This is a genomic window from Pseudomonas cedrina subsp. cedrina, assembly GCF_001983175.1.
GTDB classification, from domain to species: Bacteria; Pseudomonadota; Gammaproteobacteria; order Pseudomonadales; family Pseudomonadaceae; genus Aquipseudomonas; species Aquipseudomonas cedrina.
This window is the reverse complement of record NZ_MNPW01000020.1, coordinates 1-56927: the sequence shown is the minus strand read 5'-3', so window position 1 is coordinate 56927 and position 56927 is coordinate 1. Positions and strand designations below refer to the sequence as shown.

The following is a 56927-nucleotide window of genomic DNA, read 5'->3' as shown; positions in this document are numbered from 1 at the left end:
CGGTGGCGGCGGCTTCAGCGCGTGGCCGGTGAAATTGCCGCCGTCGCGAAAACCCGGCGTGTCCATCACCGCCGGGTAGATGTCGCACACGTGGATATTGGGGTAGCCAACCAATTCGCCGCGCAGCGCTTCAGATAACCCACGCAAGCCGTACTTGCTGGCTGAGTAGGCGGCGGCGTAAGGCTGTGCAACCCAGCTGCCCAATGACAAGGTGTTGATCAGAATCCCGCTGTTCTGCGCCTTGAAATAGGGCCACGCGACGTAGGCACCACGCAGGTAGCCAAGCAGGTCCGTTTGCAGCACCTGCTCATGGGCTTCCAGCGGGGTTTTCTCGAAATCGCCGACCGCACCGACCCCGGCGTTGTTGATCCAGATATCGATCCGGCCATTGCCAAAGGCGGCGGCCTGTTCGGCCAAGGCGCGCATCTGCTCGCCCTGGGTCACGTCGGTTTGCACCGCCAGCGCCTGGGCACCGAGGGCCGCGCATTCCTCGACCACATCGGCCAACGCCGCTTCGTCGCGGGCGGCCAGTACCAGGCGGGTGCTCTGTTTGGCAAAGGCATGGGCCGCGGCGCGACCGATGCCGCTGGAAGCGCCGGTGATCACTACCGTCTTGCCGTGCAGTTGGCCGTTGCGCTCAGCGTCGGCAGGCGCGGGCTCGGGCGCGTCCTCCGTTGCGTGCACAGCCGTCTCATGCAGTTTCAGCCGGGCGCCATCGCTGAGTATCAGCGTGAGGTCTTCGATCGTGCCGGCGACGCGGTCGGGGAAGACCGGTTCGCCGGTGGCGTCGAGCTCGTCATAGATAAACGTCTGGCCTTCGAGCCAGCCGACTGCGGTGAGCAATTCAGGTTCCAGGTAGTACTTGCCGTCCAGGAAAAAGCCGCTGAAGTGCTTCGTTCGTTCCAGGCTGTCCACTGTGTAGCGTTCGCCAGGTCTCATTCCGGTTGCTGGATCAATCATGCTGACATCCTCCATTCGCTGGTCTTGGGATAGAGGCGGGCCAGCAAATGATCGTTCAATCCAAATGCCCGAGTGGCGTGATTAGTGGCGATGAGGTGTTTCGGTCGGGTCGACGATCTGGATGACGTTGCCCTGGCGCCATGCATCCGCACCCGGCGCGATGGGCGCTGCGATGATGTCCGCACGGGCCTTTTTCTTATCGCTGCTGTTGATTCCCAGCCGCTGGTCGCGCTCGGCAACCATGGCCGGGTCAGCCTGGCCGTCAGCGGTAAAGCCCATCATCAATTGCGGCACGCCCAGTGGCAGCTGTTTGTTGAGGTCGGTGTGCCAGGTGTGCCAGGTCTTGCCATAGGTGTTGACCAGCTTGTTCATCAAGGCATGCTCGGCGACGTCGGGGATGCCCGGCGCAACCAGTTGCCCGGACTTCACTTCATGCACATGGCTGTGCCACAGCGCCTTTTCAGCCGCAGGCAGCGTGTTGAACAACTGCTTGCTGATGATGTACTCCACGCCCATCAACTTGGCATCCTGGCGATTGCCGTCGTAGATCACGCACTGGATCACCTCTTCGTTGAGAATCGAGCAATAGTGATGGGCTTCCATTTGCACATCGGGGTGGCCGTTATAGAAGTGAAAACCGTCCAGGTAAGCGTTCAACGCATCGATGGGCGGGCGCGACTGGAGCATCGCGGCGCCCGCATCCAGCGTTCGGGTGGTCGGCGATTTCTCGGCACCGGGTGCCACCACATTTGATGCGGAATCGTTACCGGCGCAGGCTGTCAGCACACCGAGGGATGCTGCCAGGCAGAGCGATGGGAGGGTGGTCGTGCGGTTGGCTTTTTTCATGGCTCAGTCCTTCCGTGGTGATGCACAAGGCCAGAGAGGAGGCCTTGCCAGGTTAAGGTTTGCCACTGTTTAGAAGGAGGTCCCCAAGAGGCGTTCAATCGGTTTTTGCCTGGGACCACTCGTCAGCCTCGGGTCGATTTGATTGAACACTGAGGCGTTTGCCCCGGCCAGATAAAGGGTGTGCTGACGAAGTTCGGCTTCGTCTTGCCAGGTTGAATCACTCGACTTACAGCAGGTGAACAAGCATGAAAAAACTAACCATGTGCCTTGGGCTGTGCAGCGTGTTTATGCTCCACGGCTGCTTTGACAGTGGCGACAACGCCACCAAAGAGAATACCGACGGCAAGGCTTCGGTGCAGATGCAAGAAGGCAAGGCAGACGAGAGCAAGTAAGGCTTCCATCCTGTGACCTGGAGATTTTTTCCATGAAACATGACCCATCCAACACCCAGAACCGCCCCGTTGAAGATCTGGGCCAACCTAACGACGACGGCAATGTGATCGGTACTGCCGGACGTGACGAGGACCCCAATGCGGCCACCGACTGGGACCATCCCGGCACCCTTGAAAAGTCCGGCGAAGCCGACGTCTTGCCACCCAACGGGACGCCTGAAATCGACATCGTTCCCTCTGATAACGAGCGTGCCGATTGAATGCCTGGCATCGCGTACGGCCGTTTCGCTTGGCCATTCAGGCGTAACCGCTGGTCGAGATATGCGTAATTTTTTTGAAATTTCCAGCGCCGGTTATTTCACATGACAGTAGGCGCGCATTTGCAAAGTGCCGTCTCTTTTCGATTAGCCCGAGGAGATTTGTTCATGTTTCTACATAACAAGCGACTTCAATACACCGTCCGTGTCGCCGAGCCTAACCCCGGCCTGGCCAACCTGCTGCTGGAACAGTTTGGCGGCCCTCAGGGGGAACTGGCGGCGGCGTCCCGCTACTTCACCCAGGCCCTGGCTGAAGACGATCCGGGGCGCAAGGATCTGCTGATGGACATCGCCACCGAAGAGCTCAGCCATTTGGAGATCGTCGGCTCCATCATCGTGATGCTCAACAAGGGCGCCAAGGGACGCATGGCCGAAGGCGTGGAAGAAGAGGGCGAGTTGTATCGCTCGCTTAACGGTGCCGGCAATGACTCCCATGTCACCAGCCTGTTGTACGGTGCCGGTGCGCCGTTGATCAACTCCGCCGGTGTGCCCTGGACAGCGGCCTATATCGACACCATCGGTGAGCCCACCGCGGACATGCGCTCCAATATCGCGGCCGAAGCCCGCGCCAAAATCGTCTACGAGCGGCTGATGAATGTCACGGATGACCCGGGCGTGAAAGAGGCGCTGGGCTTTTTGATGACGCGGGAAATCGCGCATCAGTTGTCCTTTGAAAACGCGCTGCATTCGATTCAGCCGAACTTCCCCCAAGGCAAGCTGCCTGGCATGCCCGAATTCACGCAGGTCTACTACAAGATGTCCCAGGGTGCAGGAGGCATGCGTGGCCCATGGAACCAGGGCGAAGAGTGGGAGTTCGTGGAAAGCCCGCAACCGGCGGTCGATGGTGGCGATGGCTTGGCCAGCGTGCAGTTGGACGCCGACGACGAAGCGACATTGAGCGCGATGAAGATCCGCACGGCCTCGGACCCGACGAGCGACCCCGTGACTGGCGCTGACTTGGGCTCGGGAATGCAACCCAAACCCGAGATTTGACGCGGCACAGCCGTACGCTTTCGGGCGTGCGGCGCATGCCATTTTTTCATCAAGAGGACTAACGACATGGCGACTCCACAGGAAAACCTGCTCGATTGGCTGCGTGATGCCCATGCGATGGAGCAGCAGGCCGAAAAAATGCTCAAGGCGCAATCCGAGCGCCTGGAGCACTACCCGCAGCTCAAGGCGCGGATCGACCAGCACATTGAGGAAACCCTCGGCCAGCAGCAGCTGATTGATCAGTGCCTGGCGCGCCTGGGCGGCAGTTCGTCGACCCTGAAAGACATGGGTGGCAAGCTGATGGCGTTCGGCCAGGCGGTCGGTGGCTCGTTGATGAGTGACGAAGTCATCAAGGGCGCAATGGCCGGGTACGTGTTCGAAAACATGGAAATTGCCAGCTACACGGCGCTTATCGCCGCTGCGAAAGAGGCCGGTGATTTGGAAACCCAAGCGGCCTGCGAAAAGATCCTGCCGCAGGAAATCGCCATGGCCGAGTGGCTGCTTGAGCATTTGCCCGAACTGACGCAAGCGTTCCTGCGTCGCTCAGCCGACCCCGATAAAGAAGCCAAGCGCTGATGCAACGCGCGGCGCCCGACCCATGCGGCGGGCGCCTGTTCAGCGCAGGGTGGCACTGTGCGACATTTTTACGGTCCATGGAACACGCACCACGTAATTGGAGGTGAACCTTGGCAAGCAAGAAAAAGCCCGTGGTCGACCGTATCGATCCAGCGCGGCTTTCTTCCAATCGCAAAGACCTGTTTTTCGCGGCCATGCAAACCAGCCAGAGCGCGATGATCGTTTGCGACCCCGCCCAACCCGATAACCCGATCATCTTCGCCAATCAGGCGTTCCTGAGGCTGACGGGGTATGAACAGGATGAAGTTATCGGGCGCAACTGCAGGCTTCTGCAAGGGCCTGAAACCGACAAACGTGCGCTGCTGCAAGTGCAGCGTGCGATGACATGCCGCCATGAGGTGTGCGTGGAAGTGCTCAACTACCGTAAGGATGGCTCGACGTTCTGGAACGAAGTGTTCATTTCGCCGTTGTTCAATGAGCAAGGGCAACTGGTGTACTTTTTCGCCTCCCAGTTGGACGTGAGCCGGCGTCACGACGCGGAACTGCGCGTGCGCCGCGCCCAGGACCTGGAGGCCCTCGGGCAACTGACCGGGGGCATTGCCCACGACTTCAATAACCTGCTGCAGGTGATGGTCGGTTATCTCGAACTGATCCAGCAGAGCGCCCAGCGCCCCGGCGCCGATCCGCAGCGCATCTTCAACGGCGCCAGCCGCGCCAGGGCCGCCGCCGAAAAAGCCCAATCCTTGACCCAACAGTTGCTCGCGTTCTCGCGCAAGCAACGCCTGGACAGTCGCGTGATCAACCTGAACTCCTTGCTGGGTCGCACCGATTTCATGGCGCAGACGCTGCAGGATGTCCAGCTGCATGTGGAGCTCGCCGAGGGCCTGTGGAACTGCCGTCTCGATCCCGCGCAGGCGGAGCTGGCGGTGCGGCACTTGTTGTCCAACGCCCAGGATGCGCTCGAAGGACGCACCGAGCCGACCGTGACGGTGAAGACGTGCAATGTTCAGGTTCCGGGCGACGCCAATGCGCAACGCGACGGGCTGGCCGAGGGCCGCTACGTGGGCATCTCGATCAGCGATAACGGCAACGGCATCGACGAGAGCGTCCAGGAAAAAGTGATGGAGCCGTTTTTCACCACCAAGGAGGAGGGCAAGGGCTCGGGGCTGGGGTTGTCGATGGTGTATGGCTTCGTCAAGCAATCGGGCGGCACTGCACGCATCTATTCCTACCCAGGCGTGGGCACGACGGTGCGCCTGTATTTTCCGGCGGACGACAGCCAGCTCTGGGTCGAGCAGACGCCCGCGGCCACTTCGCTGCAAGGCGACGAACGCATCCTGATTGTGGAGGACCGGCCCGAAGTGGCGGAGTTGGCCCAGGAAATTCTGGCCGACTACGGTTATCGCACCGACATTGCGCACACGGCCGCCGAGGCATTGGACCGGCTCGCCGGCGCGACCTACGACCTGGTGTTCAGTGACTTGATCATGCCCGGCGAGATGAATGGCGCGGTACTCGCGCGCGAGATAGCGCGCTTGTATCCGCACACCAGGGTGCTGCTCACGACGGGCTACGCGAAGGATTCGCTGGAGCGTGCCGATATACAGGTACATGACTTCGAGCTGATTGCAAAACCCTATCAGCCGGCTGATTTGCCCAGGAAGATTCGCACGTTGCTCGACACAGCGTGGACAGCGCCAGCATCAGGTTGAGGGCCATCACCAGCAGAATCGAGAAGCCGAAGATCGAGCGCGCCCAGCGCGCTGGATCGACCCGGCGCACGCTGCTGTTGGCGAGCGCCAGCCAGTAACCGCCGAGGGCGCTGACCACGGCGAAATACAGGATGTCCATCTGGGCCACCACGCCCAGCACCAGGGTGCTGGCGCAGAAGGCCAGGGTGTACGCCTGTATTTGCCGGTGGGCTTGAGACAGGGTCAGCAGCGGCAGGCGCGCCGCGCGGAAGTCCTCGCGGCGCATCACGGTGATGGCGTGTGAATGGGGCATCTGCCAGCAGCAGAACACCAGCACCAACATCAGCGCCGTGGCGTCGAACCTGGCGCTGACCGCGCAATAACCGATCACCGGCGGCATTGCCCCGGAGAGGCTGCCGACCAAGGTGCCCCAGTGCGAACGACGCTTGAGCCAGAACGTATAGACCCCCGCATAGATCACCAGCCCGACCAGCGCCAGCAAGCAGGCCAGCAGGTTGCTGCCTGCCCAGAGCAGGCCGAAACCGCTGACGCCCAGGGCGATGGCATAGCTGGCGGCGGTGGGCACCGCGATGGTCCGCAGCGCCAGCGCGCGATGGCAGGTGCGCACCATGCGCCGATCGATGTCCCGATCGGCGCAATTGTTGATGACACACCCGCAACCGATCACCAGGGCGGTACCGAGTAGGGTGGCCAGCAGGTGCGCGGGGTCTGCCAGGCGCCCGCCGCCGGCGAGGAAGTAACCCCCCAGCACCGACGCGAGATTACCGAAAATAATCCCTGGCTTGGTCAGTTGAACCCCCGCATTGAGCAGCCCCAGCCAGTACCTCAGTGCGCCAGCATGTTGTGGTGAATACTGCCCATGATCCATAGCGAGAGCCCTACCAGCAAAAGAATGATGACCGCCGAGAAAATCAGCGCAACCAGGTTCCAGCGTTGTTCCTCGGCCGTATCCAGATGCAGGAAGAACTTGAGGTGGACCACGATCTGGATAACCCCCAGCGCCACCACCAGCCAGGCGGTGACGGTGCGCGGCAGCGAAGGGAACATCACCAGGGCGAAAGGGATCAGGGTCAGCAGCACCGACAGCAGGAACCCGACCAAATAGGAGCGGCTGCTGCCATGGCTGCTACCGGCGCTGCTGTGAATCGAACTTTGCTTGTACATGTCACACCACCCCCAACAGATAGACCACGGTAAAGACGCAGATCCACACCACGTCCAGGAAGTGCCAGAACAGGCTCAGGCAACTGAGCCGGGTGGCGTTGGTGTTGGTCAGGCCTTTCTGGCGGATCTGCACCATCAGCACCGCCATCCAGATCAGCCCCGTCAGCACGTGCGCGCCGTGGGTGCCGACCAGGGTAAAGAAGGCGGTGAGGAACGCACTGCGGTCCGGTCCGTAGCCTTCTGCGATCAAGTGGTGGAATTCGTTGATTTCCATGGCGATGAAGCCGGCGCCGAGCACGAACGTGAGCCCCAGCCAGCGCAGCACCTGGCTCTGCTGGCCACGGTTCATCGCCAGCATCGCGTAGCCATAGGTGATGCTGCTGAGCAACAGCAGCATGGTTTCGGCAAGCACATAGGGCAGTTCGAAAATATCCATGGTCGACGGACCGCCCGCCACGCTGTCGCGCAACACCGCATAGCCGGCGAACAGGGTCGCGAACAGGATGCAGTCGGTCATCAGGTAGATCCAGAACCCGAAAACGCTCAGGGAACCTGCGTCCTCATGCCCATGTTCCTGGGTATGAGCGACGTCTTTTTCAATCACGGTATTGGACATGGATCAAGCCTCTGCCAAGTCTTTGAGACGTGCCGTTTCGATGCGCGCGACTTCTTCGGCGGGCACGAAGTAATCAGTGTCTTCGTCGTAGCTGCGCACTACGAACGCGACCACCGAAGCCACCAGCCCGAACGCCGCCAGCCACCAGATGTGCCAGACCAGGGCGAAGCTGCAGATCAGCGCGAACAGGCTGATCACCAGGCCCGAGGCGGTGTTGCGCGGCATGTGGATGGCGCGGTAGTCGGTGTGGCTGAGGGTGCTTACGCCGCGCTCTTTCATGCCCCAATAGGCGTCCAGGTCGCTGACCTTGGGCTGCTCGGCGAAGTTGTACAGCGGCGGCGGGGAGGAGGTGGCCCATTCCAGGGTGCGTCCGTCCCACGGGTCGCCGGTGAGGTCGCGGTATTGGTGACGGTTGCGGATGCTGACGTACAGCTGCAGAGCCTGGGAGATTACGCCGCAGAGGATGATGAGCACGCCCAGCACTTCCAGCAGCAGCCACGGCCGCCATTCCGGATTGTCGAAATGGTTGAGGCGTCGGGTCATGCCCATGAAGCCCAGCACGTAGGACGGCATGAAGGCGAAATAGAAGCCGATCAACCAGCACCAGAAGGCGATGCGGCCCAGCTTGTCGTTCAAGCGGAAGCCAAAGGCCTTGGGGAACCAGTAGGTCAGGCCGGCCATGTAGCCGAACACGGCGCCGCCGATGATCACGTTGTGAAAATGCGCGATCAGGAACAGGCTGTTGTGCAGCATGAAGTCGGCGCCCGGCACTGCGAGCAGGACCCCGGTCATCCCGCCGATACTGAAGGTCACGATAAAGCCCAGGGTCCACAGCATCGGGGTTTCGAAGCGCACCCGGCCACGGTACATGGTGAACAGCCAGGTGAAGATCTTCACCCCGGTCGGCACCGCGATGATCATGGTCATGATGCCGAAGAACGCGTTGACGTTGCCTCCCGCGCCCATGGTGAAGAAGTGGTGCAACCACACGATGAACGACAACACGGTAATCGCGATCGTCGCCCATACCAGCGACACGTAACCGAACAGCCGCTTACTGCTGAAGGTCGCGGCGATCTCGGAAAACACCCCGAACGCCGGCAAGATCAGGATGTACACCTCCGGATGCCCCCAGGCCCAGATCAGGTTGACGTACATCATCGGGTTGCCGCCGGCTTCGTTGGTAAAGAAATGCATGCCCAGGTAACGGTCCAGGGACAGCATCAGCAGGGTGGCGGTGAGAATCGGAAACGACGCCAGGATCAGCACCGAAGTGCACAGCGCATTCCAGGTGAACACCGGCATCTTGAACAAGGTCATGCCTTCGGTACGCATCTTCAGGATCGTGACGAAGAAATTCAGCCCCGTCAGTAGCGTGCCGATGCCGGATATCTGCAGTGACCAGATGTAGTAATCCACCCCGACCCCGGGACTGTAGGCCAACCCGGATAACGGCGGATAGGCGACCCAACCGGTTCGCGCAAACTCCCCGATCCCCAGTGATACGTTGACCAGCAGGGCACCGGCCACGAACAGCCAGAAGCTCAGCGCGTTGAGAAACGGGTAGGCCACATCGCGTGCGCCGATCTGCAACGGCACCACAACGTTCATCAGGCCGACCACGAAGGGCATGGCCACGAAGAAAATCATGATCACGCCGTGGGCGGTGAAGATCTGGTCGTAGTGTTCCGGCGGCAGATAACCCGGCCCGCCGCTGGCGGCCATGGCTTGCTGGGTACGCATCATGATCGCGTCGGAAAAACCGCGCAGCAGCATCACCAGCGCGACGATGATGTACATGCAGCCGATCTTCTTGTGGTCCACCGAAGTGAACCACTCGCGCCACAAATAGCCCCATTTGCGTTTCCAGGTAATGGAGCCGACCATCGCCACGCCTATGAGGCCGACGAAGGCCAGCGTGTACATCACAATGGGTTCAGTGGTTGGAATCGCGTCCCATGACAGTTTTCCGAACATTGTTATTGCTCCTCGGCCAGCAGACTGGGGTGTTGATCGGTGCGCGTGCCGGTGCCGTTCGATTCAGCACCATTGGATTGGGTCTGGTTGCGCTCGGGTTTCCTGGCTTTGTTCATGCCTTCGTATTTGTCGACGATGTCCAGAAACAGCCGCTCCTGGACCGACGAGAAATAGGTCACCGGGTGCCGGGTGGTGGGCTTGGCCAACTGCGCGTAACGCGCGTGGTCGAGTGGGGCGGCGGCGCCCTTGACCTTGGCCACCCACGCCTGGAAGTCGGTGGGGCTCAGGGAGAGTGTGGCGAAATGCATGTCGGAAAAACCGGGGCCGTTGTAGTTGGCGGCAATGCCTCTGAACTCGCCGGTCTCGTTGGCGATCAGGTGTAACTTGGTCTGCATGCCGGCCATGGCGTAGATCTGCCCGCCCAGGGCCGGGATGAAGAACGAGGTCATGGCCGCGTCGGAGGTGACGGTAAAACTCACCGGCGTATGCACCGGCAGGGCCAGTTCATTGACACTGGCGATGCCCAGGTCGGGGTAGATGAACAACCATTTCCAGTCAGTCGCCACCACCTGCACATTGATCGGCGGCGTCTCTGAGTCGAGCGGGCGGTAAGGGTCGAGTGCGTGGGTGGTTTTCCACGTCACCCATCCCAGGGCAATGATGATCAGCAGCGGAACGCCCCATACCACCGCTTCGATTTTGTGCGAGCTGGCCCAGCGCGGTGAGTAACGGGCCTTTTTATTGGTGGCGCGGTAGCGGTAGGCAAACACAAACGTCAGCACGATCACCGGAACCACTACCAGCAGCATCAGGCCGGTGGCGAGGATAATCAGGTCGCGTTCATCGGTTGCAACCTGCCCCTTGGGGTTGAACACAATCAGGTTGCAGCCGGTTAATAAGAAAATGCTGGCGATATATACCAGGCAATAACCAATCGCTCGTTTCATGCCTTGCTCCTGTATTGAAAACTTCCGTTGTTACGGTGCCGAAACGGTGGCGCCGGTGTTCGCAAGTTAACTAAGCGAAACGCCGGCGCTGCGCTTGTTAGTGCGTGGCGCAGTCAAGTGCTTAACGCCAGGCAATACGGCGCCGCCAGTGGAAAAACTGCATCCACTGCCCGGATCTGTTGGCTTTCTCGGCCGCTCTGCGGGGCGTGTTTCACCGCGCTCCCGAACATTTTGAATAGACGTCCGGGGGTTGGTTTAACAATTTGTTACTTCGCCTGACGAACGGTTTAACAAGCGAAACGGCAATAGCTTTTTATAGGCGCATGATGCTATTGGCCTTGGAAAAAAGACGGAATCCCTGCTAAAGCATTCAGGTCTTACTTGAAGGCCAACCCACTAACGGTCTGGGAGAGCAGTTATGTTTATTCGTGGTAATACCTATAAGGCTTGGGCGCAAAAGACACTCGAGGAAGAGTGCTTTACCCAGGAAGTGGAAAACGGTTGCCATATCGAAGTCAGGGCACGGGAGCGCGAAGACGCCGATATTGAAGTGCTGGTCAGCGTCTATACCGCCACGGGGCAATGTGTGGTCGAACGCACCCAGCAGTTGCCTGGCGCGCAATGGTCCGTGCACGATGCGCTCAAGCGCGGCATTGATCAGGCGGAACGGATTGCCGGCGGGGAATCGGGGCGGTTGCCCTGCGCCGACGCGCACCTGCACGACGACGATTGACGCGGCGCTGCGCGGATTCGCAGCGGAAAACGGAACTTTGGCGGCGCGGGCATTTTCCATTGTAGATAGCCCCGCGTCAGCCGGCCCGTGCCGGATGATCGCTCTTTGCAACCCACGCCAGAGCCGCCCATGTCCGAATCCAGCTTGAGCCAAGCCGCACCCTCCAAACCGTCCTTGCGCCGCGCCGTGACGGGCCCGATGTTGTTCCTGTTCATTCTCGGCGATGTGCTCGGCGCCGGCGTGTATGCGCTGGCCGGCACTATCGCCGGCGAGGTGGGCGGGGCGATCTGGGTGCCGCTGCTGGTGGCGTTGTTCTTCGCCATGCTCACGGCAGGCTCCTATGCGGAACTGGTGACCAAGTACCCCCATGCCGGCGCCGCTTCGGTGTTCGCCGAGAAGGCATTCAAGTCACCGCTGATTTCGTTCCTGGTCGGCTTCAGCATGCTCGCCGCCGCCGTGACCAGTGCGGCGGGGCTGTCCCTGGCGTTTGCCGGGGACTACCTGGCGGCGTTCGTCGACGTATCACCGCACCTTGCCGCGCTGATATTCCTGGTGGTGATCGCACTGCTCAATGCACGCGGCATCAAGGAGTCGTTGGGCGCCAACATGGTCATGACCTGCGTCGAACTGTCCGGGCTGCTATTGGTGGTGGTGGCCGCGGCCTGGTGCATGCAGTCCGGCGAAGCCAACCTCGGCCGGGCGCTGGAGTTCAAGGCCGGGGTCAACCCGATGCTTGCCGTACTGGGCGCCGCGTTGCTGGCGTTCTATTCGTTCGTGGGTTTTGAAACATCGGCCAATTTGGCCGAAGAAATACGCGGTGTGCGCAAGGTGTATCCGCGTGCGCTGTTTGCCGCGTTGATAACGGCGGGCATCGTGTATATGGCGGTCGGTGTCGCCACTTCGGTGGTGCTGCCGATGGACAAGCTGACGGCCACCTCCGCACCGTTGCTCGAAGTGGTGCGCGCCTCGGGCTTGAGCATCCCGCCCCAGCTCTTCGCCTTTATCGCGCTGGTGGCGGTCGCCAACGGTGCGCTGCTGACCATGGTCATGGCCAGCCGCCTGGCCTATGGCATGGCCCGCATGGGCCTGTTGCCGGAGCCGCTTTCGCGCGTGCTGCCCAAGCGGCGCACGCCCTGGGTCGCGATCATCGCCAGCACCTTGGTGGCCATCGCCTTGACCTTGACCGGCACCCTCGCGGCGCTGGCCGAGACGGTCGTGCTGTTGCTGCTCTTTGTGTTCCTCAGCACCAACCTGGCGGTGCTGGTATTGCGCCGCGACACCATCACCGAACAGCATTTTCGCGTGCCGACCTGGGTGCCGGTGCTGGCGATTGTTTCGTGCCTGATCCTGCTCAGTCAGCAAAGCCTGGACACCTGGTTGCGCGGTGGTGCGCTGATGCTGCTGGGCATTGCGCTGTACGCGTGCAACCGTTTGGCGACGCCGGTTGCGGAGCCTGGCTGAGTGTGCCACTGGCCGCCGTAGCTAGCCGCTCATCGGAGGATACTCACAAATTTCGATGCCCTCCCGCGATCTCCTTGTCATCCAATAGAGCCGCAAATCCTGATGCCGGCTCGTTGAAAAAGTCACTTCGTGACGACTGATGAAGGAGATCGACCCATGTCCAAAATCGATAATCTGCTGGATAACAAGGGCACGCCCTTGGACAAGCAGAGCTTTACCTGGCGTGACCTGGCCGGCAAGCCGATCAGCAAACTCGACGATGATGCCTTCACCCGGGTACGGGTGATTTTGATGAACGGCGTTGAATCCGACGCCTTGCGACTCAAGCACTTCGGCTCGCGGTTTCACAAGGAGTTGCAGCTGCCCCTGGCGCAGATCCGGCGTGTCGAGCAACACCAGATGACGGCGGTCAACTGGCTGCTGTCTGCGGACCATTCGCCCTTGGAAACCACCGTTGCCTACGAGCAGGTGGCGATCGAGGTGACCGCCGCCGTCGCCCAGAATGAGCCCGACCCCTACCAGGCTCAGACGTATCGCTTTGGCCTGCTGGAAGACTTCGACCACCTCTACCGCTACGCCGCCATGCTCGACCGGCTGGAGGGCAAGGACGCCAACAACATTCTGCAGGGCTACACGGACCTCGTGCCCGGCAGGCCCACCAGCGAGCATCACCGCGCCCCCGGCGATGACCTGCGTGACAACTATCAAAAAGACAACGCCGCACTGATCACCAAGATCCACGCGGCGCTGATCACCGGGGCCGAATACCAGACCCACGACTATTACATGAACATCGGCCCGCTGTTCGCCGACCCGGTGGCGCGCGCGCTGTATGCCGAAATCGCCTCGGTCGAGGAGCAGCATGTGACCCAGTACGGTTCGTTGCAGGACCCCAGCGAAACCTTTATGGAAAAGTGGCTGGTGCATGAGGCGATGGAGGTCTACACCTACGCCAGTTGCGCCGAGCAGGAAGAAAATCCGCGGATCAAAGCGCTCTGGGAACGCTTCGTCGACTACGAACTGGGGCACCTGAACCTGGCCTGCGAGTTGTTCAAGCAATACGAACGCCGCGATCCCGCCGAGGTATTGGCCGGCCCGCTGCCGCGCATGATCGAATTCAAGAGCCAACGCGATTTCGTGCGCGAGACCTTGTCCCGCGAGGTCGACCTGCGTGCCCATGGCATCGACTACGTGCCTAAGGAAAGGGAAGGGCAGGCCTCTCTGGATCAACGTGCACGCCTGAACAGTGAAGGCGTTCCGGCCAACGTGGTGTCGGCTGGCTATACCTTCAAACCCGGCACCGAACTCAACCCAGCGGGAGAGCAGCAATGAGCGAACGTCAAGTGATCATCGGCACCAACCGCACCGGCGCGCAAATGTCGCCAGAAGGCACCGCACGCCAATTGGAAGCCACGCGCATGTTTCCCGCCGATGTCCCCGGCGACATGAGCGCCTACACCGCCGAGCGCGAGCGCGCTATTCGTGAAGCCGACCTGATCGGTTCGGTGCCGGCGCCAGGCAGCGCCAAAGGCGTGGTCAAGACCGCGCTGGACAAGACCATCGGCAAGGCGCCCGAAGTGCTGCTCGACAAGCTTGGCGAACGCCTGGCTTTCGAGCGCACCGGCGTACGTTTATATGAAGCGATGGTGGCCAAGGCCACGTCGGCACCGGGCGCCAACCCCGCATTGGTGGACACCTTGCGCCAGATTCAGGCCGAAGAACTCGAACACATGAACCTGGTGCGCGAGGCCATCGAAACCCTGGGCGCCGACCCCACCGCCATGACGCCATGTGCGGACGTGGTCGGGGTCAAGGCCATGGGTGTGCTGCAGGTATTGACTGACCCGCGCACGACGGTCTCTCAGTCGATGAGTGCGATCCTGACCATCGAGCTGGAAGACAACGCCGCGTGGGAACTGCTGATCGAACTCGCCCGTGCGGGTGGTCATCCGCTGATTGCCAAGCGCTTCGAGCATGCGTTGCAGCAGGAAGAAACACACCTGGCGACGGTTCGCCAGTTTATCCGCGACGACCTGCTTGCCCAGGTAAGCTGACGGTTTGCGCGATGTGTGGTTTCACGCCGGACCTCGGCGTGAAACCACACGCACGGTCCTCAGGGCTTGAACACCGCCCGCAGGCAATTATCGGTTTTTTCCTTGAACAGCTTGTAGCCTTGCGCCCCGTCTTCCAGGCTCATGGGATGGGTCAGCAGATAGGCAGGGTCGAGTTCGCCTTTCTGAATGTGCTCGAACAGGGTCGGTGCGTAACGCTGCCCCGGTTGCTGCCCGGATTTCAAGGTCAATGCCTTGTTGACGATCGCGCCCATGGGGAACTTGTCGAGCAACCCGCCGTACACGCCAACCACCGACACCGTGCCGCCTTTGCGGCAGGCGCGTATGGCCTGCCTGAGCACGCTGCCGCGTTCGGTGTGCAGCCTGAGCAGTTGCTTGGCCTTGTCATAGGCGTAGTCGATCTCGGTGCCATGCGCCTCCATGCCCACGCAGTCGATGCAGCGGTCCGGCCCACGGCCGCCGGTCAGCTCCAGCAAGGCGTCGTGCACATTGGTTTTCTCGTAGTTGATAGGGATGGCCTTGCCGCGCTCTTCGGCCAGGCGCAGCCGGTCGGGGTAGCGGTCAATCGCAATCACCCGCTCGGCGCCCAACAGGTAGGCGCTGCAGATCGCCATCTGGCCAACGCCACCGCAGCCCCATACCGCCACGGTGTCGCCGGGCTGGATATCGGCGTTGTCCGCGGCAAAGTAACCGGTGGGCGCCGCGTCCGAGACAAACAGCGCCTGTTCATCGGTCACGCCTTCGGGCACCTTGAACAGGTTGACGTCGGCAAACGGCACCCGTACATAGGTCGCGTGGCTGCCGGGGTAACCGCCAAAGGCGTGGCTGTAGCCGATGATGCCGCAGCACGGCTGGCCGTACATCAGGTCCGTCGCCGACGGGTTTGGGTTGGAGTTGTCGCAACAGGAAAAATCGCTGCGTTGGCACGGCTCGCAGTTGCCGCAGCCGATGATCGAGATGGTGACCACTTTGTCACCCTTGCGCAGCTGCGTGACGCCTTTGCCGACCTCGACCACTTCACCCATGAATTCGTGGCCAATGATATCGCCGGGCTTCATGGCGGGTACGTAGCCGCCGAGCAAGTGCAGGTCCGAACCACAGACCGAGGAGAGCGTTACGCGGATGATCGCGTCCCGTGGGTTGAGGATCGCAGGGTCGGCGACATTGTCGACTTGCAGCAGGTTGGGGGCTTGCCAGGTGAGTGCGCGCATCAGTGATGTCCTCCTTCAATAACCACGCCGGTCTTGGCTGACGGATGATCGGTCGCGACCTGGTCAGTGCCGGCGTGTACGTAAAAAAAGTCGTCGTCCTGGTCCGGCCTGAGGCGGTTGTTGCTGACCTCGCCGGTCTCCAGTTGCTGCTTCACCGCCTGCAAGGCGTTGAGCAAGGCTTTGTCGCTGAACAGGCTGATCGCACGGGCCAGGCCATAGCCCAATTTGCCCATTGCCGGCTTGCACACCACCACGGCCTTGACCTGGGTTCCACGGCCGGCCGGGGCGGGCGTCAGGGAGACGCTGATGTCGTGCGCCCAGCGCGCGTCGCCCGGGGTGTTCCAATGCAGCACATTGGGATCCTGGGTGTCGCTCTGCACCAACGTGCATTGCAGGCGCCGCCCGGCCGGGGCGCGCAGGTTCCAGCGCGCGGTGTTCGGGGTCAGTTGCTCGACGCTGTCGACCCAACGCAGCAAAGGGCCGATGTTCTCGGGCCTGGCGATGAAGGCAGACACTTCCTCCAATGGACGCATGATCGTAATGCTGCGCGTGATCGCCTCGCTGAGCGGCCATTGGTGCTCGCTGCTGAATTGCGCTTCGTAAGGGGTGAGCGTCAACGTCTGCTTCAGCGCGCAGTGCCCGGCTGCACCGCGAAACACGCCGTAGGCGCCCGCCGCGATCTGCAGTGCGCCGCTCAACCCGCCCTTGCGCCAGCCATGCAGTAAAAGGGCAGCGCCGGCCGTCAGCGACAGCGTGCGCTCAGCCTTGGTCATCGTGCCGCTTCGGTGCGCGTCAGGCGGGGTGTGGGTCGATATCAGGGGCTGGTCAGTCATGGTTCGATCCTCCGATGGGTGTGTCTGCGATAGAAAATCGTGCGCCGTTTGAGGTTCCGCCGTATTTCGGGATTGGGGATGAAAGGTTTCGCGCTCTTCAAGTTCACGCTGTTCGCTGTAATACCTGCTTACACTTTGGAATAAACATCCCTTGCGTATATAGAGGTGCACGCACTAGTCACGTCTCGCTGAAGAATGGCGGCCTTATAAACAGCAAAAAAAAGCCCGTACGGAGTACGGGCAAGACAGGAGTTTTTACCAGAGCCTGGAGTGAACAGACTCAGTAGTAAGAAACAAGAAAAGTGGAAACGGTTTTGTTTTTTTTATCAACTGCCGACGAATGGTCGTATTGCAAGGGCGCCGCAATTTGGTGCAACTAAAAGGACTCTTGAGGGGAAAAAAATCTGAACCTTCGTGCTGCGCAAATAACAAAAAATCATCAGGAGCGCATATGAAAAATTCTTTATACATCATCGAATACGAATACCATCATGAGCCGAAGTCTTTCATTATAAGAGCTGAGGCCATGAACAACGCCGAGGCGTGGCATTGGGCCTCCTGCGATGCGGGAATCGGTATAATTCCACGGTCACGCCATGAAAAGATCAAGCGGGTCAGCAAACCTCTTGCGGAACGCTACGGCCTAGAGAATGTCAGGTGGCGTCCTTCCGGCAGCGTTCCGTTTATTGCGCAGCCCTATGTACCACCGCCACCCGATTGAGTGTAACGTTAATAGAGTACATTCGTTTGGGTTTAGCGTTAGTTGAATGTAAGTCTTACTGTTTTCTTCGACGTTCCTGCAACATGCATAATTTAAGGACGCTGCGTTGAAGTGCGTCCTTCATCAAGTCGGCCAGATACTGTTGCCTGCATGTCGGGCAGAGCATGTCGGAGGCCGTGGACACCAGATAGGCGGGTTCGTCGGTAGTCGGCTCAAAAGGTTGTTTGCATTGAGCGCACCGGCGGTTCGCTTGTAGATCAGACACATCGATTCCTCCTTGAATTGAAACGGTCACCCACAATCAATTATGACGTGATTGTTTTCAACAAAAAAAGGCAAGATTTTCAAACGAGCGCTTAGTTGATATTTAAACGCCAGTATTGGAGTTTCGAAGGGGGCGCGTTCGGACAGCTGCCGAACGCTTGGTCTGGCAGGTTCAGGTCTTGAGTTTTTTGCTGCGGGTTTTTTGCGCGGCGGACGAGGGCGCCGTCTGACGTTTGGAGCGGTCTGGCGTGGGGGGCGTGACACTGCTTTCGATCGAACCCGACAAACCATCGGTCTGTGCGGGCGCCAATTCGTCCCTGGCTTGCAACCAGTGCACAAAATCCTGGCCGTCAGGCTTACCTTGCTGTTCCCAAATGCGGTAGGCAGTGAGTCGAATCGTTTCTTCGTCCATTGGGGGGCTCCCGTTCTGGTTTAAAAGCGCTAGGAGTGAATGAAGCTGCTTACAAACTCGGCCTTGACGACCGGCAGTTCGATTGCATGGATCAGGCCGGCGGTCATGGCTTGTTGCGGATCAAGAATGCGCGGCGCGGCGATCAGGTACTTTTCGGTTTCGAGTTTTTCTTTGGCATTTTGCGTGCGTTCGGCGACGATGCGTGCATAAAGGTGCAAGTCGTAGTCGAGGCTCATGGCGTATTCGGACATGCGTGAATGGTCCACGGCACCCTGCACATGCCAATGAAACGGATGGAACAGGAATTTGCTGTGACTGCACGCCGTCCTGCGTTCACCGGCGAGGAAGATGATATTGCCCATCGACTCCACGGTGCCCAGGTTGTGGGTATGTACCGGAATCGGCAGCGACAGCAGGAAGTTGTACATCGTAAAGCCGTAGCTGCATTCGCCGCCCATGGTGGCGATATTCACTACCAGGCCCGAAGCGTCTTGCTGCACGGCCAGGGAGGCTTTTTCGATGAGTTGGCTGCAGGTTGAGGCAGTGACCGGTCCGGTAAAGTTAATAATGTGTAAAGGCATGGTGTCCCTCATCAATTAAGGCAGGGGAGCATGGCTCCCCTGCATCAAGCACATTAACTGTTGCGTCCGCCACCATGGCTGTTCTGCCCGCCTTTACGGCCAGCTTCGGAGGCTTTTTCGCGGTCGTTGGCAAAGTTGCCGCCACTGTTCTGGCCGCCTTTGCTGCCCGCTTCTGCTGCGCGCTCGGGATCATTCTTGAAGTTCCCGCCGCTGTTCTGGCCACCTTTGCTACCGGCTTCGGCCGCGCGCTCGGGGTCGTTCTTGAAGTTGCCGCCGCTGTTTTGGCCACCCTTGCTGCCGATCTCCTGGTAGAACTCTTTGTCATGGGAGGCCGAAGTGGCTTCGCCACCTTTTTTACCGGCTTCGCTGACGCTCATTTTGCCATCATTGTCTTTAGTGCTCATGTTCAGTTACCTCGTCGTTATGTCGGTTATACAACTTTCATTTCGATTTAGCGGGTACTTACCTGGCGCAGTTTATGGCGCAGGTTATAACTGCCTTTCGCACAGCGGGCGCGTTTGCGATGCGCCAATAGTTGATTCGGCCAGTTCAACGACTCGCCGATGCTCGTAACACGGGGACGCGTTCGGCCGTTCGATGACCCTTGCATCAATGCGCACTTGCATACTGGGCCGATGATGCAATTCGCTTCGCTGATGTTCCACTGACGTACGCATGGTAAGTTGCCTCTTTATATCGTTACGACTTGCGGCCGCCGCCGTGACTGTTCTGGCCACCTTTACGGCCAGCTTCCGAGGCTTTCTCACGGTCGTTGGCAAAGTTGCCGCCAGACGCCTGGCCACCTTTCTTCCCCGCCTCTGATGCTTTTTGCGGATCGTTGGCGAAATTGCCTGGGTTTTTATTACTGGTCGTCATAGTAGTACTCCAACTGTAATTGAGGTTTCGCTGACGCCCGTTTACTGCAACGGACATAGATTCCGATACGGGCACCCTTCGAAATGTTTTGAGAATTTTTCAAAACGGCGATGAACGGTAGTTAGTCATGTAAAACTTATACAAACAGGCTAATTCGAAGGCCGCTTCGTATAACTTTTACAAGTTGGGGGTGGGGCTTGATATTAAGTTAATAGCACTGTTTTTCGCTTCGCTTATAGAGTTGCCGCTTCGCGTGTATAGGACAGAAAGCGAAAGGAACCTCTTGGGCAGGACGACGCCCTAACGTAGGCCACTGACTTGGAGGTGCTGCATGCCAGGTCCCTATTTCTAATAAGGAGGAAATGATGCCTGACCTGTCGACACCCGATGAGGCAGCTCCGCGCAGTTGGCTGAGCCATGTGTCCAATCAAGGATGGGCCGGCGCGTTGTTCTGGACCACCACGGTTGCCGTGACGCTGTTGCTGCTGGTCAGCGGGTACAGCGCCATCGTCGGGGCCGATGCGTCCAACCTGCGTTATGCGTTACTGGGCGGCCTCAGCGGTTTCGCGGCGACGGCCCTCGGTGCAACGGCAGCGATGGTGCTGCGTGATATCAGTTCACGCACCCAGGACACCCTGCTCGGTTTTGCCGCCGGCATGATGCTGGCAGCCAGTTCGTTTTCCCTGATCCTGCCGGGTATCGAGGCGGCACAGGACATTACGGGCAACCCGATGTGGGCCGCGTGCGTGGTCGTGCTGGGGCTGGGGCTCGGCGTCGCGCTGATGATCGGCCTGGATCGGTTCGTGCCCCATGAACATTCAAAGTCCGGCCGTAGAGGCCCCCAGACCGAACGCTTCAATCGCGTCTGGCTGTTTGTACTCGCCATTACTTTGCATAACCTCCCGGAAGGCATGGCCATCGGTGTCAGCTTTGCCAATGGCGACCTTCACGTCGGCATGCCGCTGACTACCGCCATTGCGATCCAGGATATCCCGGAAGGCTTGGCGGTGGCCCTGGCGCTGCGCGTCACTGGGGTCTCAGCCGTTCGCGCTGCGCTGATTGCAATCGGCTCTGGGCTGATGGAGCCCTTGGGTGCGGTAGTGGGGCTGGGCGTTTCCAGCGGGTTCGCCCTCGGCTACCCGATTGCCTTGGGGCTTGCAGCCGGCGCCATGATCTTTGTGGTCTCGCACGAAGTGATTCCCGAAACCCACCGCAACGGTCACGAAACCCCGGCCACTCTTGGCTTGATGCTCGGCTTCGCGGTGATGATGTTCCTCGACACTGCGTTGGGGTGATGAGGGCGCGTCATCGCAAACGGCAGAAATAATCTGAACAACCGCCCAGGCCATTCAGTCATTTTTGATGTGTGAGGCGCCCGACACGAGGGCGCCGTTTGTTATTCACCCGTGCGTGATCGAGAGCCAAGATGCCTGATATACAACGCGACGCCACCCAGCATGACGAATTGTTGAAACAACTCCTGATGGCCCGTGGGCCCGGCGGGCAGGAGGATGAAGTTCGCGAAATCTGCCTGCATGCCATGTCACCGCTTTGCGACGAAACCTGGGTTGATCCCGCCGGCAACGTCGTGGGTTTGATCAGGGGCCGGCGAGAGAGCAGCGAACCCAAGCATGCGGTCAGGGTCATGGCGCATATGGATGAAATCGCCATGGTTGTGAAATGCATCGATGACGACGGCACCTTGAGAGTCACGGCCCTCGGTGGCGCCAATCCGGTGAATTTCGGCATGTGTCCGGTCGACATCCTGGGCGATCAAAACATCATGCCTGGGGTATTGTCGTTCGGTTCGATGCATGCGACCCAGAATGCACCTCAAGGTGCTGATGTGATGTCCGGAAACGTGCACTGGAACGACGTGCATGTGGTGACTCGCGCTTCCAAAGACACGTTGCGTGCCCATGGCGTGCGGCCGGGAACACGGGTGGTGTTGAGTCGCCACTGGCGTGAACCGTTTCGCGTCGGTGATGCCATCGCGGCGCATTTTCTGGATGATCGCGCACCGATAGCCGCTGTGATCGAAGCCGCGCACCAATTGAGCCAACGTCGCGATGACTTGGCCTGCGACGCCTACTTTGTGTTTACGACTCTGGAAGAAGAGTGCAACGCCGGCGCGATGTACGCCTCGGCGACGCTGCCCGGCGATACCACCATCGCGGTCGAGGTCGGCCCGGTGATGGCCGAATACGGCACGCAGCTGAGCATTGATCCGATCATCAATACCGGCGACCAAAAAGGCTATTACACCCGCACGGTCGTGGCGTCCCTGGCCGCTGCCGCAGAGCGCTGTGGCTACACGCCCCAATATGTATTGCTGGTTGATTTCGCGTCGGATGCCAGCGCGGTGTTGAGCAATGGCTCATCGGCCCGGGCCGGGTGCATCTCGATACCAACGGAAAACACGCATGGTTATGAATTGATTTTGGACGGAGCCATCCAGGCGTGCTCGGCGTCGCTGTGCGAGTACCTGGCCACCTGCTGATCGCTACCCTGGGAGATATTGGAATGAACACAGCCGCGGCAACTATCGAGTTCCTCAAATCCAACGACCTGGTGATCACCACCGCTGAATCCTGCACCGCCGGCAAGATAGTCACGTTGCTCTCGGAAGTTGCAGGCGGTGGCGCGTTCATCGACAGCGGCTATGTTGTCTACTCGCCAGAGGCGAAGCAGCGCTTGTTGAACGTGCGCGCCTACACGATCGAAACGTTCAACTTGACCAGCTGCGAAGTCGCCAGGGAAATGGCTCAGGGCGCATTGCGTGACAGTGAGGCCGACGTCGCTGTGGCTACCACGGGCATCCTCGGCCCGGATGACATGGACGGCATACCCGCCGGCACAGTCTGCTTTGCCTGGGCGTATCGTGGCCCGCAGGGCCTGTGCCTGTTCAGCAGGAAAGAGCGATTTATCGGCTCGCGCGAGCAGGTGCAGCTGTATGCGGCGGTTCACGCGTTGGAGCGTCTGCCGTATTTTTATGAGCGGGCGGTGGCGGGGGAGAGAGGCTGAGCAGCCGTTTTCAACATTTTTATCGCAGTGGAATGCATTTGAGCCTATACACTCAGGGAAGAGCCAAAGACGTCGAGAGCAGGCGCGTTTCAACACCCGTGCATTGAGGAGCAAGTATGTTGCAAATTGACGAGTTCCCCACAAAGACAGGGGAACCCAGTGAATACGAGAGCCTGCTCGCAATGGGCACTCACTCGCTCAATGCCATTCCGGGGGCTATCTACCTTTGCGACCGCGACGGATGGCTGGTCAGGTTCAACAGCGAAGCGGTCAACCTGTGGGGAAGAACACCTGCCCTGGGTGAGCATGGGGACCGTTTTTGCGGCTCGTATCGGCTTTACACGACAGGCGGCGCGCCGTTAGCCGTCGACGAATGCCCGATGGCCTCGACGCTCAATGCAGGCCTGCATGTGCGTAACCAGGAAGTCTTGATTGAGCGCCCGGACGGGTCGCGATTCGTAGCGCTGATGAATATCCGCACGCTGAGAGACCGGCATGGCGCTATCCAGGGCGCGATCAACTGCTTTCAGGACGTCTCGGCGCATCACGCCATCGCCGAAGAACTGCGACGTAAAAGCACCGATCTCGAAGACTTTTTCGAAAACAGCGCCGTGGGCCTCCACATCGTCAGCGGCGAGGGCATTATTCTGCGGGCCAACAAAGCAGAGTTGTCGCTGCTGGGCTATTGCGCAGACGAGTACATTGGTCGTCACATCACCGAATTTCATATGGATGAACCGGTCATCGGCGACATCCTCAACAAGCTCGGCAGCGGTGATTGCCTCAACAGTTACCCGGCGCGTCTGAGGGCCAGGGACGGCAGCATCAAGCACGTCGCCATCACCTCCAATGGACGATTTGAAGACGGTAAATTCTTCAACACGCGTTGCTTCACGATCGATGTGACCCGCGTGCATGACGCCGAAATCGAGCGCCAGGAAAGCGAGCGACACATGCGCAATCTGCTGGAGGCGCTGCCGGCGGCCGTCTACACCACCGACGCCGAGGGGCGCATCACGTTCTATAACCGTGCGGCAGTCGAGTTGTCGGGGCGCACACCGCAACTGGGCGACCAGTGGTGCGTCACCTGGAAACTGTTCAACACCGATGGCACCTATCTTCCTCACGACCAATGCCCGATGGCCGTGGCGCTCAAGGAAAACCGGTCCATACGGGGCGTCGAGGCCATCGCGCAGCGGCCGGATGGCAGCCGCGTGCCCTTTGCGCCTTATCCAACCCCTCTGCACGATGCGAACGGCAACCTGATCGGCGCCATCAACATGCTCGTGGATATTACCGAGCGAAAGCAGGCCGAAGACCGACAAAAAAACCTGATTGACGAGCTTAATCATCGGGTCAAGAACACGCTGGCGACGGTCCAGTCCCTCGCGGCCCAAACAGCACGCAACGCGTTGGATGCCAAGGACGGGTATACCCGGTTCGAAGGCCGACTGCTGGCATTGTCGCGCGCCCACGACCTGTTGACGAAGCGGCATTGGGGCCTTACGCCACTGGGCGTGCTGGCCCATGAAGTATTGATGCCGGTATTGGGCGCCGAGCCCGGCCGCATCCAGATCAGCGGTGATGCTATCGACGTTGACACCCGCGTGGCCTTGAGCCTCACCATGACGCTCAATGAATTGGCAATCAACGCTCTTAAATATGGCGCGATGTCCACCGAGACCGGGACGCTGTCCGTCAGTTGGCGCGTGCTACCCCAACCGAACGGCGCGCTACTGAGCCTGGACTGGCGCGAGCAGGGTGGCCCCACGGTGCTGACGCCTGCGCGCGAAGGCTTGGGTTCGCGGTTGATGAAGCGCTGCATCGAGCGCGATCTAGGCGGTTCTTTTGAGCTCGACTTCGCCCCTGAGGGCGTTCACTGTCGCCTCTCGTTCATGGTCGCTGAGAACAAAACATGACCTCGTTCACAGGCATCAGGGTGCTCCTGGTTGAAGACGAGGGCGCCATTGCGATGTTGATCGAGGAAATGCTCGAAGACATGGGCTGCACGGTGGTTGCCTCCGTGGCCCAATTTGCGAAGGCGCTGCAAGTGGCCAATGAGGTGGAGGCAGACGTGGCGATTCTCGACGTGAACCTGGCTGGAGAGCGCGTATTTCCGGTAGCCCGGGTTCTGCGCGAGCGCAACATTCCGTTTTTATTCAGTACGGGCTACGGCGTCAGCGGCCTGCCGGCAGAATTCGTCGACTGCCCAGTGCTGCATAAGCCGTTTGCCGAGAGGGATCTTCGGTTGAAAGTTGCATTGGCGCTGGAATCAGACAGTAAAACCAGTAACTGACCGCCCCGTCTGGACCCCAAAAAAAATCTTTTCGATCCATCCCCTCTCGCAAAGCTTCTGTCCGGTCGAGCAAAGGTTCCGGCAGGCGAGTGCCTTGATAATCCCTGCACTCAACCCCACCGCTGCAACGAGCACCGCGTCCCGCCATGAACCTGCGCACCTTCATCCGTAGCCACTGCCTGAACTCCAGGCTCGCCACGCATGCACTGACCCGCCTGCATCAGTCGCTGTCTTCCCTGGCCGCTCATCTGGCCCGGCGCGGCTTTGATTCCAACACATGCCCGGCCACCGGTGACGGGGCCGCGCTCGATCGTCGCATCAACAGCCTGTGCCCCGAGTTGGCCGCCACCGTATTCAGCAACGCCCGCGACGGGATCATCCTGGTCGACCCGTTCGGCCGCGTCATCGCCATGAACGAGGCCTTCAGCCGGCTCACCGGCTATGGGCGCGACGAAGTGCTGGGGCGGGCGTTGAATTCCCATCGCATGGTGCGTCGGCTCGCAACGTTTTATGCACCGATGAAGAACGCGCTGGATTTCCACGGGCATTGGTCCGGTGAGATCCAAAGCAGCCACAAGGATGGACGGGAGATGACCTCGCGGATCAGCGTCAGTGCAGTGCATGACCGTCACGGCAATGTTCAGCACTATGTGGCGCTGTTCAGCGACATGACGCAGATGAAGCAGCGCCTGCAGTTGCTGGAACGGGATGCCCGGTATGACGCGCTCACCCAGTTGCCCAATCGCTTGCTGTTGGCCGAGCGGATGCGCCAGGCGCTGGGCCAGGCGGCGGTGGACCAGCAGAAAGTGGCGATCGTGTTTATTGACCTTGATGGGTTCAAGGCGCTTAACGACAGTTATGGCCATGATTGGGGGGATCGGGTGTTGCAGATTGTCGCGGCGCGGATCAACGCAACGTTGCGTGAGGGCGATACGTTGGCGCGGCTCGGAGGCGATGAGTTTGTCGCCGGGCTCGTGGGTTTGCAGGCGGTGGAAGACAGCGAACCTTTGCTCAAGCGGATGCTTCAAGCGGCCAACGCGCCGATTTTGATTGGCACGCAAACAGTTGAGATCGCCGCGAGTATCGGCGTGGCATTTTATCCAGAGCATGGGACGCAGATCGATGGCCTGATCAGCAAGGCGGATCAGGCGATGTACCTGTCGAAAAAGGCTGGCGGTAATCGGTTGGCGTTTTGTCCGACGCGGCTTGTTTCGCTCAATAGCGAAGCCTGACGGTGGTGCCCAGGGTGCGTTCGCTGCCGGTCATGACGCCGTAGTCACCGGCGCCGAGCAATGAATACACGGCGGTGATGTACTGGCGGTCGAAGACGTTGCGCACCCAGCCTTCCACTTCCCAGGCACGGTCCTGGCTGCGCAAGCCAAGGCGCAGGTTGGTGAGCCCGTAGCTGGGTTGATAGCTGCCTTCGCCGCCTTCAAGGGTGCCGTAGTAACCGGTCCTGAAGCTGTAGTCGATGCCGCTGTAGGCTTCCAATCCATGGGCCTGCGGGTGACTGTGGTCGAGGCCGCTGCTCAAGCTCCATTGCGGCGCATTGTAGAGACGATCGCCGCTGAGGTCGCAGGTCCATTGGCCCGAGGCCGGTGGGCATGGGGCATTGGGGAAACTGCGGTAGCGCGCATCGCTCCAGGCGAGGCCCAGGCGCCAGGTGAGTTGCGGGCGCAGTTGCCAGGCGGAATCCAGCTCGATACCGCGCAGGCGGACTTTGCCGACGTTGATCAGGTTGTCGCGCAGCGGCGGCGCGAACTGCGAGGTCGGCGGGCTGTAGGTGAGCGCCTGGTAGTTGTCGACGTCGGTCTGGTAGACGGCGAGGTCGAGCATTGCGCGGTCCTCCCAAAAGCGCGTCTTCAGGCCCAGTTCCAGGGAGGTGGCGCGCTCCGGCTCGAACGTGGGTGCGGTGAACGGGCCGACCACGTCGAAGTTGATCCCGCCGGCCTTGTAGCCCCGCGACCCACTCACATAGCCCATCATCGCATCGTTGAAGCGGTAGCTGGCGCTGAGCAGGCTGGAGACGTTGTTCTCTTCAATCGAATCTTCACGGTAATAACCACCGCCGAGTGCGATGCCGCGCAACAATTGCCCGCCCGCCTGGAAAACCGGCGGCAATCCGTTCAGCGGGGCCAGGTTGCTGACATCGCGCGAGACCCAGCCGTCCTTGCGCTCCTGGCTGTAGCGCAAGCCGGCGGTGAGTTCCAGTGGGTCAATCGGACGCCAGGAAACCTGACCGAACAGGGCGCGGCTGTCGCCTTTCTGCTCGCCGTCGTAGCGTTGCCGGGCGCCCTCCAGCAGCATGGCCGGCACCTGGTCTGGCGCGGTGAAGGCAATGCCATAGCGTTTTTTCAGCGCGTCCAGTTGATCACCGACGAACCACGGCGCGGCGTCCTTGCCGAATGCGACGTCGATCTTGCGGTCGAGCTGCTGACGCAGGTAATAGAGCCCGACGACATAGTCGACGGACGAGCCGGCGGTGCCGGACAGACGCCATTCCTGGCTGAACTGGCGATGACCCAACGCGGTGTCGGACGCGGCCACCGACAGCGCAGTGCTGTCGCCGTCGCGGGTGGCGCGGTATTCCCAGTCACGGTAGGCGGTGATGCTGGTAAGACGCATGGCCTCGTTGACGTCCTGGTTCAATTCCAATGAGACACCGTTCTGCAGGGTCTGCGGATGGCCAGGCGCGTCGATGCGTGCCTCGCGCTGGTAAGGCGCGGGTTCGGCCAGCGGATAACCGACAAACTTGGCGCGCTGGCGAGTCTGGGCGCTGTAATGATTGGCCAACAGTACATTGCCGGCCTCGTTTTGTTCGGCATGATCGGCGATCAGGCGCGCGCTGAAGCCTGGGTTTGGCGTCCACAGCAATTGCCCGCGCAGGCCCTGACTGTCGGCGTCGCCGAGGCGCCTGCCATCCTGCAGGTTGTGCACCGAGCCATCGACCGAGCTGTTGAACACGTTCAGGCGCCCGGCCAGTACGTCGTCCCGCAGCGGCCCGGAAACCACGCCGCGATATTCCCGCAACCCGTGTTCGCCGTAGCTGGCTTCCAGATCGGCTTCGGGTTCAAAGGTCGGCGCGCGGGTGATGATGCTCAGCGCGCCGGCGGTGGTGTTCTTGCCGAACAAGGTGCCTTGCGGCCCGCGCAGGACTTCGATGCGCTCGATGTCCATCAACTCGGTGAAGGCCATGCCCTGGCGCGCCTGGTAAACGCCATCGACGTAGGTGCCGACGCTGCCTTCCAGGCCATCGTTGTAGGCGGTCGCGCCGAAGCCGCGCAAGCCGACGCCGGCGAAGCGGGCGTCATGACCGGACACCAACAGGCCGGGCACCCGTTGCTGGATGTCTTGAAGCCGATGCAGGCCGGCCGCGTCCAATTGATCACCATAGAGGACGCTGATCGGGATCGGTACGTCTTGCGGCGCCTCCTCGCGGCGTCGAGCGGTGACGCTTGATTCGTCGAGTGTGAGAGTGCCGGGTGCCTCTTGTGCGGCATTCGTCAACGTCCAAGGCAATGCCGCAAGGCAGCCGAGCCAGAGCAGCCGATAACCTGACCACGGCATGCTAAACCTCCCGGGCCATCTCGCAACGCACCTTGTCCGGGCAGGCCAGTTGCTTGACCCACGCCAGCAATTCGCGGCTGTCGGCGGGCTTGAGCAGTACCGCATCGAACGCCAGGGCGTCTGGATACTCCTGCGGCCTGCGCGGTGGAACCGCCGAATACAGCATCACCGGCAGGTGGCCCCAACGCTTGCGCACCTGGCGCAGCAGTTCCCAGCCGTCCATGCCGGGCATCATCTGGTCGCTGATCAGCAGGTCGACCGATTGTGCGGCCAGGCAGGCCAAGGCGGCTTCGCCGCTCGCCGCCATGCTCACGTCAAAACCGTAGCCGGCCAACAGGTCATACAGCCATTCGCTGTTCTGATCGATGTCATCTACCAGCAGAACATGTTTGCCCCGGCCGTCGAGCGGCGCGACGTTATTGTCGACGATGCCAAGCTCCAGATCCTGTTCCCCGGCGCATTTAAGGCGCAGGCTGAAACTCAAGTGGCTGCCGCCCCGTTCAGTGGCGTGTGGTTCGAGCCGGCTGTCCATGTGCGCCAGCAATTGCGTGACAATCGACAAGCCGAGTCCGCTGCCGTCATGGCGCTGCGCATTGCGGCCACGGCGGAACGGTTGCAGCAGGTGTTCGAACTCTTGTGGATCAATGCCGATGCCGGTGTCGATCACGCGAAAGCGCAGCACCACGCCCTCAGCGCTCGCTTGCGGGTGAGCGCTCACCTCGAAACGGACCTGGCCGTCGCGGGTGAACTTTGCCGCGTTCGCCAAGAGGTTCATGAGGATTTGCCGAAGACGCTTGAAGTCGGCCTCGACCAGTGGCGGCAGGTCATCCGCCAGCACCGCTTGGAAGGTGTTGCCCTGACGCGCGGCGAGAAAGCCGGCCTCATCGGCGATCTCCTTGAGGAAGCCGTACAGATAACCCGGCGCGAGGCTCAGCTGCATTTGGTCCAGTTCGCCACGGGAAAATTCGAGCATTTCATCGATCAGTTCCAGTTGCTGGCGGGCATTGCGTTCGATCGTGGCTGGATAATCGCGGTTCGGCCCCGCGTGCAGCAGGCGCGCATAGTCGATGATGCGTACCAGCGGCGAGCGCAGGTCGTGGCTGATCCGCGCCATCAACGCGCTGCGGGCCGCCAGGGATTCGCGCAATTGCGCGGTGCGCAGCGCGACGGTGCTTTCCAGGCGTTCCTGCTCGGCCTGGCGTTGTTGGTCGAGGCTGGACAGCGCGTGCTTTTCACGGTCGCGGCTGCGGGCGACTTCCATGATCAAGGTGCACACCAGCAGCGCCACGCCTGCCAAGGTGGACGATAAGCTGTATTTGCTTTGCGGCGACTGCCAGGGCAGCTCTTCCTGCGGGAAAAACATCCGCATCAACAGTTGGCCCAGCAAAAGCCCCGGCACCAGCCAGGCCATCGCGCTGTAACTCAGGCGTTTGCGCCAGGCCGTGAATAACGTGGCGAGCAGCACCGCGTAGAAGCTCATCAGCGACACCTGGACTATTTGCGCACCCTGGACGGAGTCGACGTTCAGCCACCAGAGCCGGCCCAGGATGCAGCCCGACAGGGGCACCCAGTAGCTCCAGCCAATGGCTTTGGGCAGGCGGGATACCTGCAACAGCACGCGCATGTAGGCCAGGAACAGGACGAACGAGACCGCGCTGGCGCAGGTCAGCCACTCGCGCGTCCAGCCCAGCGTGGCGGGCCAGTAGACCAGGTAGCCGTTGAGGATGCAGGTCAGCAGGATGTAGCTGAGGACCGCGCCGGCGTTCACGGTCAGCAATCGGGAGCGCAGGATCCAGCCAACGATCAGGCCGAACGGCACGACCAGCAGGACAATGCCCAGGGTGAGTCCGTCGCTCAGGTAGGTCTGCTGCTGACTGCGCAACAGCGCAGGTTCCGACCACAGTTGCGGCTCCAGCAGCATTTGGAAATGGCTCGTCACTCGGACAAATACGGTGACGCTTTCCCGAGCGCCCAGCGAAACCGGGAACGCAGGCTGACGCGCGGGGGGCTGGGGCCATTCGGTCAAGGGATGGGCGCTGCCGGCGTGCGCCGCGCGCCAGCGGCCGTCGGTGTGTTGGTAGACGCGGATGTCCTCCAGGCGCGGCGCCCCGACGACCAGCAGGCGCGAGCACGCCACGTTGCTCGAATTGGTGAGCTGCATTTTGAACCAGAACGCGGAGCGGCTATAGCCTTGGGTCGGCCAGCCTGGGGTCATGGTGTTGAAACGCGCGTCGGGCAACTGAGCCACGTCTTCCAGGCTCAAGCGGGCCTGGGGGTCCTCGAAAATATGTATCGCGGGCATCAGATCCAGGTGCTCGACCTGGCAGATATCCACGGGGGCAGCGCGCAGCAGGCCTGCGGATAACACGGCCATCATCAGCAACAGGAACTGTAGGAGCCGCATCAGGCGTGCTCGATGCCCAGGGATTGCTGGCGAAACTGACTGGGCGTCATGCCGATTCGCTGGCGGAAGGCGGTGGCGAAGTTGCACGCATTGCGAAAACCCACCAGGTCGGCGACGTCCTGCACGCTCAGGGTGCTTTCGCAGAGCAGTGCCTGGCCACGACGCAGCCGGGCATCGCGAATGTAGGCGAATACGGTCAGCCCCAAGTGCTCACGGAAAATGGCGGAGAGGCGTTTTTCATGGGTGCCGACTTTTTGGGCAAGGCAGGGCAGGGAGGGTATATCGTCCAGCTGGTGTTCAATCAATCGCATGGCCGCCCTCAACACGATTTCATCGCCCTGTGGTTCTGGCTCGGCCAGGCGGTCCTCATCGGGTGGCGGCGCTCGCCAGGTCAATTGCAGATGAATTCGGATGCGCGCCAGGACTTCCTCGGGCGCGTAGGATTTGGGGATGTAGTCCACCGCGCCCACGGCCAGCCCTTCGAGGCGTTCCAATGAGGTGTTTGCCGACGACAGGAACAGGATCGGCGTATGCCGGGTGGCCGGCGCCTCGCGTAACAGCCTGCAAAGGCTGAAGCCGTCCATGTGCGGCATATGAACATCCAGCACAATCAGATCCGGGCGCAGGGCGAGTGCCCGTTGATAACCCTGATGGGCGTCGCTGGCCACTGAAAGACGCCAGGGCTGGGTCTTCAACAGCATGAGCGTGGCGCGGATATCTTCAGGGACATCGTCGATCAGCAGGATATGCGGCAACGCGTCGGACTCGCCGCCGCCCACGGTCGCTGCATGCCCTTCGTAGTGTCCAGTGTGCATTGGCCAGGTTCTCTTATCGTGTTTCGCCAGATCGTTGCCGCGGGCACTGTAGACAGTTTTACAACGATAAGTCACGTCTCGGGCAGGCGACAAATTGATACAGCAATAGCGGCAGGTGAAGCGAGAACTGAAGCGCCCAAATTTGCAATGGGCGGTAAAAGCTGGTCTCGTCCATGGTTTCCGGGAATACGGGCGTCAAGAAGGCATAATGTCGGGCTGCTGAATTTTATTCTGAGAAGTTGTGACCATTCATTTGTATGGTCACAAGTTGTCAACCGTAAGGGGGATGCGTAAGCTACCGACATGAACCAGCCATCAAATTCCTCGCCCGGCGTTCGGGGTCCTGCCGAACATGACATTCGGGATCAGATCGTCGCGGCGGCCAACGAGCATTTCAGCCAGTACGGCTACAGCAAGACAACCGTTTCCGACCTGGCCAAGGCCATCGGTTTTTCCAAGGCATACATCTACAAGTTTTTTGATTCCAAGCAGGCGATCGGTGAAGCGATCTGCGTGAACTGCCTGGCTGAAATCGTTGCGGCTGTTGAACAGGCCATTGGTGTCGAGGATATTTCGGCGACAGAGCGCTTTCGACGCTTGGTCAAAACTTTGATTTCCACCGGTGCAAGCCTGTTCTTCAATGACCGCAAGCTCTACGATATTGCCGCGTTTTCGGCGTCGGAAAGCTGGCCGAGTTCACAGGTATACGACGCGCAGATCAAGCGCTTCGTTCTGCAAATCGTGCGCGAAGGGCGCGAAAGCGGAGAATTTGAACGCAAGACGCCATTGGATGAAACGGTAGATTCCATCCATTTTGCGTTGCGGCCTTTCGTCAATCCTTTGCTGCTTCAATACAATCTTGACTTCGTTGAGACGGCGCCCACCCTTACTTCAAACCTGATATTGCGTAGCCTCATGCCATGAGTGCTGGCTGAGGCCTCGCATTCAATCCTTGTGACTATAAATATTATTGGTCACTGGAGCGAATCGCAACAGGCTGTGGTTCAGGCGCTTGCCAGCCACCGCCGAGCGCCCTGAATGCGGCGACCGCCGCCCGTGCCGATTCTGTTCGAGCTTGCGCGCGAGCATCGGAAGCCCGCAGCAGGGTCTCGTCGGCGTGCAGAACATCGATCAGGCTGGCCGTGCCCTTTTCATAGGCCGTGAACGACGATTGGCGGGCCTGTGTCAGGGCGTCCTCACCTGTGGTGAGGGTGGTTGCCTGCGCTTCCCGGTTCACCAGGGCGGAGAAGGCGTTTTCGACATCCTCGGTGGCACGCAGTACAGATTGGCGGTAAGCGGCCAGGGCTTCGGCTTCCTGCCCCTTTGCCTGGTCAATCTGCGCGTTTATGCGACCGAAGTCGAAGAGCCTCCAGCGCAGGCCCAAGACGCCTGCCGACTGGCTGGCACCGCCGGTAAACAGGTTGCCGCCGGATACGGCCGTGGCGCTGCCGAGCAATGCGCTCAGTGAGAACTTCGGGTAGTACTCGGCGGTGGCCTCCCCGATGCGTGCGTTGGAGGCCGCAAGGCGGCGCTCAGCCACTATCAGATCTGGCCGGCGGCGCAGCAAATCGGCGGGTGTTCCTGTGTCATTCAATCGTGGCGCCAGAGGAATGGTGCCTTGACTCGCCAATTGCGTTCGATGCGTGCCTGGGGGTGTGCCGAGGATCACATCGAGCGCGTTCATGGCGGCATCCAGGCCGGTCTGCAGGGCCGGTACCGTCGCCTGCACCTGCGACAGCGCACCCTCCGTCTGGCGAACCTCATAGCTGGCGGCGAGGCCTTTGCCATACAGCAGCTGGACTTTTTCCAGCAGTTGCTGCTGCGTTTTGACTTGTCGGTTGGCGATGTCCAGCCGGGCCTGCAACCCACGGACCGTGATGTAGATATCAGCCGTCTGCGCAGCGATGGCCAGGCGTGTGGCGGCAACGCCAGCCTCGGAGGCCTGGTACTCGGCCATTGCGGCTTCGCGCCCGCGTCGCAGGCCGCCAAACACATCCACCTCCCAGCTCGCATCAAGGTTGAGCTCGTAGGAACTTCCGTATCGATCAAAGCCAGGGGTTGAATTCAATACCTGGCCCAGTGGCGTCTCGATTGACTGATAGGAACGCGCCGCCTGGCCACTGATGTTACCCGAGGGCAGTAAAGCGGCATTGGCGGCGCCCAGTCCTGCGCGCACTTGCGTGACGCGCGCCGTCGCTTGTGCCAGGTCCAGGTTCTGCGCGAGGGCTTTAGAGACGAAGTCGGCCAACTGTGGATCACCAAAGCCTTCCCACCACGCGACGAGATTCGCCCGCGGCACACCCGGCCGTTGTTCAACGGCGGCCTGGCCCATATATCCACCGGAAAGCGGCGCGTCGGGACGCTGATAGTCCGGACCGACCGCGCAACCCGCTATCAGGCTGGCGCTCACCAAAAGAGCGAGGGGGTGAAGGGAGGGCATTGAGATTCCTTGAATCGAATGTTGGGTGTGACCATATTACGACATGGTCACTATCTGTCAATTGACACTCTTGAGTCCCGGCCACATCGACCTATAACGAGCACTCGTACTGTTTTCAGGTTGATATGCCATCACTGTGACCGTTGACAAATATGGTCACACGTCTAAAAATGATTTCCATCCTATTATTGAATCAAGGGAATCTATGCGCCGGCTTCGACCTGTCCCTATTGCCGCTTGCTTGTTGCCTCTTGTCCTGACGGCCTGTGGCGAGTCATCCACCGCTCAAGATCCGCGCACGCTAGCCCCGCTGGTGAGGTCTGCAGCCGTTCAGGGGTCCTCCGCGATCTCGCGTTCATTCACCGGGGTGGTCGCTGCCCGTACTCAGGGCGATTTGGGCTTTCGGGTGTCCGGCAAGATCCTTGAGCGTCTGGTTGACACCGGCCAGACCGTCAAGCGTGGCCAGCCGCTCATGCGCCTCGACCCGGTTGACCTGGGTTTGCAGGCGCGGGCACAGCAAGAGTCGGTCACAGCCGCTCGGGCCCGAGCCAAGCAGACCGCGGATGACGAGGCGCGCTACCGTGACCTGGTCGCTGCAGGCGCGGTCTCCGCATCGGCCTATGACCAGATCAAAGCGGCGGCGGATACCGCAAAGGCGCAACTGGGCGCCGCGCAAGCGCAGGCTGACGTGGCGCGCAATGCTTCGGGTTATGCAGTGCTGGTGGCGGATACCGACGGCGTCGTGGTGGAGACGCTCGCTGAGCCTGGGCAAGTCGTCAGCCCGGGGCAGCCGGTGGTTCGGCTCGCGAGGGCAGGGCAGCGCGAGGCTATCGTGCACTTGCCCGAGACCGTGCGCCCGGCAGTCGGGTCTTCCGCGCAAGCGACACTGTATGGCAGCACCAGCGGTGCTGTCAGCGCAAAGCTCAGGCTGCTGTCGGATTCGGCGGACCGTATGACTCGCACCTTCGAGGCGCGGTATGTGCTGGAGGGCGCACTGGCGAATGCGCCACTGGGTTCGACCGTCACACTCAGGATCGCAGACGGCGCGGCGCAGGGCCCGGTGTTGCAAGTGCCTATTGCGGCGATTTATGACGCAGGCAAGGGGACGGGGGTGTGGGTCATCGCAGGTACACCGGCGAAAGTGAGTTGGCGGCCCGTGCAGGTCCTGGGTTTGGGTGACGACTCGGCACGCGTCGCAGGCGACCTCAAGGAAGGCGAGCCTGTCGTCGCCTTGGGCGCACACCTGCTGCGCGATGGCGAAGCGGTGCGGCTGGCTCAACAGGGTGACGCCAAGGTTGCGGGGACTCATCCATGAGCGAGGGTCGTTTCAACCTTTCGGCGCTCGCCGTGCGCGAGCGCTCGATCACGGTGTTCTTGATCTTCCTGATCGCCGTTGCGGGCATCCTGTCGTTCTTCCAGCTGGGGCGCGCGGAGGATCCTCCCTTTACGGTCAAGCAGTTGACGGTCATCACCGCGTGGCCGGGGGCGACGGCCCAGGAGATGCAGGACCAGGTGGCAGAGCCGCTTGAAAAACGCCTGCAGGAACTGAAGTGGTACGACCGCTCGGAAACCTATACCCGCCCAGGCCTGGCGTTCACGATGCTGTCATTGCTCGATAGCACGCCGCCGTCGCAGGTGCAGGAGGAGTTCTACCAGGCGCGTAAAAAACTCGATGATGAGGCGATAAAACTACCGGCCGGTGTCATCGGGCCGATGGTCAACGACGAATTCTCGGACGTGACATTCGCCCTGTTTGCCCTGAAAGCCAAAGGCGAGCCACAGCGCCTGTTGGTGCGCGATGCCGAGTCGTTGCGCCAGCGCCTGCTGCATGTGCCGGGTGTGAAGAAGGTCAATATTATCGGGGAGCAGCCCGAACGTATCTTTGTCTCGTTTTCCCATGATCGCCTGGCCACCCTGGGCGTATCGCCCCAGGACATTTTTGCCGCGCTGAACAATCAAAATGTGCTCACGCCCGCAGGTTCCATTGAAACCCAAGGCCCCGAAGTCTTCCTGCGCCTGGATGGCGCCTTCGATAAGCTGCAGAAAATTCGCGACACACCTATTACGCTCCAGGGACGCACACTCAAGCTCTCTGATGTGGCGACGATCGAACGCGGTTACGAAGATCCCAAAACCTTTCTCGTGCGTAACAACGGTGAAGATGCGTTGCTGCTGGGCATCGTGATGCGCGAGGGCTGGAACGGGCTGGACCTCGGCAAGGCGCTGGATGCGGAGACCGTCAAGATCAACCAGGGCATGCCGCTGGGCATGGCGCTCACCAAAGTCACCGATCAAGCGGTGAATATTGACTCTGCCGTCGGCGAGTTCATGGTCAAGTTCTTCGTCGCACTGCTCGTGGTGATGCTGGTGTGCTTTCTCAGCATGGGCTGGCGTGTCGGTGTTGTGGTGGCGGCCGCTGTGCCGTTGACGCTGGCCGTGGTGTTTGTGGTGATGGAGGCCACGGGGAAGAACTTTGACCGCATTACCCTCGGCTCGTTGATTCTGGCGCTCGGCCTGCTGGTGGACGACGCCATCATCGCTATCGAAATGATGGTGGTGAAAATGGAAGAGGGCTACGACCGCATCAAGGCGTCCGCGTACGCCTGGAGTCATACGGCGGCGCCGATGCTGTCCGGTACCCTGGTGACGGCGATCGGCTTTATGCCCAATGGCTTCGCGCAGTCGACCGCCGGCGAGTACACCAGCAACATGTTCTGGATTGTCGGTATAGCCCTCATTGCCTCATGGGTGGTTGCCGTGGTCTTCACCCCGTATCTGGGCGTGAAGATGCTACCGAACATCAAGACGGTCGAAGGTGGCCACGCCGCCATCTATAACACCCGTCACTACAACCGCTTCCGCCGGCTGTTGACGCAGGTCATTGCGCGCAAATGGCTGGTGGCCGGCACGGTCATCGTTTTATTTGTGGTGTCGATCCTCGGCATGGGCCTGGTCAAGAAGCAGTTCTTCCCGACCTCGGACCGTCCCGAGGTGCTGATTGAAGTGCAAATGCCCTATGGAACCTCCATCGAGCAGACCAGCGCCACCAGCGCCAAGATAGAGGCCTGGCTGCAACAGCAGGCGGAGGCAAAAATCGTCACGGCCTACATCGGGCAAGGTGCGCCGCGCTTTTATCTGGCGATGGCACCGGAACTGCCGGATCCGTCATTCGCCAAAATCGTGGTGCTGACGGACAGCCAGGAGGCCCGTGAAACCCTCAAGTTGCGTCTGCGCGAGGCGACTGCCGAAGGCCTTGCGCCAGAAGCGCGGGTGCGGGTCACGCAACTGGTGTTTGGTCCGTACTCGCCATTTCCAGTTGCGTATCGAGTGATGGGGCCTGACCCCGTAAAACTTCGCGAAATCGCCGGCCAAGTGCAGGACGTGTTGCAGGCCAGCCCGATGATGAGAACCGTCAACACCGACTGGGGCCCGCTGACGCCGACCTTGCATTTCACGCTGGACCAGGATCGTTTGCAGGCCGTGGGTTTGACCTCAAGCGCGGTTGCACAGCAACTGCAATTCCTGCTGGCGGGCGTACCGATCACGGCGGTGCGCGAGGACATTCGTTCGGTGCAGGTGGTCGGGCGCGCGGCGGGCGATATCCGCCTTGATCCCGCCAAAATCGAAGGCTTTACCCTGGTCGGCACGGCAGGTCAGCGGATTCCATTGTCGCAGGTAGGGGAAGTCGACGTACGCATGGAGGACCCGATACTGCGCCGTCGTGACCGTACGCCGACCATCACCGTACGCGGCGACATTGCCGAGGATCTGCAGCCGCCGGATGTGTCGAGTGTGATTGTGAAGGAACTCCAGCCGATCATCGACAAACTGCCGGACGGCTATCGGATCGAGCAAGCGGGTGCAATCGAGGAGTCGGGCAAGGCCGGTACGGCGATGTTGCCGCTGTTCCCGATCATGATTGCCATGACGCTGCTGGTCATCATTTTGCAGGTCCGCTCAATCTCCGCGATGATCATGGTGTTCCTCACCTCACCGCTGGGGTTGATGGGTGTGGTGCCGACGTTGTTACTGTTTCAACAACCCTTTGGCATCAACGCGCTGGTCGGTCTGATCGCGCTCTCGGGCATCCTGATGCGCAATACGCTGATTCTGATCGGGCAAATCCACCACAACGAACAAGAAGGGCTGGACCCTTTCCATGCGGTGGTCGAAGCCACGGTACAGCGGGCCCGCCCGGTCTTGCTGACAGCGATGGCGGCCATCCTGGCGTTCATCCCGCTGACCCATTCCGTCTTCTGGGGGACGCTGGCCTACACTTTGATCGGAGGCACGTTTGTCGGGACCATTGTGACGCTGGTATTCCTGCCTGCGATGTATTCCATCTGGTTCAAGATCCGTCCTGAGCCGGAGAGCAGCACGCATACAGCGAAACCCACCCCAGCACTTTCGACTGATAAATGAAGAGGGCTCAATGAATAATCTCAACGGTCAAAAGCGAATCGTCGTCACGGGCGTCGGCATGGTCGGGCCTCTGGGGTGCGGCGTTGAGGAGGTCTGGAAGCGCTTGTTGACTGGGCGTTCGGGTATCCGCCAGTTACCGGCCGAGGTTAGCGAGGGAACGGGCGTTGCAGTCGGCGGCCAGGTGCCGTCACTGGCGGAAGACGCTATCGCGGGGTATGACCCGGAACGCATCATTTCGGCCAAGGACCGCAAGAAGATGGATCGCTTCATCGAGTTTGCCCTTGTGGCGGCACATGAGGCGCTTGAGCAGGCAGACTGGCACCCGACCGGGGAGGTAGATCAGGAAAGGACCGCGACGATTATTGCATCTGGCGTGGGCGGGTTTGGTGTGATTGCCGATGCTGTGCGGACCACCGACACACGTGGCCCGCGTAGACTGTCGCCCTTCACGGCGCCGTCTTTTCTGGCCAACATGGCGGCGGGGCACGTCTCCATCCGGCACGGTTTCAAGGGCCCGCTCGGCGCCCCGGTAACGGCCTGTGCCGCCGGCGTACAGGCCATCGGCGATGCGGCCAGAATCATCAGAAGTGGCGAGGCGGACATCGCCCTGTGCGGCGGTACCGAAGCGGCGATCGACCGTGTGACCCTGGGCTGTTTCGCCGCAGCCCGTGCGCTGTCCACCGGTTTTGCCGAGCACCCGCAGCAGGCTTCACGGCCGTTTGATCGGGATCGCGATGGCTTCGTGATGTCCGAAGGCGCGGGGTTGCTGGTGATCGAGTCACTGGAGCATGCCCTCGCGCGTGGCGCCACGCCACTGGCCGAGCTGGTGGGTTATGGCACCAGCGCGGATGCCTATCACCTGACCGCAGGCCCCGAGGACGGCAGCGGCGCACGCCGCGCCATGGAGCAGGCACTGCGTCAGGCTGCTGTCAGCCCCCTGGATGTTCAGCACATCAACGCACATGCGACCTCCACACAGGTCGGTGACAAGGGCGAGTTGGCTGCCATTCGCGCGGTGTTCGGCAGCGGTTCTGGCGTGGCAATCAGCTCGACCAAGTCTGCCACCGGGCATCTTCTGGGTGCGGCCGGCGGCATCGAGGCGATCTTTACCGTATTGGCGCTTCGTGACCAGATCGTGCCGCCCACGCTCAACCTGAATCATGCCGATGAGGCGGCTGCCGGGCTTGACCTGGTCAGCCTCAAGTCGCGGGAGATGGCGATCACGCACGCACTGTCAAATGGCTTCGGTTTTGGCGGCGTTAACGCGAGCGTGCTGTTCCGCCGCTGGACGCCTGAGTCTGAAGTCTGATGGCAGTTTTGTACTCAGGAGGCAGCAGAGGAGTCGCTGTAAAGGCAGCAAGGCAGATGCGACGCGCACTCTGATTTACCGGCGGCAGGTCTTTCGCAGGTAAATGTACCTCGGTGTACATTCAGCGGTCATCCACGTACATTCGGGCTACGCATTATTGATAAAAGGTAAACGGGATGCCCGAGTTAAAAAAGGCACGTGGCAAGGCCAAGGACGCGGGCTGGCGCGGCTCGCCGGACGGCTGGCTGGAAGCGGCCTATGAGGCCCTGAAGGAGTCGGGCATCGATGCGGTGCGGGTCATGCCGCTGGCCAAGCGCCTGGGCTTGTCACGCACCAGCTTCTACTGGTTTTTCGAGGACCGCGAGCAACTGCTGGCGGCGTTGCTGTCGCGTTGGCGCGAGACCAATACAGGGGGGCTGATACGGCAAAGTGAAAGTTATGCCGAAAGCATTTCCGAGGCGATCCTGAATGTATTCGAGTGCTGGCTGAACCCGCAATTGTTCGACTCGCAATTCGAGTTTGCCGTGCGCAGTTGGGCGCTTCAGTCCGCTGAAGTGGCCCAGCAAGTCGCTGTGGTTGACGAGCAGCGTATGAATGCCCTGGCGAACATGTTCAAGCGCTTCGGCTATGACAGCCAGGGCGCTGACGCCAGGGCCCGGACGATCTATCTGACGCAGATCGGCTACATCACCATGAACACGACGGAGTTGATCACTGTGCGCTTTGAGCGCATCCCCCATTACGTGAGCATCTTCACCGGCAAAGTCCCCAAGCAGCGTGAGCTGGATCGTTTCTACGGGACGTTCGGCTATGCCGAAAAAGAGCCCGGGCTCTTTGTTCCGTTGGCGGAGACTTTCGAAGGCAATTGCGATGGTCAATAAAACCCTGGGGATTATTGGCGGCACCGGCTGGTTGGGCGGCGCGATTGCCAGGGCGGTCTTGGCGAAGGGGCTGGTGCCGACGGCAAACCTGATCCTTTCCAATCGCTCGGGCAGCCATCCGTTGGCTGAACAAGGCGCTCGCCTGGTTACGGACAACCATGCGTTGGTGGATCGCAGCGACGTGGTGATCATCGCGGTGCGCCCCGAGCATTTCGCCAGCCTGAATATCAACGCGACGGGGAAGACCGTTATTTCCCTGATGGCCGGGATCAGCGCACAGACGATTGTCGCGCAGACCTCGGCTTCGGCAGTGGTGCGGGCGATGCCCAACGCGGCGGTGGAGATCGGGCAATCCTTTACGCCTTGGTATTGTTTTGCAGAGGTGGCGGCAACGACGAAACGCTTCGTGCAGAGCTTGTTCGAATGCGTGGGCACCGCCGCAGAGGTACAGCAGGAAGACTTCATCGACTACCTGTCGGCGCTCTCTGGCACGGGCCCGGCTTTCCCTGCCTTGTTGATGACGGCGCTGGCCAATCAGGCGATGGCCGCCGGCATTCCCGCCGATATCGCGCAACTTGCCGCTAAAAGTGTCGTGGTCAACAGCAGCCAGTTGCTGGTCGGTCATGATGCTCAGCAGATGATCGACGCCTTGGTAGCTTACCGTGGGGTAACAGCCGCTGCCTTGCAAGTGATGATCCATGGGCAATTCGAGGAGCAGATCGGCGAGGCGCTGCAAGAAGGTGCAGCCGCTGCCCGTCGAGGGCTTCAAGCCTGATGAACCGAAAGCCCCTTCACAGGGGCGTCGGGGAGGGCACGCGTGCGGTCAGATGTCCTTGAGCAACCGCAGCGCATCGTAGATGGCGGCGTGGGTGTTGCGCGCCGACACCGCGTCGCCGATCCGGAACAGCTGGAAACGGCCCTCGGGGTTGGTCACGATGTTCTGGGTTTTCCCGGCGATCAGGTTGTGCTGTTCGACCGCGCCGTTATTGCTCGAGTGCGGGCGCAGTTCAAAGTAAAGGTCTTCCAGGGGCAGGGTGCCGTGGTTGACCACCACCTGATCGACCACGCGCTGTTTGTGCACCTGGCCGTAATCGCTGCCGAAGCTGGCCACCAGCTGACCGTCGCGCTTTTCTACGGATTCGACCCGGTACGTGACCGTGAAGGTGACATTCAGGTCTTGCAGGCTGCGCATGTAAGGCACCAGGTTCATGGCCATCACCTCTGGCGCAAACGAGCGGTCCGGCGTGACGATCTCCAGTTGTGCGCCGCTTCTGGCGATGACCTCGGCCGCCTGTAGCGCCGCGTGGTCACCCGCGTCATCGAAGATCAGCACGTTCCGGCCGGGCTTGACGTCGCCGGAAATGATGTCCCAGGTCGATACCACCAGCTCGTTGCCGTGCTTGAGCACTTCGGTGTGGGGTAAGCCGCCGGTGGCGACGATCACTACGTCCGGTGCCTCGGCCATGACGGTGTCTGCTTCGGCCCAGGTGTTGAAGTGGAACTTGACGCCCAGGCGTTCGCATTGCGCCATGCGCCAATCGATGATGCTGATCATCTCGCGACGCCGCTCGCTCAGTGCCGTCAAGCGGATTTGCCCGCCTGGCTGGTCGGCGATTTCGAACACCGTGACAGCGTGGCCGCGCTCACCAGCCACCCGTGCCGCTTCCAGGCCCGCCGGGCCCGTGCCGACCACCACCACCTTGCGCTTGACCGCTGCCTTTGGGATCTCGTGAGGCATGGTGGTTTCGCGGCCGGTGGCGGCGTTGTGGATGCAATACGCGGCGCCGCCCTGATAGATACGGTCCAGGCAATAGTTGGCGCCGACGCAGGGGCGAATGTCCTCTTCACGCTTTTCGATGATCTTGCGCACGATATGCGGGTCGGTCATGTGCGCCCGAGTCATGCCGACCATGTCCACCTTGCCGGAGGCGATGGCGTGTCGCGCCGTGGCCACATCCGGAATCTTGGCCGCATGGAACGTCGGGAAACCGGTGGCCGAGCGGATCTCGCCGGCAAAATCCAGGTGCGGCGAGTTGCGCATGCCCTGGATCGGAATCACGTCGGTGAGGCCGGCATCGGTATCGATGTGCCCGCGCACGACGTTGAGGAAGTCCACCAGCCCACTGTCCTTGAGCATGTGGGAGATCTGCAGGCCGTCGCTGGCACCGAAGCCGCCGGGCAGGTCTTCGTCGCCGGTGTAGCGAACCCCGAGCAAAAAATCTTCGCCACAACGTTGGCGGATGCCGCGCAGGACGTCGAAGGTGAAGCGCATCCGGTTTTCCAGCGACCCGCCGTAGGGCCCGTCGAGGTCGTTGGTCAGCGGTGACCAGAATTGATCCATGAGGTGCCCGTAGGCCTGCAGTTCCAGGCCATCGAGACCGGCGGCCTTCATGCGTTCGGCGGCGTCCACGTAATCCTTGATGATCCGGTCGATGTCCCATTCTTCAAGCTTTTTCGGAAAGGCCCGGTGGGACGCTTCACGACGATGGGACGACGATACGACCGGCAGCCAGTCAGCCTTGTCCCAGCGCGTGCGGCGCCCCAGGTGAGTCAGTTGGATCATCACCGCCGCGCCGTGCTCGTGGCATTCGTCAGTCAGGTCCTTCATCCATTTGACCACTTCGTCCTTGTACGCCAGCACATTGTTGAACACTGGCGGGCTGTCACGGGAAACCGCGGCCGAGCCTGCCGTCATAGTCAACGCCACACCGGCCTTGGCGCGTTCTACGTGATAGGCGCGGTAAAGATCCTTCGGCATGCCGTCGACCGGATAAGCAGGCTCATGGGAGGTGGTCATGATCCGGTTCTTGAGGGTCAGGTGTTTGATCTTATAGGGCTGCAGCAGGGGATCGCTGGACATGGTGTTGCGCTCCGGGAACAGAACATCAGGCTTGGTTTTGACATAACGGTAGGTTTAATGTTCATGGGTGTCAACGATTACGACATAGGTGTACATTTTTCTTGCATGACGGAAAACCCGGGATTACCCTGCTTTAAGATCGGACATTTACTCTTCTGCTGCCCTGCCAATAACTATTCATACAGTACGCGGAGATGCACCATGACAACGTTGTCCAGTAAGACGTGTATCGGTTGGCTTGCAGGCCTGGCGATGACTGCCGGTAGCCTGATGGCCCACGCCGAGGAACCCACGCCTATCCGTATCGGATGGGTGAATTGGTCGGATACCGAAATCGCTGTAAAGCTGGCGGATACGGCATTGCGCGACCACTTGAAGCAACCGGTCAAATTGGTGCTGGCCGACATTGGCATTCAGTTCCAGGCCTTGGCTAACGGCAATATCGACCTGATCCCAATGGTCTGGCTGCCAAGCACACACAAGTCGTTCTACGACAAATACAAAGACAAGCTCGAAGACCTCGGCGTGCTGTATGAAGGCCGGATCGGCATGGCCGTGCCAACCTCCATTCCCGTGAGCGAGATCGCCAGTGTCGAAGACCTCAACAAGCCCGAAGTGCGGGAAAAGCTTGGCGGCAAGATCCTGACTTCGGAAGTGGGCAATGGTCAGTACAAACTGACGGAAAAGGCCATCAAGGATTACAAGCTCGACGGCTACAAGATGGTCGCCTCTTCAGAGTCCGGCATGTTGAGCGAGCTGGATCGCAACCTCAAGCGTGACAAATGGTCGTTGGTCAACGCCTGGAGCCCACACTGGATGTTCGCCAAATGGCCGTTGCGCTACCTGGATGATCCGAAGCAGGTTTTCGGTGGGGCCGAGCAAATTCACGCGATTGCTCGCAAAGGCTTCAGTGCCGAACACCCCGATGTCGCCCGGTTCTTCTCCAACTTCAAGATTCCCAAGGCCGACCTGGAGAAGCTGATGGCGTCCGCCCGTGACAGTTCGGCGGACAAGGTCGTTGCAGCGTACTACGCCGCCAACAAGCCCCGTTTCGAGGCGATGTTCGGCAGCCAGACCGCCTCAGCGGTACCGGCTCAGTAATGACCCTTATCCGCTAGTTGTGTTGCCGTCCGGTGCGCTTTGTGCGGGCGTCGGACGCATCGAACGAATATTCAGGCGATAGTCGCATCAATCCGCGGGCCGAGCCACGCATCTCCTACCCATGATCGGCTACAACGTGCCCCAGGCCGCGGGGGGGGGGTCATGAGCAACCAGCGGGAAAACACTGTGCGTCATTACGATGTTCCCGGGTCTCGACTTGGGATCATCTTGTGTCTTTTATCGATGCTGATCTTTGCAAGCCAGGACGGCATCACCAAGGTGCTCGTCAAGGATCTCCCGGTCGCGCAACTCGTCATGGTGCGCTATTGGGTATTCCTGGCCTTTGCTGTCGGTTACAGCGTTTATCAAGGAAGTTTACGAACGGCATGTCGAAGCCGGCATCCTTATCTTCAGGTTATCCGTGCGCTGATCGGGGTGGGTGAGATCGCTCTGTTTGGATTAGGGCTGCGCTACCTGGGGATGGCTGAAATGCATGCCCTGTACGCGGTGTTCCCCTTGATGACCCTGGCTTTGGCAGGCGCATTCCTGGGTGAATACGTTGGCGTGCGCCGATGGATCGCCGCCGCTATCGGGTTCGCGGGTACGGTGGTCATACTTCGACCTGGCACCGGTGTGTTTGAGCTGGCTGCGCTTATCCCACTGCTATCGGCCTTGGGGTTCGCTGTTTTCAGCGTGCTGACCCGACGCATCAGCCAAGGTGATTCGTTTGCCACGAACATGCTCTACATGGGGTTCTTCGGCGCGATAGCCATCACCTCGCTGGGTCTTCCCGGTTGGGTTTCTCCAAGCGCAAGGCAATGGGCCCTGATCGGTGTTCTTTCGATAACCGGTGTAGTGGCCCAGCTTTTACTTATCCAAGCGCTCAGATACGCAGCCGCGTCTACGCTCCAGCCTTTCAACTACACGCTTCTGGTGTTTGCCACGCTGATAGGCCTGTTCGTATTTGGCGAGCTGCCTGACATGTGGACGGTAGTAGGGGCCGCAATGGTGATTATCGGTGGTTTGTATGCGATCAAGGTGAAAGGGTAGGGCCCCGCTCGAATCTATTCGGGTCATCCCTGCTTCCGGCCATTGCTGGCAGAGTAATTGACGGCATTTGTGGTGAGCGAACCGGTTTGCAGCCATTGCTGAAAAACGGTATCCACAGATTATTGCTTCCCCAACTGCAAGGCTATTTTGACAGCCGCCACTTGAATGCAATCGCAAGCAAGCTTGCTCTATCCCCGCGCTTCGGTTTTCAACTTCCCAGCAACCCTGGCCCTCCTGCGGCGAAGCCTGGTGCTACCCCTTTGGTGGTATGACGACATTCTCTATAAAAAACTCAATTTATAAGAATCCGTGGCTTTTCTTCATTTTTGTCGAGCTTTTTGATTGACATCCCCCACGAAACATCAGAATAATCCTACATGTTGTATGACGACATACAAATGAACAATAACAACAAGGTGCTCCCTCTATGAGAATCACAGGCGTTCACGTCGAAGTCTTTTCCACACCTTCGCGCCGTGCCCAGGACAGCGCCGGTCACGCCCATCCGGGCGATGAGGTCATGATCAAGATGGCGTTGCTGCGAATCGGTTGCGACGATGGTTGCGAGGGCTACGCCTTTGGTCCGCCTGAGTTGATTCGTCCGCATATCATTGAATCCTTCGTGCGCAAAGTGCTGGTGGGCCGCGATCCGATGGACCGCGAAAGCATCTGGCAAGACCTGGCGCACTGGCAGCGCGGCAGTGCCGGGCAATTCACCGACCGGGCGCTGGCGCTGGTGGAGCAAGCGCTGTGGGATCTGGCCGGACGCACGTTCAAGGTGCCGGTGCATAAATTGATTGGCGGTTATCGGGACAAGGTCCCGGCGTACGGCTCGACGATGTGCGGCGATGATTTGCCGGGTGGGTTGTCGACGCCGGATGAGTACGGCCAGTTCGCCGAAAAGCTGGTGCAGCGCGGCTACAAGGCCATCAAGTTGCACACCTGGATGCCGCCGATTTCCTTCGCGCCGAATCCGCAGATGGACATCCAGGCCTGCGCCGCCGTGCGTGAGGCAGTGGGTCCGGATATCGCGCTGATGCTCGACGGTTATCACTGGTACAGCCGCATGGACGCGCTGACCATTGGCAAGGCGCTACAGAAGCTGAATTTCGCGTGGTTCGAAGAGCCCATGATGGAAGATTCGGCGGAGTCTTATGCATGGCTGGCCGCCAACCTGGACATTCCGGTGCTGGGCCCGGAGAGCATCGCCGGCAAGTTTCATAGCCGCGCCAGTTGGGTGACCCAGAAGTCGTGTGACATCCTGCGCGCCGGCGTGGCTGGGGTCGGTGGCATAGGGCCGTGCCTGAAGGTGGCGCACCTGGCCGAGTCGTTCGGCATGGATTGCGAGGTCCATGGCAATGGCGCGGCGAACCTGGCGGTGGTCGGTGCCATCAGCAATTGCCGGTGGTACGAACGCGGCCTGCTGCACCCGTTCCTTGACTATGAAGAGGTCCCGGCGCACCTCAACAGTATCGTCGACCCCATGGATGCCGACGGTTTTGTGCACCTGTCCGATCGCCCAGGATTGGGCGAAGACATCAACTTCGCGTATATCGAGGCCAACACCTTGTCCCGACATTGATCCCGTTCAACGCCTGAGGCTGATGGCCCGGGCGACAAGTCTTTATAAATATAAGAAAGGACTGAACCATGAATCTCTGGCCCAAGCGCCTGACCAGGCTGCTGTGTGTCACCGTGGCCCTGTGCGCAGTGCAGGTGCCCGTCAGCCTGGCCCAAGGCGAAACGCCCCCCGACCAATTGGTGGTGGGCATGAGCATGATCAACCTGCTGTCCCTGGACCCTGCCGCGGCGACGGGCCTGGAGGTCGCCGAAGTCAACGCCAACGTCTACGACATGCTCCTGGAGCAGGATGCGGCGCAGCCGGACACGCTGATTCCCGCCCTGGCAAATACCTGGGAAGTCAGCCCCGATCGCATGCGCCTGACCTTCCACTTGCGCGACGACGTACGTTTTCACTCGGGGGCGCCACTGACCGCCCAAGACGTCGCCTGGTCGTTGCAGCGCGTGGTCACCCTCAACCGCGCCCTGGCTTCGACCTGGAAAGCCTACGGTTTCACCGCCGACAACGTCGCCCAACTGATGCGCGCCGAAGGGCCGCACACCTTTGTCATGGAGTTGCCGCGCAGTACCGATCCGATGCTGGTGCTCAACACCCTGGCGACCTCGCCCAGCGCCTTCATCATCGATCGTAGCGTGGCCTTGCAGCATCAGGTCGGTAATGATCAAGGCGCAGCTTGGCTGGCGACTCACACGGCCGGGTCCGGCGCGTTCAAGCTCGACATCTGGCGCGCCAATGATGTGATCCTGATGAGTCGTCATGACGACTATTGGCGCGGCGCGGCGAAGTTGCGCCGGGTGATCATGCGCAACATGACCGAATCCCAGGCGCTGCGGCTGATGGTCGAGCGCGGCGACCTGGATGTCGCCCGCGGCATGGCCGCCACTGACATCAAGGCGCTGGGCAAGGTCGATGAAGTGCGCATCCAGAGCATCGCCCGCGGCACGCTGTACTACGTAGCGCTAAGCATGCAGCAGCCGCTGTTCCAGGACATCCGCGTGCGCCAGGCCATACGCCTGCTGATTGACTACCAGGGCATCAACGAGGTGGTCATGCCGCACTACGGGGTGATCAACCAGCGGCCCTTGCAGTTGGGGCTGCCGGCACGCCTGGACGATCCGGGCTATCGCCTGGACGTGACCGAGGCCAAGCGGCTGCTGGCGCAGGCCGGACATGCCGAAGGCTTTAAAGTGACCATTCGCTCGTTGACCGATCCACCGTTCATAAACATCGCCACCAGCCTGCAAGCGACGCTGGCCCAGGCGGGGATCCAGGCGACGATCATCACCGGCACCGGTAACCAGATCTATGGGGCAATGCGCGACCGCCAGTTCGATATCCTTGTCGGTCGTGGCGGCGGCGGGGCGGAGCGTCATCCGCATTCGAGCCTGCGTGCCCTGGTGTACAACCCGGACAACCGCACCGAAGCCAAACTGAGCAACTTCCAGGGCTGGCGCACCTCGTTCTTCAATCCGCAGCTCAATCAACTGATCGAGCAAGCCGAGCGCGAGCGTGACCCCGAGCGCCAGCGGCAGATCTACGCCCAGATCCAGACCCTCTACGACCAACAGGCCGGAGCCATCATGCCGGTCTCACAGATGGTGGATGAAGTGGTGATCCATGCCGACGTGCGCAACTACATCGGCCATACCGCCGCAACCACACGTCTTCGAGACGTCTACAAGCAGCGCTGAAATCGACGGCCACACGGCCAAGGCAGGAATGAATATGTCGACTGCATCCTTTTCGATCTGGAGCACCCGGGCCGCGTCGGCGACCCGGCGCAGTGGCTCGGTGGCGGTGACGCTGCTGGGGTTGCTGTTGCTGACCTTTTTCATCGGGCGTGTGATGCCCCTGGACCCGGTGCTGGCTATCGTCGGCCCGGACGCCGACGCCTCGGCCTACGCCCAGGTGTACAAAGAGCTGGGCCTGGACAAACCCTTGTGGACCCAGTTCGCGATCTACCTCGGTGACCTGTTGCAGGGTGACTTTGGCATGGCGTTGCTGACCGGCAACCCGGTCATTACCGACATTGCGCGGGTGTTCCCGGCCACCCTGGAACTGGCCACGCTCGCCATTCTGTTCGGTGTGCTGGCGGGCTTGCCGCTGGGCGTCTACGCGGCGACTCATCAGGGACGTGCCGGTGATCATGTCGCGCGACTGATCACGTTGTTCGGCTACTCCACGCCGATTTTCTGGATCGGCATGATGGCTTTCCTGGTGTTCTACGCCTGGCTGGGTTGGGCCGGCGGCGTCGGGCGGATCGGCCTGGCGTATGACGGGCTGATCCCCAAACACACCGGGCTGCTGTTGATCGACACGGCCTGGTCCGGCGAGTGGGAGGCCTTTCGCAGTGCGTTGCGCCATATCCTGCTACCGGCGGTCATCCTCAGTTTCAACTCGGTCGCCTACATCAGCCGCATGACTCGCAGCTTCATGCTTGAGCAATTGTCCCAGGAGTACATCATCACGGCCCGGGTCAAGGGGCTGTCCCAACGCAAGATCGTCTGGGGCCACGCCTTCGGCAATATCCGAGTGCAACTGCTGACCATCGTCGCGCTGGCCTACGGCGGGCTCCTGGAGGGCGCGGTGCTGATCGAAACCGTGTTCGCCTGGCCGGGGTTCGGCCAGTACCTGACCAGCAGTCTGTTGCTCGGTGACATGAACGCGGTGATGGCCTGCGTGCTGCTGATCGGTCTCATCTTCGTGACGCTGAACCTGATCAGCGATGCGCTGTACAAGATCTTCGACCCGAGGACTCGCTAATGAACCTGCCCCTTGTTTCCAGCGCTCCCGGCAGCGCCATACCGGCCTCCGGAGCGGCGGCGATGGCCGCCCGCAGCCTGCGCCTGTTGCGTTTTTTGCTGCGCAACCCGATGACCTTCGCTGGCCTTGTTGTCGTCGCGACCCTGATGCTGGTCGCGGCCTTCGCACCCTGGGTCGCCGGCCACGATCCGCTGTCGCAGAACCTCGCCGCAGCCTTGCAGGCACCCAGCAGTGCGCACTGGTTCGGCACGGACGAATACGGTCGCGATGTGTTCGCCCGGCTGGTGTACGGCTCGCGGATCACGCTGTACATCGTATTGCTGGTGACAGTGATTGTCGGCCCCATCGGCCTGTTGGTCGGGACCGTTTCCGGCTACTTCGGCGGTTGGGTTGACAGCGTGTTCATGCGCATCACCGACATCTTCATCTCGTTCCCCAGCCTGGTGTTGGCGCTGGCGTTCATCGCGGCCCTCGGTCCGGGCCTGGAGCATGCGGTGATCGCCATCGCGCTCACCGCCTGGCCACCGATTGCCCGCTTGGCACGCGCCGAAACCCTGCCGCTGCGCAACGCCGACTTTGTCGTGGCGGTGCAGCTTCAGGGCGCGTCGAGTACCCGGGTGATCCTGCGCCACATCATTCCGATGTGCCTGTCGTCGGTGATCATCCGCCTGACCATGAACATGGCGAGCATCATCCTCACCGCCGCCGCCCTGGGCTTTCTCGGCCTGGGCGCCCAGGCACCATTGCCGGAGTGGGGCGCGATGATCTCCACCGGGCGGCGTTACATGCTCGAAAGCTGGTGGCTGGTGGCTGCGCCCGGTGGGGCAATCATGCTGGTCAGCCTGGCGTTCAACCTGTTGGGCGACGGCTTGCGCGACGTTCTCGACCCACGCAGCCAATCCTGAGGAACAGGCCATGACTGAGATAAAACTTGCGGTACAGGACTTGTGCGTAGAGTTTCGCAACGCCGGCAAAACCTCCCTGGCAGTGCGTGATGTGTCGTTCACCCTGGGGCGGGAAAAACTCGCCATTGTCGGCGAGTCCGGTTCGGGCAAATCCACTGTCGGCCGCAGCTTGCTGCGCTTGCATCCACCGACGGCGCGGGTGACCGCCAAGACGTTGCGCTTCGCCGATATCGACCTGTTGGCCGCCAGCGAAAAGCAGATCCAGGCGATTCGCGGCGCGCGCATGTCGATGATCATGCAAGACCCCAAGTACTCGCTGAACCCGGTGGTGCGGGTCGGCGAGCAAATTTCCGAGGCGTACCTGGCCCATCACAAGGTGCCCCATCGTGAAGCCCGCGAACGGGCCCTGGACATGCTCGCCAAGGTCCATATCCGCGATCCCCGGCGGGTCTATGACCTGTACCCCCATGAAGTCTCCGGCGGCATGGGCCAGCGGATCATGATCGCCATGATGGTGATCACCGATCCCCAGGTGATCATCGCCGACGAACCCACTTCGGCGCTGGACGTGTCGGTGCGCCGACAGGTGCTCAACGTGTTGGAGGAGCTGGTCAGCGAGCGTGACCTGGGGCTGATTTTCATCAGCCACGACCTGAACCTGGTGCGGCATTTCTGTGATCGTGTGCTGGTGATGTACGCCGGTCGCGTGGTCGAGTCAATTGCCGCCGCCGACCTGGATCACGCGACCCACCCCTACACCCAGGGCCTGCTGGCCGCATTGCCGAGCCTGGACCATCGGCGTGCCAAGTTGCCGGTGCTGCAGCGTGACCCCCATTGGTTGAATGCTTGAGGAGCCTGTCATGAGCATGATTGAAATCGCCGGCCTGAACCTCAGTTTTGGCACGGGCGCGGCACTGAACGCGGTACTCCACGACGTCGATTTGAGTGTCGCCGAAGGCGAGGCATTCGGCCTGGTGGGCGAGTCCGGTTCGGGCAAGACCACCGTGCTGCGCTGCCTGGCCGGACAGTACCAGCACTGGAGCGGACAACTGCGGGTCGCCGGCCAGGTCGTGACGCGAAACCTGCCGCTGAACCACTACCGCACCGTGCAAATGGTTTTCCAGGACCCGTATGCCTCGTTGCATCCGCGCTACACCGTCGATGCCGCATTGCGGGAGCCCCTGCGCATTCATGGCATCGACGGGCGCGCCCAGAAGGTCAACGAGATCTTGCGCAAGGTCGGCTTGAACGACAGCTTTCGTTTTCGCTACCCGCACCAGTTGTCCGGTGGCCAGCGTCAACGCGTGGCGATTGCCCGCGCGCTGATCCTGCGCCCCCGGGTGCTGTTGCTGGACGAGCCAACCTCGGCGCTGGACGTCTCGGTGCAGGCGGAGATCCTTAACCTGCTGGCCGACCTGCGCCGCCAGGAAGGCTTGACCTACCTCATGGTTACCCATGATCTGGCGGTGGTGGCGCATCTGTGTGATCGCCTGGCGGTGATGCAGCAGGGCAGGGTGGTGGAGACGCTCGACAGCCATCTCCTGGCGAGCGACGGCGCCACCCATGCGTACACCCGTTTGCTGGTGCAAGCCAGTCGGGACATACAACGAATACCTATCGCTGTCTGAAGTCACTCGTTTGTTACACATGTTTTAACCCGCAGGAGACGTTGAACCCAGGTTTCAATGCCGCGCATGCGTTCGTCTGGAGTTTGGCGTTAAACCCAACTAATCACTCAACTAACAAGAATAAAAACCATGAAAAAGACACTCGCAGTACTTTCTGTCGCTTCGTTGTTTACATCGCTTATTGCTCAGGCGGATACGGGTTATATCAACGTACGCCATCAATATGCGGAGAAGTCCCGCATGCACGCCGACCGTGCCAAGTTTGGTATTCGACTGGACAACGGCGTGGGCCTGGAAGGTGAACTCAAATACAAGACCGCCGGTGACCGGCAAGATGTTGCCTTCGACAATACGGTTGGCAGCGGCCATGAATTCACCGTCAATTACCAGCACGCTATCAATGACCGCTGGACGCTGACGCCTTCGCTGGCCCTGGACAGTGATGAGGAGTCCACCACCTACAAAATGGGCCTGCGCCTGGGATACCGCGTTTCCAAAGAGCTGAGCGTCGCCGGTCGCTACCGTCATGATTCAGCCAAACTGGACCGTGACAAGATCGACCGTGACGTGCCGCAAAACGGTCAGGACGACCAGACGGTCAATCGCTACGATGTTTATATCAACTATGGTCCTCAAGGACCTTGGGCCTATGAATATCAACTGACTTACTTTGATGCCGACTATATTCGCTATGACGGTGGTACCGACGACTATGAACAGAATGCCGTGGTCAAATACCAGTGGGACAAACGCTGGGCACCATTCTTTGAAGTCGGTGATATTAAAGTCAATTCAGTCGACAGTGATCGCCAGTTGCGGCTGCGGGTGGGTGTTAAATACAGCTTCTTCTGAGCATCAGTCGTTGTAGAACGCCTGGCGTTGTTGCGTTTCACACAGGCGCATGCGGCTATTGCTTAAATGCAGGTACATGGCCGCCCGCGCCGCGTCGACATTACCGCTGGCGATGGCGTCGAAGATCTGCTGGTGTTCGGCGTTAATGCCCTGCAAGTAGGCACTGCGGTCACTTTGCCCGGAATAGGCGGAGTTCATGCGGGTACGCGGGATCAGCTTCGTGCCCAGGTGCTTCATGATGTCGATCAGATAGTAATTGCCGGCGGCCTTGGCGATTTTCAGATGGAACTGGAAATCGGCATTGATGGTGGTGCCGGATTTTTCCGGCCCTTGCAACAACGCCTCCAGCGCCTGGGCCAGTTCGGCCAGGGCTACAGGTGTTGCGCGTTGGGCCGCCATGCCCGCAGCCTGGACTTCCAGGCTCAGGCGAAACTCCAACAGGTTGAGCACATCCGGCAACGTGGCAATCGTCGCCGGCCCCAGGGTAAAGCCTTCCGGCGCCGGCATGTCCAGCACAAAAGTGCCGACGCCATGGTGCGTCTCCACCAGCCCTGCCGCTTGCAAGCGCGACAGTGCTTCACGCACCACCGAACGACTGACGCCCTCGGCCTCCATGATATGCACTTCGGTGGGGAGCTTTTCGCCGCACTTGAGGGTGCCGTCGCGCATGCGCTGGGCAAAGCGGTCGACCAGTGTTTCGGCGAGGCGGCGTGGCTTGTTCAGTGGAGATAACGCTTGATCCGTCATCGTCGTGCTCTAGTGTGATCAGCCGGCATTATAGTGAGTTTTAGCGCAAGGTCGCGGCTATAATGCGCAATCGTCTGGCTTTAATGGATAGGTGCAATGGACCGTGTCACACCCGATCGACGCCTGAGCATGACGCAGCAACTGGTGGTCGACCTGACGCAGCAGATACTGGCCGGCGAGCTGCCCGCCGGCAGCAAGTTACCCACCGAGCAAGTCATCATCAAGGAACGCGGCGTCAGCCGGACAGTCGTGCGCGAAGCCATGTCGCGACTGCAGGCCGAAGGCTTGGTCGAAACCCGTCACGGCATCGGCACCTTCGTGGTGGACACCGCCCGACCGGGTGATTTCCAGGGCAGCAAACACGTCAAGGGCGGCGCCTACGATGCGCTGGCCGTCATCGAGCTGCGCCTGAGCCTGGAAGTGGAAGCCGCCGGCATTGCCGCGCAGCGCGCCACGCCAGAGCAATTGCAGGCGATGCGTGAAGCGCTCGACGCCGGGAATGCTCGTGACGCAACAGACGACGAAAGCGCTCGGGTGGATTTCGAATTTCATCTGCAGATCGCCCAGTGCACCGCCAACAGCTTCTTCATCGACGCCATGACCCATGTGGCTAACACGTTGATCGCGGTAGTGCAAAAGGCCGGTCCGGCGGTGACGGTTGAAAACCGTGCATTGGTGGTGCGTGAGCGGGAGCAGATCTACGCGGCGTTGGCGCGGCGCGATGCGCAAGCGGCGCGGGCTTCGATGCAGTTGCATTTGATCAATATGGAGCAGCGGGTGCGGGGCGTGATTGAGTTGACGGCGTAAGAGTATGCCGACGAGATTGTGCGCCAGGTGAGGGGCACGGGCCCAAACAATCAGCGCGGATGCGTTATTCCTTGGTACGCCACGCCACGCTTGTTTACCCCCCACCGTCAAACTGCGTTCTCAGCCCACAGACTTCAACGGAATAGGTCCTTTGATCCTTTCCATCATTGTGGCGCAATACCAATCATCGAACTGGCAGACACCGGTCTCGGCGGTTTCGGAGTACGGGCCTGGCTCATAAGACGGTGAGGTCACACCGCGCTGCGTGCCCTCCACCAGGGTGCGGTCCTGATCGTTGGTGGCAATCCATACTTTGGTCAGGCGATCGATGTCGTAATCCACGCCTTCCACAGCGGTCTTGAGTACCAGCCATTTGGTGGTGACCAAGGTTTCTGTCGCGCTGATCGGCAGTACTCGAAAGCTCAAGGCGTGATCGCCCAGGAAGTGGTTCCAGGTAGAGGGGTAGTTGAAATACAGCAGTGCGCCAATATCCGCTTCGCCAGTGGTATCCATGCGGCCGTTGACCGCTGGTTTGCCGTCCATGGTGTAGCTCACCGCGCCCTTGGACAATGGAATGCGGGTCATGCGGAACTGACCTTTGATATCCATTACCAGGCGGCTTGGCAGGCCGGCTTTTTCGCATTTGTTCCAGTACGCGGAAAGCTCCGGGTCGTCATCGCCGCTGGTGCCACCTACCGACAGGTTGTCCACGAACGATTGCAGCAGTTCAGGGTGGGAACCGTCGCAGTGATAGCACTCACGGTTGTTTTCGAAGACCAGTTTCCAGTTGCCTTTCTCGACGATGTTGGATTCGAAGGCCACTTTGCAGTCATCCAGATTGTGCGGGGCGAGAAAGGGCGTTACGGCGTTGCGAAAGGCCTCGAAGTCCGGAGCCTTGTTCGCGACACACACATAGATGAAGGTATTCACGATTTCGCAATGGACGCTCTTGAGGGTGTATTCGGACTTGTCGAAGTCCTGCCCCATGTTCCCGGCGAACAGCAGGTTGCCGTCCAGTTCATAGGTCCACTTATGGTAAGGGCAGACCATCTTGGCGACTTTGCCGTGGTCGGCTTCGCAGATTTTTGCGCCACGGTGGCGGCAGGCATTGTGAAAGGCGCGTACCTGACCGTCTTTGCCACGTACCACCGCCACGGGATAGTCACCCACTTGCAGCGTGAAGTATTGGCCAGGCTTTTCCAGTTCAAAGGTATGCCCGGCGAAAATCCAGTCCTTGTGCCAGATTTGCTCAAGATCCTGGCGGTATACACCTTCGTTGCTGTACAGCGCCCCTGGGAGTGAGTGCCATGGTTTGCGTTGCGCAATCAGTTCAAAAACGGTTTCTTTATTATCCATCTTATCCTCCCAGGATAACTAACGTGAGCGCTCACCTTTAACGGTGACTTTATATAGGGCGCAGATGTTCGGCATCGGTGTGCAGCTTAAGAAGTGCGGCAATTTCATATTCTTTTTAGATAGATGACAGCCTATAGGGGCTGATGCAGCGCTCGCAAACGACATTTGCTAGGGGCAATCGATAATTTCAGGTTATCCATCAGCATGGGTATCTACACAACTTTCAACGGTGTGTGGCGAGGAGCTTGCTTGTGTGGCGGCCTTCGGGCCTACCGTTTTTTTGGGTTTGACCGAGTACATATCCGTTGCTGCGGTAACGGCGGCTTAGGGTTCCGCCCTTACGGCGGGTCACTTTCGAAAAGCGCGAAAGTAACCAAATGTATGGTCAGCCCACCTTTTGCTATCCAGTCACGATGAACGGTAAATCAGGCTTGCGCTAATGTATCCGGGCTCC

The 56927-nt window shown here is 60.5% G+C and carries 51 protein-coding genes and 1 pseudogene (1 of these 52 running past the window's edge); 32 read left to right on the top strand and 20 right to left on the bottom strand.

What is annotated here, in order from left to right; all coding sequences use genetic code 11:
- Both BLL36_RS28445 and BLL36_RS28440 read right to left on the bottom strand, forming a co-directional pair.
- On the bottom strand, window positions 1–960 hold the 5' portion of the coding sequence (locus BLL36_RS28445; RefSeq protein ID WP_076954931.1) for an SDR family oxidoreductase. It extends 351 nt beyond the left edge of the window; only the first 960 of its 1311 coding nucleotides appear in the window; it begins with the start codon at window positions 958–960; the stop codon falls past the left edge of the window.
- A gap of 81 nt (window positions 961–1041) precedes the next feature.
- The gene (locus BLL36_RS28440) at window positions 1042–1806 is read right to left on the bottom strand and encodes an OBAP family protein (protein WP_076954915.1); all 765 of its coding nucleotides are present in this window, start codon (window positions 1804–1806) and stop codon (window positions 1042–1044) included.
- Between the two features lie 245 nt (window positions 1807–2051).
- Here BLL36_RS28440 and BLL36_RS31130 point away from each other — a divergent pair, with 245 nt between their 5' ends.
- From BLL36_RS31130 to BLL36_RS28420, 5 genes are all read left to right on the top strand, one after another.
- Complete coding sequence (locus tag BLL36_RS31130; protein WP_165448124.1) at window positions 2052–2198, top strand: hypothetical protein; 147 nt, start codon at window positions 2052–2054, stop codon at window positions 2196–2198.
- 32 nt (window positions 2199–2230) lie between these two features.
- Window positions 2231–2458, top strand: coding sequence for a hypothetical protein (locus BLL36_RS28435; RefSeq protein ID WP_076954914.1), 228 nt, complete (start codon window positions 2231–2233; stop codon window positions 2456–2458).
- Window positions 2459–2623: 165 nt separating this feature from the next.
- Window positions 2624–3508, top strand: coding sequence for a manganese catalase family protein (locus BLL36_RS28430; RefSeq protein WP_076954913.1), 885 nt, complete (start codon window positions 2624–2626; stop codon window positions 3506–3508).
- A 66-nt stretch (window positions 3509–3574) separates the two neighbouring features.
- Window positions 3575–4084 (top strand): ferritin-like domain-containing protein, encoded by a 510-nt coding sequence (locus BLL36_RS28425; protein WP_076954912.1) that lies wholly within the window; start codon window positions 3575–3577, stop codon window positions 4082–4084.
- Between the two features lie 110 nt (window positions 4085–4194).
- The gene (locus BLL36_RS28420) at window positions 4195–5796 is read left to right on the top strand and encodes a histidine kinase famiy protein (protein WP_197678458.1); all 1602 of its coding nucleotides are present in this window, start codon (window positions 4195–4197) and stop codon (window positions 5794–5796) included.
- On the opposite strand, the pseudogene cyoE reads toward BLL36_RS28420, so the two are convergent.
- From cyoE to cyoA, 5 genes and pseudogenes are all read right to left on the bottom strand, one after another.
- A pseudogene (gene cyoE / locus BLL36_RS28415) lies at window positions 5777–6664 on the bottom strand (heme o synthase); the annotation flags it as partial. The gene BLL36_RS28420 and the pseudogene cyoE overlap by 20 nt on opposite strands.
- Window positions 6622–6960, bottom strand: coding sequence for a cytochrome o ubiquinol oxidase subunit IV (gene cyoD, locus BLL36_RS28410; protein ID WP_076954911.1), 339 nt, complete (start codon window positions 6958–6960; stop codon window positions 6622–6624). The gene cyoD and the pseudogene cyoE, both read right to left, overlap by 43 nt.
- A gap of 1 nt (window position 6961) precedes the next feature.
- Window positions 6962–7576 carry a cytochrome o ubiquinol oxidase subunit III gene (locus BLL36_RS28405; protein ID WP_076954910.1) on the bottom strand — a complete coding sequence of 205 codons (615 nt, stop codon included), beginning with the start codon at window positions 7574–7576 and terminating at the stop codon, window positions 6962–6964.
- A 3-nt stretch (window positions 7577–7579) separates the two neighbouring features.
- On the bottom strand, window positions 7580–9553 hold the full coding sequence (gene cyoB, locus BLL36_RS28400) for a cytochrome o ubiquinol oxidase subunit I (RefSeq protein ID WP_076954909.1): 1974 nt from the start codon (window positions 9551–9553) through the stop codon (window positions 7580–7582).
- 2 nt (window positions 9554–9555) lie between these two features.
- Entirely contained in the window at window positions 9556–10500 is a 945-nt protein-coding gene (cyoA, locus tag BLL36_RS28395) for a ubiquinol oxidase subunit II (protein ID WP_076954908.1), read from the bottom strand.
- A 418-nt stretch (window positions 10501–10918) separates the two neighbouring features.
- On the opposite strand from cyoA, the gene BLL36_RS28390 reads away from it, so the two are divergent.
- The 4 genes from BLL36_RS28390 to BLL36_RS28375 all read left to right on the top strand — a co-directional run bounded on the left by BLL36_RS28390 (window position 10919) and on the right by BLL36_RS28375 (window position 14748).
- The gene (locus BLL36_RS28390) at window positions 10919–11233 is read left to right on the top strand and encodes a hypothetical protein (protein ID WP_076954907.1); all 315 of its coding nucleotides are present in this window, start codon (window positions 10919–10921) and stop codon (window positions 11231–11233) included.
- A 129-nt stretch (window positions 11234–11362) separates the two neighbouring features.
- Window positions 11363–12694 (top strand): APC family permease, encoded by a 1332-nt coding sequence (locus tag BLL36_RS28385; protein WP_231998966.1) that lies wholly within the window; start codon window positions 11363–11365, stop codon window positions 12692–12694.
- A 156-nt stretch (window positions 12695–12850) separates the two neighbouring features.
- Window positions 12851–14026: a hypothetical protein gene (locus BLL36_RS28380; protein ID WP_076954906.1), complete on the top strand. Its 1176-nt coding sequence runs from the start codon at window positions 12851–12853 to the stop codon at window positions 14024–14026.
- Window positions 14023–14748: a DUF892 family protein gene (locus BLL36_RS28375; protein WP_076954905.1), complete on the top strand. Its 726-nt coding sequence runs from the start codon at window positions 14023–14025 to the stop codon at window positions 14746–14748. The genes BLL36_RS28380 and BLL36_RS28375 overlap by 4 nt, the downstream gene beginning before the upstream one ends.
- 59 nt (window positions 14749–14807) lie before the next feature.
- Here BLL36_RS28375 and BLL36_RS28370 read toward each other — a convergent pair whose 3' ends face one another.
- A complete protein-coding gene (locus BLL36_RS28370; protein WP_076954904.1) occupies window positions 14808–15977 on the bottom strand; it encodes a zinc-dependent alcohol dehydrogenase in 1170 nt (389 codons plus the stop codon).
- Entirely contained in the window at window positions 15977–16810 is an 834-nt protein-coding gene (locus BLL36_RS28365) for an SRPBCC family protein (protein ID WP_076954903.1), read from the bottom strand. Before BLL36_RS28365 ends, BLL36_RS28370 begins: the two co-directional genes overlap by 1 nt.
- Window positions 16811–17261: 451 nt before the next feature.
- On the opposite strand from BLL36_RS28365, the gene BLL36_RS28360 reads away from it, so the two are divergent.
- Window positions 17262–17531: a DUF6555 family protein gene (locus BLL36_RS28360; protein WP_076954902.1), complete on the top strand. Its 270-nt coding sequence runs from the start codon at window positions 17262–17264 to the stop codon at window positions 17529–17531.
- Window positions 17532–17967: 436 nt separating this feature from the next.
- Here BLL36_RS28360 and BLL36_RS28350 read toward each other — a convergent pair whose 3' ends face one another.
- The 4 genes from BLL36_RS28350 to BLL36_RS28335 all read right to left on the bottom strand — a co-directional run bounded on the left by BLL36_RS28350 (window position 17968) and on the right by BLL36_RS28335 (window position 19664).
- Window positions 17968–18207 (bottom strand): DUF2934 domain-containing protein, encoded by a 240-nt coding sequence (locus BLL36_RS28350; RefSeq protein ID WP_076954900.1) that lies wholly within the window; start codon window positions 18205–18207, stop codon window positions 17968–17970.
- A gap of 29 nt (window positions 18208–18236) precedes the next feature.
- Complete coding sequence (locus BLL36_RS28345) at window positions 18237–18788, bottom strand: ATP-dependent Clp protease proteolytic subunit (RefSeq protein WP_076954899.1); 552 nt, start codon at window positions 18786–18788, stop codon at window positions 18237–18239.
- 53 nt (window positions 18789–18841) lie between these two features.
- On the bottom strand, window positions 18842–19192 hold the full coding sequence (locus BLL36_RS28340; protein ID WP_076954898.1) for a con-10 family general stress protein: 351 nt from the start codon (window positions 19190–19192) through the stop codon (window positions 18842–18844).
- A 295-nt stretch (window positions 19193–19487) separates the two neighbouring features.
- Window positions 19488–19664 (bottom strand): con-10 family general stress protein, encoded by a 177-nt coding sequence (locus BLL36_RS28335; protein WP_003174481.1) that lies wholly within the window; start codon window positions 19662–19664, stop codon window positions 19488–19490.
- 365 nt (window positions 19665–20029) lie between these two features.
- On the opposite strand from BLL36_RS28335, the gene BLL36_RS28330 reads away from it, so the two are divergent.
- The 6 genes from BLL36_RS28330 (at window position 20030) to BLL36_RS28305 (ending at window position 26216) form a co-directional block, all read left to right on the top strand.
- Complete coding sequence (locus BLL36_RS28330; protein WP_076954897.1) at window positions 20030–20959, top strand: ZIP family metal transporter; 930 nt, start codon at window positions 20030–20032, stop codon at window positions 20957–20959.
- A 131-nt stretch (window positions 20960–21090) separates the two neighbouring features.
- On the top strand, window positions 21091–22164 hold the full coding sequence (locus BLL36_RS28325) for a zinc-binding metallopeptidase family protein (protein ID WP_076954896.1): 1074 nt from the start codon (window positions 21091–21093) through the stop codon (window positions 22162–22164).
- A 23-nt stretch (window positions 22165–22187) separates the two neighbouring features.
- Window positions 22188–22688: a CinA family protein gene (locus BLL36_RS28320; protein WP_076954895.1), complete on the top strand. Its 501-nt coding sequence runs from the start codon at window positions 22188–22190 to the stop codon at window positions 22686–22688.
- Window positions 22689–22804: 116 nt separating this feature from the next.
- Window positions 22805–24607, top strand: a complete 1803-nt coding sequence (locus tag BLL36_RS28315) for a PAS domain S-box protein (RefSeq protein ID WP_076954894.1) — start codon at window positions 22805–22807, stop codon at window positions 24605–24607.
- Complete coding sequence (locus BLL36_RS28310) at window positions 24604–24984, top strand: response regulator (protein WP_076954893.1); 381 nt, start codon at window positions 24604–24606, stop codon at window positions 24982–24984. Before BLL36_RS28315 ends, BLL36_RS28310 begins: the two co-directional genes overlap by 4 nt.
- A gap of 146 nt (window positions 24985–25130) precedes the next feature.
- Window positions 25131–26216, top strand: a complete 1086-nt coding sequence (locus BLL36_RS28305) for a sensor domain-containing diguanylate cyclase (protein ID WP_076954892.1) — start codon at window positions 25131–25133, stop codon at window positions 26214–26216.
- Here the strand turns inward: BLL36_RS28305 and BLL36_RS28300 are convergent.
- Genes BLL36_RS28300 through BLL36_RS28290 form a run of 3 tightly spaced genes read right to left on the bottom strand, consistent with a single transcriptional unit; the run spans window position 26200 to window position 31770 of the window.
- Window positions 26200–28551 carry a TonB-dependent receptor gene (locus tag BLL36_RS28300; RefSeq protein ID WP_076954891.1) on the bottom strand — a complete coding sequence of 784 codons (2352 nt, stop codon included), beginning with the start codon at window positions 28549–28551 and terminating at the stop codon, window positions 26200–26202. The two genes, BLL36_RS28305 and BLL36_RS28300, sit on opposite strands and share 17 nt — an antisense overlap.
- Window position 28552: 1 nt before the next feature.
- Window positions 28553–30955, bottom strand: a complete 2403-nt coding sequence (locus BLL36_RS28295) for a hybrid sensor histidine kinase/response regulator (protein WP_083735352.1) — start codon at window positions 30953–30955, stop codon at window positions 28553–28555.
- Entirely contained in the window at window positions 30955–31770 is an 816-nt protein-coding gene (locus BLL36_RS28290) for a response regulator transcription factor (protein ID WP_083735351.1), read from the bottom strand. The genes BLL36_RS28295 and BLL36_RS28290 overlap by 1 nt, the downstream gene beginning before the upstream one ends.
- Window positions 31771–32073: 303 nt before the next feature.
- Here BLL36_RS28290 and BLL36_RS28285 point away from each other — a divergent pair, with 303 nt between their 5' ends.
- Window positions 32074–32694 carry a TetR/AcrR family transcriptional regulator gene (locus BLL36_RS28285; protein ID WP_076954890.1) on the top strand — a complete coding sequence of 207 codons (621 nt, stop codon included), beginning with the start codon at window positions 32074–32076 and terminating at the stop codon, window positions 32692–32694.
- A gap of 43 nt (window positions 32695–32737) precedes the next feature.
- Here the strand turns inward: BLL36_RS28285 and BLL36_RS28280 are convergent, their stop codons facing one another.
- On the bottom strand, window positions 32738–34210 hold the full coding sequence (locus tag BLL36_RS28280) for an efflux transporter outer membrane subunit (RefSeq protein ID WP_076954889.1): 1473 nt from the start codon (window positions 34208–34210) through the stop codon (window positions 32738–32740).
- A 205-nt stretch (window positions 34211–34415) separates the two neighbouring features.
- Between BLL36_RS28280 and BLL36_RS28275 the strand changes: the two genes are divergently transcribed.
- The 5 genes from BLL36_RS28275 (at window position 34416) to BLL36_RS28255 (ending at window position 41597) form a co-directional block, all read left to right on the top strand.
- Window positions 34416–35525, top strand: coding sequence for an efflux RND transporter periplasmic adaptor subunit (locus tag BLL36_RS28275; protein WP_076954888.1), 1110 nt, complete (start codon window positions 34416–34418; stop codon window positions 35523–35525).
- Entirely contained in the window at window positions 35522–38632 is a 3111-nt protein-coding gene (locus BLL36_RS28270) for an efflux RND transporter permease subunit (protein WP_076954887.1), read from the top strand. The genes BLL36_RS28275 and BLL36_RS28270 overlap by 4 nt, the downstream gene beginning before the upstream one ends.
- 10 nt (window positions 38633–38642) lie before the next feature.
- Window positions 38643–39941: a beta-ketoacyl-ACP synthase II gene (gene fabF / locus BLL36_RS28265; RefSeq protein ID WP_076954886.1), complete on the top strand. Its 1299-nt coding sequence runs from the start codon at window positions 38643–38645 to the stop codon at window positions 39939–39941.
- A gap of 176 nt (window positions 39942–40117) precedes the next feature.
- Window positions 40118–40822 (top strand): TetR/AcrR family transcriptional regulator, encoded by a 705-nt coding sequence (locus BLL36_RS28260; RefSeq protein WP_076954885.1) that lies wholly within the window; start codon window positions 40118–40120, stop codon window positions 40820–40822.
- A complete protein-coding gene (locus BLL36_RS28255) occupies window positions 40812–41597 on the top strand; it encodes a pyrroline-5-carboxylate reductase family protein (RefSeq protein ID WP_076954884.1) in 786 nt (261 codons plus the stop codon). The genes BLL36_RS28260 and BLL36_RS28255 overlap by 11 nt, the downstream gene beginning before the upstream one ends.
- A gap of 48 nt (window positions 41598–41645) precedes the next feature.
- Here the strand turns inward: BLL36_RS28255 and BLL36_RS28250 are convergent, their stop codons facing one another.
- Window positions 41646–43682: an NADH:flavin oxidoreductase gene (locus tag BLL36_RS28250; protein WP_076954883.1), complete on the bottom strand. Its 2037-nt coding sequence runs from the start codon at window positions 43680–43682 to the stop codon at window positions 41646–41648.
- A 201-nt stretch (window positions 43683–43883) separates the two neighbouring features.
- On the opposite strand from BLL36_RS28250, the gene BLL36_RS28245 reads away from it, so the two are divergent.
- The 9 genes from BLL36_RS28245 (at window position 43884) to BLL36_RS28205 (ending at window position 53563) form a co-directional block, all read left to right on the top strand.
- Window positions 43884–44783: a glycine betaine ABC transporter substrate-binding protein gene (locus BLL36_RS28245; protein WP_076954882.1), complete on the top strand. Its 900-nt coding sequence runs from the start codon at window positions 43884–43886 to the stop codon at window positions 44781–44783.
- A gap of 162 nt (window positions 44784–44945) precedes the next feature.
- Window positions 44946–45833: a DMT family transporter gene (locus tag BLL36_RS28240; protein WP_076954881.1), complete on the top strand. Its 888-nt coding sequence runs from the start codon at window positions 44946–44948 to the stop codon at window positions 45831–45833.
- Window positions 45834–46260: 427 nt separating this feature from the next.
- Window positions 46261–47415, top strand: a complete 1155-nt coding sequence (locus BLL36_RS28235; protein WP_076954880.1) for a mandelate racemase family protein — start codon at window positions 46261–46263, stop codon at window positions 47413–47415.
- Between the two features lie 68 nt (window positions 47416–47483).
- Window positions 47484–49106, top strand: coding sequence for an ABC transporter substrate-binding protein (locus BLL36_RS28230; protein ID WP_076954879.1), 1623 nt, complete (start codon window positions 47484–47486; stop codon window positions 49104–49106).
- A 34-nt stretch (window positions 49107–49140) separates the two neighbouring features.
- Window positions 49141–50178, top strand: a complete 1038-nt coding sequence (locus BLL36_RS28225; protein WP_076954878.1) for an ABC transporter permease — start codon at window positions 49141–49143, stop codon at window positions 50176–50178.
- Window positions 50178–51083 (top strand): ABC transporter permease, encoded by a 906-nt coding sequence (locus BLL36_RS28220; protein ID WP_076954877.1) that lies wholly within the window; start codon window positions 50178–50180, stop codon window positions 51081–51083. Before BLL36_RS28225 ends, BLL36_RS28220 begins: the two co-directional genes overlap by 1 nt.
- A 10-nt stretch (window positions 51084–51093) precedes the next feature.
- Window positions 51094–51933: an ABC transporter ATP-binding protein gene (locus tag BLL36_RS28215; protein WP_076954876.1), complete on the top strand. Its 840-nt coding sequence runs from the start codon at window positions 51094–51096 to the stop codon at window positions 51931–51933.
- Window positions 51934–51943: 10 nt separating this feature from the next.
- Window positions 51944–52711: an ABC transporter ATP-binding protein gene (locus tag BLL36_RS28210; protein ID WP_076954875.1), complete on the top strand. Its 768-nt coding sequence runs from the start codon at window positions 51944–51946 to the stop codon at window positions 52709–52711.
- A 129-nt stretch (window positions 52712–52840) separates the two neighbouring features.
- Window positions 52841–53563 carry an oligogalacturonate-specific porin KdgM family protein gene (locus tag BLL36_RS28205; protein WP_076954874.1) on the top strand — a complete coding sequence of 241 codons (723 nt, stop codon included), beginning with the start codon at window positions 52841–52843 and terminating at the stop codon, window positions 53561–53563.
- Window positions 53564–53566: 3 nt separating this feature from the next.
- Here BLL36_RS28205 and BLL36_RS28200 read toward each other — a convergent pair whose 3' ends face one another.
- Window positions 53567–54310 (bottom strand): FadR/GntR family transcriptional regulator, encoded by a 744-nt coding sequence (locus tag BLL36_RS28200; protein WP_076954873.1) that lies wholly within the window; start codon window positions 54308–54310, stop codon window positions 53567–53569.
- Between the two features lie 96 nt (window positions 54311–54406).
- Here BLL36_RS28200 and BLL36_RS28195 point away from each other — a divergent pair, with 96 nt between their 5' ends.
- Window positions 54407–55117, top strand: a complete 711-nt coding sequence (locus BLL36_RS28195; protein ID WP_076954872.1) for a FadR/GntR family transcriptional regulator — start codon at window positions 54407–54409, stop codon at window positions 55115–55117.
- Between the two features lie 120 nt (window positions 55118–55237).
- Here BLL36_RS28195 and BLL36_RS28190 read toward each other — a convergent pair whose 3' ends face one another.
- Window positions 55238–56473: an aromatic ring-hydroxylating oxygenase subunit alpha gene (locus BLL36_RS28190; RefSeq protein ID WP_076954871.1), complete on the bottom strand. Its 1236-nt coding sequence runs from the start codon at window positions 56471–56473 to the stop codon at window positions 55238–55240.
- Window positions 56474–56927 lie beyond the last annotated feature (454 nt).

Bases quoted from the DNA above. Each gene is read 5' to 3' on its own strand.
- BLL36_RS28440 (WP_076954915.1), bottom strand. From the start codon at position 1,806: ATGAAAAAAGCCAACCGCACGACCACCCTCCCATCGCTCTGCCTGGCA.
- BLL36_RS31130 (WP_165448124.1), top strand. From the start codon at position 2,052: ATGAAAAAACTAACCATGTGCCTTGGGCTGTGCAGCGTGTTTATGCTC.
- BLL36_RS28435 (WP_076954914.1), top strand. From the start codon at position 2,231: ATGAAACATGACCCATCCAACACCCAGAACCGCCCCGTTGAAGATCTG.
- BLL36_RS28430 (WP_076954913.1), top strand. From the start codon at position 2,624: ATGTTTCTACATAACAAGCGACTTCAATACACCGTCCGTGTCGCCGAG.
- BLL36_RS28425 (WP_076954912.1), top strand. From the start codon at position 3,575: ATGGCGACTCCACAGGAAAACCTGCTCGATTGGCTGCGTGATGCCCAT.
- cyoD (WP_076954911.1), bottom strand. From the start codon at position 6,960: ATGTACAAGCAAAGTTCGATTCACAGCAGCGCCGGTAGCAGCCATGGC.
- BLL36_RS28405 (WP_076954910.1), bottom strand. From the start codon at position 7,576: ATGTCCAATACCGTGATTGAAAAAGACGTCGCTCATACCCAGGAACAT.
- cyoB (WP_076954909.1), bottom strand. From the start codon at position 9,553: ATGTTCGGAAAACTGTCATGGGACGCGATTCCAACCACTGAACCCATT.
- cyoA (WP_076954908.1), bottom strand. From the start codon at position 10,500: ATGAAACGAGCGATTGGTTATTGCCTGGTATATATCGCCAGCATTTTC.
- BLL36_RS28390 (WP_076954907.1), top strand. From the start codon at position 10,919: ATGTTTATTCGTGGTAATACCTATAAGGCTTGGGCGCAAAAGACACTC.
- BLL36_RS28385 (WP_231998966.1), top strand. From the start codon at position 11,363: ATGTCCGAATCCAGCTTGAGCCAAGCCGCACCCTCCAAACCGTCCTTG.
- BLL36_RS28380 (WP_076954906.1), top strand. From the start codon at position 12,851: ATGTCCAAAATCGATAATCTGCTGGATAACAAGGGCACGCCCTTGGAC.
- BLL36_RS28375 (WP_076954905.1), top strand. From the start codon at position 14,023: ATGAGCGAACGTCAAGTGATCATCGGCACCAACCGCACCGGCGCGCAA.
- BLL36_RS28370 (WP_076954904.1), bottom strand. From the start codon at position 15,977: ATGCGCGCACTCACCTGGCAAGCCCCCAACCTGCTGCAAGTCGACAAT.
- BLL36_RS28365 (WP_076954903.1), bottom strand. From the start codon at position 16,810: ATGACTGACCAGCCCCTGATATCGACCCACACCCCGCCTGACGCGCAC.
- BLL36_RS28360 (WP_076954902.1), top strand. From the start codon at position 17,262: ATGAAAAATTCTTTATACATCATCGAATACGAATACCATCATGAGCCG.
- BLL36_RS28350 (WP_076954900.1), bottom strand. From the start codon at position 18,207: ATGGACGAAGAAACGATTCGACTCACTGCCTACCGCATTTGGGAACAG.
- BLL36_RS28345 (WP_076954899.1), bottom strand. From the start codon at position 18,788: ATGCCTTTACACATTATTAACTTTACCGGACCGGTCACTGCCTCAACC.
- BLL36_RS28340 (WP_076954898.1), bottom strand. From the start codon at position 19,192: ATGAGCACTAAAGACAATGATGGCAAAATGAGCGTCAGCGAAGCCGGT.
- BLL36_RS28335 (WP_003174481.1), bottom strand. From the start codon at position 19,664: ATGACGACCAGTAATAAAAACCCAGGCAATTTCGCCAACGATCCGCAA.
- BLL36_RS28330 (WP_076954897.1), top strand. From the start codon at position 20,030: ATGCCTGACCTGTCGACACCCGATGAGGCAGCTCCGCGCAGTTGGCTG.
- BLL36_RS28325 (WP_076954896.1), top strand. From the start codon at position 21,091: ATGCCTGATATACAACGCGACGCCACCCAGCATGACGAATTGTTGAAA.
- BLL36_RS28320 (WP_076954895.1), top strand. From the start codon at position 22,188: ATGAACACAGCCGCGGCAACTATCGAGTTCCTCAAATCCAACGACCTG.
- BLL36_RS28315 (WP_076954894.1), top strand. From the start codon at position 22,805: ATGTTGCAAATTGACGAGTTCCCCACAAAGACAGGGGAACCCAGTGAA.
- BLL36_RS28310 (WP_076954893.1), top strand. From the start codon at position 24,604: ATGACCTCGTTCACAGGCATCAGGGTGCTCCTGGTTGAAGACGAGGGC.
- BLL36_RS28305 (WP_076954892.1), top strand. From the start codon at position 25,131: ATGAACCTGCGCACCTTCATCCGTAGCCACTGCCTGAACTCCAGGCTC.
- BLL36_RS28300 (WP_076954891.1), bottom strand. From the start codon at position 28,551: ATGCCGTGGTCAGGTTATCGGCTGCTCTGGCTCGGCTGCCTTGCGGCA.
- BLL36_RS28295 (WP_083735352.1), bottom strand. From the start codon at position 30,955: ATGCGGCTCCTACAGTTCCTGTTGCTGATGATGGCCGTGTTATCCGCA.
- BLL36_RS28290 (WP_083735351.1), bottom strand. From the start codon at position 31,770: ATGCACACTGGACACTACGAAGGGCATGCAGCGACCGTGGGCGGCGGC.
- BLL36_RS28285 (WP_076954890.1), top strand. From the start codon at position 32,074: ATGAACCAGCCATCAAATTCCTCGCCCGGCGTTCGGGGTCCTGCCGAA.
- BLL36_RS28280 (WP_076954889.1), bottom strand. From the start codon at position 34,210: ATGCCCTCCCTTCACCCCCTCGCTCTTTTGGTGAGCGCCAGCCTGATA.
- BLL36_RS28275 (WP_076954888.1), top strand. From the start codon at position 34,416: ATGCGCCGGCTTCGACCTGTCCCTATTGCCGCTTGCTTGTTGCCTCTT.
- BLL36_RS28270 (WP_076954887.1), top strand. From the start codon at position 35,522: ATGAGCGAGGGTCGTTTCAACCTTTCGGCGCTCGCCGTGCGCGAGCGC.
- fabF (WP_076954886.1), top strand. From the start codon at position 38,643: ATGAATAATCTCAACGGTCAAAAGCGAATCGTCGTCACGGGCGTCGGC.
- BLL36_RS28260 (WP_076954885.1), top strand. From the start codon at position 40,118: ATGCCCGAGTTAAAAAAGGCACGTGGCAAGGCCAAGGACGCGGGCTGG.
- BLL36_RS28255 (WP_076954884.1), top strand. From the start codon at position 40,812: ATGGTCAATAAAACCCTGGGGATTATTGGCGGCACCGGCTGGTTGGGC.
- BLL36_RS28250 (WP_076954883.1), bottom strand. From the start codon at position 43,682: ATGTCCAGCGATCCCCTGCTGCAGCCCTATAAGATCAAACACCTGACC.
- BLL36_RS28245 (WP_076954882.1), top strand. From the start codon at position 43,884: ATGACAACGTTGTCCAGTAAGACGTGTATCGGTTGGCTTGCAGGCCTG.
- BLL36_RS28240 (WP_076954881.1), top strand. From the start codon at position 44,946: ATGAGCAACCAGCGGGAAAACACTGTGCGTCATTACGATGTTCCCGGG.
- BLL36_RS28235 (WP_076954880.1), top strand. From the start codon at position 46,261: ATGAGAATCACAGGCGTTCACGTCGAAGTCTTTTCCACACCTTCGCGC.
- BLL36_RS28230 (WP_076954879.1), top strand. From the start codon at position 47,484: ATGAATCTCTGGCCCAAGCGCCTGACCAGGCTGCTGTGTGTCACCGTG.
- BLL36_RS28225 (WP_076954878.1), top strand. From the start codon at position 49,141: ATGTCGACTGCATCCTTTTCGATCTGGAGCACCCGGGCCGCGTCGGCG.
- BLL36_RS28220 (WP_076954877.1), top strand. From the start codon at position 50,178: ATGAACCTGCCCCTTGTTTCCAGCGCTCCCGGCAGCGCCATACCGGCC.
- BLL36_RS28215 (WP_076954876.1), top strand. From the start codon at position 51,094: ATGACTGAGATAAAACTTGCGGTACAGGACTTGTGCGTAGAGTTTCGC.
- BLL36_RS28210 (WP_076954875.1), top strand. From the start codon at position 51,944: ATGAGCATGATTGAAATCGCCGGCCTGAACCTCAGTTTTGGCACGGGC.
- BLL36_RS28205 (WP_076954874.1), top strand. From the start codon at position 52,841: ATGAAAAAGACACTCGCAGTACTTTCTGTCGCTTCGTTGTTTACATCG.
- BLL36_RS28200 (WP_076954873.1), bottom strand. From the start codon at position 54,310: ATGACGGATCAAGCGTTATCTCCACTGAACAAGCCACGCCGCCTCGCC.
- BLL36_RS28195 (WP_076954872.1), top strand. From the start codon at position 54,407: ATGGACCGTGTCACACCCGATCGACGCCTGAGCATGACGCAGCAACTG.
- BLL36_RS28190 (WP_076954871.1), bottom strand. From the start codon at position 56,473: ATGGATAATAAAGAAACCGTTTTTGAACTGATTGCGCAACGCAAACCA.